Origin of the sequence: Actinomadura parmotrematis (assembly GCF_019458805.1) — a bacterium.
Classification (GTDB): Bacteria; Actinomycetota; Actinomycetes; order Streptosporangiales; family Streptosporangiaceae; genus Spirillospora; species Spirillospora parmotrematis.
In genome coordinates, this window is record NZ_JAIBOA010000004.1 from 109,588 (window position 1) to 162,798 (window position 53,211).

Sequence of the window (53,211 nt, forward strand, 5' to 3'; positions counted from 1 at the left end):
CCCCTTCTTCGTCGGCGGGCGCGCTCAGAGCGCGCCGCGCTCGATCACCTCGGCGTACCAGCGCGCGCTGTCCTTGAGGGTGCGGCGCTGCGTGGCGTAGTCCACATGGATCATGCCGAACCGCTTGCCGTAACCCCAGGCCCACTCGAAATTATCCAGCAGCGACCAGACGAAGTAGCCGCGCAGCGGCACACCCGCCGCGATCGCCCGGTGGCAGGCGGTGAGGTGCCGCCGCACATAGTCGATGCGGCCCTCGTCGTGCACCGTTCCACCGGCGTCCGGGACCTCGTCGTAGCCGGCGCCGTTCTCGGTGATGTGCAGCGGCAGCGCCGGGTACTCGCGGTGCAGCCGGGTCAGCACCTCCAGCAGCCCCTCCTCGTCGATCTCCCAGCCCATGCCGGTGGCGGGCCGGCCGCCGTCGACGAACCGGACGTGGCCGCTGCCGACCCACGGCGAGTGCGACGAGAACGGCGACGACACCGCCTGCGTGGCCTCGCCGGGCCGCCCGGACACGGTGTGCCGGGTGTAGTAGTTGACGCCGAGGTGGTCGAGCGGCTGCGCGATCGTCTTCAGGTCGGCGTCGGCGGGCGCGAAGCCGAGGTCGGCGACGTCGGCGAGGACGTCGTCGGGGTAGCGGCCGAGCAGCAGCGGGTCGAGGAAGAACCGGTTCTGCAGGCCGTCGATGCGGCGGGCCGCGTCCAGGTCGTCGGGGTGGCCGGAGGCGGCCGACACCGCGTACAGGTTGACCGCGGCGCCGAACCGGTTGGCGGGCTGGCGGGCCCGCATCGCCTCGACCGCGAGGCCGTGGCCGAGCATCAGGTGGTGCGCCGCCCGCAGGGACGCGGCGCCGTCGCGGCGGCCCGGCGCGTGCTCGCCGGAGGCGTAGCCGAGGAACGCCGCGCACCACGGCTCGTTGATCGTCGTCCAGTTGCGGACGCGGTCGCCGAGCGCCTCGTGCACCACGGCGGCGTAGTCGGCGAAGCGGTGCGCGGTGTCGCGGTCCGGCCAGCCGCCCGCCGCCTCCAGCGGGCTCGGCAGGTCCCAGTGGTACAGCGTCGGCCAGGGCGCGATGCCGGCCTCCAGCAGCCGGTCCACCAGGCGCCGGTAGAAGTCGAGCCCGGCCTGGTTGACCTCGCCGGCGCCCGCCGGCAGCACCCGCGTCCAGGAGATGGAGAAGCGGTAGGCGGTGAGGCCGACCTCCCGCATCAGGCCGACGTCGCCCTCGAAGCGGTGGTAGTGGTCGACCGCGACGTCGCCGGTGTCGCCGTTCAGCACCTTGCCGGGGGTGTGGCTGAAGTCGTCCCAGATGGAGGGGCCGCGGCCGTCCTCGTCCCAGGCGCCCTCGATCTGGTACGCGGCGGTCGCCGCGCCCCACCCGAAGCCGGGCGGGAACTCCAGGGAGGTCATGCCTTCACCGCGCCTTCCATGATGCCGCCGATGATCTGGCGGCCGAAGATCACGAACACCACCAGCAGCGGCAGCACGGCCACCGTGGTCCCCGCGAACATGAGCGTGTAGTCGTTGAAGTGGCCGGTGGCCAGGTTGTTGATGGACAGCTGCACCGTCGGGTTCTCGGGGTTCAGCACCGCGAGCGGCCACATGAACTCGTTCCAGGTCTGCATGAACGTGAACAGGCCGAGGACGCCCATCGCCGGGCGGAGCGCCGGCAGCACGACCCGCCAGAAGACGCCGAAGGTGGTGCAGCCGTCGACCCGGGCGGCCTCGATCAGCTCGTCGGGGACGGCCTGCGAGGCGTACTGGCGCATCATGAACACGCCGAACCCGGTGACCAGGAACGGCACGATGACCGCCTGCAGGTGGTTCTGCCAGCCCAGCTTCACCATGATCATGTAGAGCGGGATGATGCCCATCTGCACCGGGATCATCATGGTGGCGATGACGGTGAGCAGCAGCGCGTTGCGGCCGCGGAAGCGCAGCTTGGCGAACGCGAACCCGGCCAGCGAGGCGAAGAAGACCGTCGAGACCGTCACCGAGCCGGCGACGATGAAGGAGTTCAGCAGGCCCTTGGCGAAGTAGGCGTCCTCGTTGTCGAACAGGCGCTGCACGTTCTCGCCGAGGTGCCCGCCGGGCAGGATCGGCGGCGGCACGCTCGACACCACGTCGTTGGTGCGGGTCGCCACGACCAGCATCCAGTAGATCGGGAAGATCGACAGGATGACCGCGACGATCAGCGTCAGGTAGGTGAGCGGGGTCGCGTCCCGCAGGCCGCGGCGGGCGCCGCGGGACCGGCCGCCGGCGCGGCCGCGCATCACGAGCGTCACTTGGTGCCTCCCGTACGGCGCACGAACGCGAAGTTGACGAGGGAGAACACGATGATGAGCAGGAACAGCGCCCACGCGACCGCGGCGCCGTAGCCGTAGCGGTCGTCGGTGAAGGCGTTGTCGTACATGTACATCGTGATCGTCTGGAACTGGTGCAGGGCGCCGCCGTCCATCCGGTTGGCCGAGCCCGACCCGAACAGCACCGGCTCGGTGAACAGCTGCAGGCCGCCGATCGTGGACACGATGATGGTGAAGATGATGGTGGGGCGCAGCAGCGGCACGGTGATCTGCCAGAACTGCCGCAGCCGGGACGCGCCGTCGATCGCGGCCGCCTCGTACAGGTCGCGCGGGATGGCCTGCATCGCGGCCAGGTAGATGAGGGCGTTGTAGCCCGTCCAGCGCCAGTCGACCATGGTGGAGATCGCCACCCAGGACCAGCCGCGGCTCTCCTGCCAGGCGATGTGGTCGAAGCCGAGGCCGCCGATCGCCCAGTTGACGAAGCCGAAGTCCTTGTCGAACAGCTGGGTGAACACGATCGCGACGGCCGCCGTCGAGGTGATCAGCGGGGCGACCATGCCGATGCGCATCAGCGTCGCGCCGCGCATCTTGCGGTCCAGCGCGCCGGCGACCATGAGGGCGAGGAGCAGCTGCGGGACCGTCGAGACGGCGAAGATGCCGATCGTGTTGACGACCGCGTGCCAGAACTCGCCGTCGCCGAGCAGGTAGCTGTAGTTGTCCCAGCCGGTGAACGTGCGCTCGCCCGACGACAGGCCCCAGGTGTGCAGCGACACCCACAGCGTGTAGACCAGCGGGAACCCGCCGAAGATCAGGAAGACGAGGTAGAACGGCGAGATGAACAGGTAGGGGGCGGCCTTCAGGTCCAGCCGGGCGAGCCGGCGGCGGGCGCCGCGGCCCTTGGGGGACGGGGGCTTCGCGGTCGGCGGAGCCCCGTCGCGTGCGGGATGCAGGTCCAGAGCCATGCGTCCTCCTCTCCAGGGGGAGCGGCGGCGCCCGGTGGGGACGGGCGCCGCCGCTGCTCGGGCGGATGGCTAGCGGGCGGCCTTCTTGGCCGCGTCGACGGCCTTGGCCCACGCCTGGTCGGCGGGGATCTTGCCCTGGCCGACGGCGATCAGGACGTTCTCCACGGCCTGGCGGACGTCCTCGTTCTTCGGGCCGAGGTAGACCGGCTTCACCTGGGCCGCCATGTCACCGAAGATCTTTCCGGTGGGGGCGTTGTTGAAGTAGGCGCTGGTCGCGCCGGTCACGGCCGGGTCCTTCTCGGCGACCGTGGAGGACGGGAAGGTGTCCTTGTCCTTGAACGCGCCGACCTGGCCCTGCGGGCTGGTCAGGAACTTGGCGAGCTCGGCGGCCTCCTTCGGGTGCTTGGTCTGCTTCGGCACCGCGAGCCACGAGCCGCCCCAGTAGCCGCTGCCGCCGGGCACCGACGCGACGTCCCACTTGCCCTTGCCGTAGTCGCCGGAGAACTCCGAGATGCCGCCGAGCATCCAGGAGGGGCACGGGACGGTGGCGAAGGTGTCGCGCTTCAGCGCCGTCTGCCACGGCGGCGTGAAGATCTGCATGTCGCCGGTCAGCTTGGCCTGCTCGAACTTGAGCGAGGTGTCGAACGCGGTCTTGATCGCCGGGTTGGTGTCGAAGACCAGGTTGTTGTTCTTGTCGAAGTAGCTGTAGCCGGCGCCCTTGCCCGACTCCTGCAGCACGGTGGTGCGCAGGATGGCCGACGGGCCGTCCAGCCACTTGGTCTTGGACTCCTTGGCCTGGAACTTCTGGCCGGTCTGGAAGAACGCGTCCCACGTCGGCCAGAGCTTGGACACCTCGTCGCGGTCGGTCGGCAGGCCGGCCTTGGCGAACAGGTCCTTGCGGTAGCACATGCCGAGCGGCCCGATGTCGGTGCCGAGGCCGACGAGCTGCTTGCCGTCGGCGGTCACGCCCATCTGCCACTTCCACGGCAGGAAGTTGGACTCCAGCGCCTTGCCGCCGTAGTCGAAGAGGTTGAGGAACTTCGACTTCTGCTGCATGTAGGTGGCGAGGATGCCCTCCTCCAGGGCGACGACGTCGCCGGCGCCGCTGCCGGTGGCGATCCACTGCTGGATGCGGGGCTTGTAGTCGTCCAGCGTGGAGACCTTGCGCTGCTTGATGGTGACGCCGGGGTGGGACGCCTCGTACTGCTTGTACAGCTGGTCGTAGCCGAACTCGCCGAAGACGTCGACGGTCAGGGTGACCGGGCCGCCGGCGGCGTCGTCCTTCTTGTCGCCGTCGCCGCCGCATGCGGCGGCGCCCGCCAGCAGCGTGGCCAGGGTCGCCAGGACGGCGATCCTCGGCCTGATCCGTCCGAGATCCCGCATGGGATGTCCTTCCGTGGGTGGGGTGTGGGAGCGCTCCCACGAAGGAAAGACCGTGACCGCCGTCACTGTCAATGCGCCGAAACGTAAACGTTACAAAGCGGCCATACGGGAAAACCTGTAGACGCTACCCGGAACGGGGTACCACGCTGGCCCGATGGACCACAGCCTCGTCCGCGACCACACCGTCCTCGCGGTGGTCGCCGGCTCGCGGGCGTACGGCCTGGCCACGGCCCTCAGCGACACCGACCGGCGCGGCGTCTACGCCGCCCCCGCGGCGCTGTTCTGGCGGCTGGACAAGCCGCCCGCGCACATCGAGGGCCCGCTCGACGAGCAGTTCTCGTGGGAGATCGAACGCTTCTGCGAGCTGGCGCTGAAGGGCAACCCGACGATCCTGGAGTGCCTGTGGTCGCCGCTCGTCGAGCGCGTCGCCCCGACCGGCGAGGAGCTCCTCGCGATCCGCGGGGCGTTCCTGTCGCGGCTCGTCCACCGCACTTTCGGCGGCTACGCCGACGCCCAGTTCCGCAAGATCGAGCAGGACCTGCGCAACCAGGGCGAGATCCGCTGGAAGCACGCGATGCACATGCTCCGCCTGCTCGCCTCCGGCCGCCACCTCCTGGAGACCGGCGAACCCCTCGTCCACGTCGGCGACCTGAGCGAACGCCTCCTCGCCGTCCGCCGCGGCGACGTCCCATGGGACGAGGTCGCCGCCTGGCGCGCCGACCTGACCGCCGACCTCGACAAGGCCCTCGCCACCACCCCCCTCCCCGAAACCCCGGACCGTGACCGCGTCCAAGACCTCCTGATTTCGGTCCGCCGCCGCAGCCTCGACGCCTGACCGCCGGGATCGTTACTGTGAAGAGTCGGCCCCGTCCTCGGATCCGAAGACTGGGAAGAAGTAGTTCAAGGAGGTCGTCGCCACCTTCGACGGCGCCGACTACACCGGCTTCTACCGGATCAACATCAAGATCGGCGGCAAGCATGGCGCCAAGACCGCCGTCGTCTACGCCGCCGAGCACCACCTCTTCTGGGACGCCGGTCACCATGCCTGGGTCCGTGCAGACCAGCTCAAATGCGGCATCAAGCTGCGCACCCCCTCGGGTAGCACTCAGAAGGTCGCTTCGACGGCCCTGCTCTCTTCGCACCCGCGCGTCCACGACCTCACCATCGCCGACACCCACACCTTCTATGCGCTGGCAGGCTTCACGCCCGTCCTCGTCCACAACTGCGGAGGATTCATCGGGTCCCGGGATCACGTTGCTCTCGGAAGGAGGGGCTCGGAACTGAACGATTTTGCGACAAGCGTTAAGGCGAGGCACCTTCTCGGTGCGAGAAGCGATTCCTGGAGAGGTGAGGTTGAGGCGGCGATTTCCAGGGTCTCGGTAGGTGAAGGGGATATCTCCTTCATGCTTGACGGTCTTCCAGAGGCACACGGTGGATCGGCAAAGGCGCTGCTGTCGCGAAAGTCACAAAGCCCGAAAATCTGCTCGACGCGCAGTGGGAGTTGCTGAAAATCGATGAGTCGGGGGTAATGGATCAGGTCAATTTATTCCGATTCAATCGACGACTCGGCGACTGGGCAGGTGCGCGATGAGTATTCCAGTGGTCCGCGGCACTCTTCCGCTGGTCCTTGCGGGAGAGTTCAAGCCTTGGGCGATTGCTGTAACGCATAGCAAGCTGCTCATTCGCGGATTCATAGGTGACCCGGAAGTAGCGGAAGCCCTGGAAGTGATCGACATCTTGTTTCAAGATGTGTCCCACTTTTCCCTCTCCTCTTCATATTCCAGTCTGAATCTGCGACTGGCTGGACTTGAGGCCATGGGGCATGAGGAACAAAGGATCGGTGCGGCATGGAATCAAGAGCGAATGTTTCTCCTGGGGTCGACGGTTGGTGCTGGCTACGTAGTTGCTGGTTTCTTGTTCTGGGCCCACATCTCGGGTGGTGGTGGCGCGCCCAGCCCGCTTCTTGCTGAGGAAATAGGGCCGACGGAAATTCGAGGAAACATCTATCGTTGCTGACCGGATTCCCGCCTATCGGAGTCTAGAGAGCTCAATAGCGGGAGTTGCTGGTTGTGGCGCTTCAGATACTTATCGCGGGTCGTCTGGTGGGTTACTGCTGGTGGATGCGGTATGCCGAGAGTGGTGGGTTGACCGCGGTGGATCGGGCGCGGCGTGAGGTGTTGCGGCTGGAGGCTGTCTCCTTGTTCGAGGCGGGCTGGTTGGATGCGGAGATCGGCCGGTCGTTTCGGGTGAGTCGGATGTCGGTGAACCGGTGGCGGCGGGCGTGGAAGCAGGGCGGAACGGCGGCGCTGGCGTCCAGGGGCGCGGGCGGGATGCGGTGCAGGCTGACCGACGACCAGCTCGCGTGCTTGCAGGTCGAGCCGGCCAAGGGCTCTGCCGCCCACGGCTGGTCGGAGGATCAGCGGTGGACGCTCGCCCGGATCGCGACGGTGATCGCCGAGCTGTTCACGGTGTCCTACACCGTGGCCGGAGTGGACGTGCTGATGCACCGGCTGGGCTGGTCGGTGCAGGTCCCCACCCGCCGGGCGACCGAGCGCGATGAGGCGGAGATCGCCCGGTGGGAAGCGCAGGTGTGGCCGTCCGTGGGCAGACGGTCGGCGACCTGGGCGCCTGGCTGATCTTCGAGGACGAAGCCGGCCAGGGGCTCAGGCCGCCCAAAGGACGAACCGGGGGCAGACGCGGCCGCACACCGGTGGTGAACGTGACCGACAAGGGAACCCATCGGGTCTCACTGGCCGCGCTCTTGGCGGTCAAGCAGGGGGAACGTCCCCACCTGTTCTACCGGGCGCTGACTTACCGCGGACGCGCAGGCGAGCCGAAGGGGTTCACCGAACGCGACTGCATCCGGCTGCTGGACGCCGCCCACGCCCAGCTCGGCGGCCCGATCGTCCTGGTCTGGGACAACCTCGGCAGCCACCGCTCGACCAAGATGCGCCGCCACATCGACGCCCGCAACTGGCTCACGGTCTTCTACCTGCCGCCCTACACCCCCGAACTCAACCCCCTCGAGGGCGTCTGGGCCCACCTGAAGACCTCACTGGCCAACCTCGCAAAGCACACCATCGACCAGCTCACCGACCTGATCCGCACCCGGCTCAAACACATCCAGCACCGGCCCGCCCTGATCACCGGGATCCTCAACCGCACCCACCTGCAAATACCCGGTAACCCCCACTATCGAAGCTCTCTAGGAGCGTGTTTCACAGGTGATCGTGCGATCACGGCGTGGTGTGGGTAGGCGGTAGGCATGCGGAAACGCGCCTACCCCTCGGATCTGTCGGATGAGCAGTAGGCGTTGATCGAGCCGTTGCTGCCGCTTGAGCACTGGGACGGGCGCGAGGAGAAGCATCCGCATCGCGATATCGTGGATGCGATCTTGTACCTGGACCAGGCCAGGTGCGCCTGACGGTACCTGCCGGTGGACTATCTGCCCTGGTAGACGGTGTACTGGCACTTCCAGCGCTGGGAGGCCCAAGACGTCACCCAGCGGATCGCCGATGCGCTGCGGCGACGGCTGCGCACCCCCTCGGGCAGCACCCAGAAGGTCGCTTCGACGGCCCTGCTCTCTTCGCACCCGCGCGTCCACGACCTCGCCATCGCCGACACCCACACCTTCTACGTCCTCGCTGGCAAGACCCCAGTCCTCGTCCACAACTGCAGTCCCCTCAAGAAAATTGCTCAGGCATATCGCAAGAACGCCAATAATGGCATTGGTGTTTCCAGGCGGAAGAATATTGCCGTTGCGGGTCATGATATCAATGGGCAAGTCGGTCAAAACATCGGGGTGAGTGGCGAGTATGCTCAGCCCGGTTCGCTAGGAATGGTGGCCACTCGGCAGTTCGATCACGGGACGCGCCCATTCGACTCGGAAACGAAAATATTTGAACACTATGCGTCGTATCTCCCGAAGAACTCTGAAGGTACAATCGATCTATACTCAGAGCTTCCCGTGTGTCCGAGTTGTACCGACTTGATTGAACAATTCAAGCAAATGTACCCTGGAATCGAGGTTGATATCACGTGGGGATAGAAGGCTTCTCGGTCCGGGCCGTGGCGGATCGTCTTAAGGCCAGATATGGTGACGCCGAGGTCGTTGGCATCGGTGAGCATGAGGTGCTGGAGGTCATGCGAGATCAGGATCTCGATAGAATTCCTGGCTCTTACCATGATTTTCTTCTGCTCATGGGGCGCGGCGCCGGAGGGCTCTTGAGGGGAACCGATGCCTTTTATCCTCAAATCATCGGACTCAAAGAGGATTCTCTGGAAATTGCACGAGGTGGCAGCGGGGTGTCCATTCCGGCGAATGCCCTGGTTTTTGCGATGCACCAAGGCTACCAGGTCTACTGGATGGTCGACTTGGTGAAGGAAAATCCTAGGGTGTACATGTATCAGGAAGGTGATACGAGCATCACCCGTGAATGGCCATCTTTTGTCGATTTGCTAATGGATGAACTTCGGCTTCTTTGGCAATAAGGTTTTGACTAGGGGTGAATCTAGATCGACGTACTTCTGGTAGCTGTCACATCTTGGATTTGGCCGCTTATCAATAGGCCGTGGATGGTAGATTTGAAATGTGACCGGGTGGGTACGGTGGTGATTTCGGGGGAAGCGTGTGCGGTGCCGTTGCTCTCCGGAGTGATTGCTTCGTTGAAGCTGATCTGGCTCTGGCAATGGTGGCCCCTTCGGTCAAAAGAGGTACCGGTCGCATCGACTTGTTGAGAGTGATTTAATTCCAAGAATTTGACGAGTCTATCGAAATCGATTCCGACGGAATTGCTTATTGAAGGTATTTATGCTGGAATGGTTTTGCTATGGTCGCTACATTTCGGATGATGTCTTGGTCGGTTGGGCGCCGAGGACGATGGTGATGGCGGAGGTGACGATGACGAGGTCGAAGAGCATCTGGACGATCGCCAGGGCGCGGGCGGCCTGGCCGGTGGCGGTGATGTCGCCGTAGCCGACGGTGGCGAGGGTGGTGACGGCGAAGTAGAGGGCGTCCAGGCGGGTGCGCAGGCCGCTGAACTGGTCGGACATCTGGTAGTAGCCGGTGGCGAAGAAGGCCGAGACGAGGGTGACGAGGGTGAGCAGCAGCGCGAGCCGCTCGGCGGGCAGGCGGCCGGGGCGCAGGGCGCGTCGTACTTGGAGCGCTGTCAGCCAGGAGACGGCGGCCAGGCCGAGGAGGAGGGTCGCGGCGCGGATCAGGTACAGGCCGTCCTCGCGGTGCAGGGGCGCGACGAAGTAGAGGCCGGTGATCAGCACGATCGCGATCGCGCTGCGCAGCCAGGCGACGCGCCGCCGCTGGCTCTCCTTTACGGTCACATGAATTCCACTACCCAGGGTGATGGGCGGGCATCCGAGGATGGTGTCAGGCGGTCATCCGCTGGCGGGTGAGGACGGCGGTGGCCCAGGGCTTCGCGGTGCCGGATTTGATGTAACGGGCGTCGAGCCTGCCGTCCTTGCGGCGCTTGACGGTGAGGTTGCCGCGGTCGCAGCCGGAGACGTTCTTGAAGAACGTGCCGATGTTCAGGGCGCCGGCGCGGAAGGAGACCGGGACGGCGGTCCCCAGGCAGGTCCCGTCGTCGTAGGAGACCTTCCCGTTGGTGCGGCCGGGGCGGAGGGTGAGCAGGACCTCCCACGTGCCATCGCGGTCGTCCTTGGCCTTGCCCCTCCAGCTTCCGGTGAGGGCGGCGGGGACGGTGGCCTTGGGATCGGGCGGGGACGACCGGACGGCGATGACGGCGATGGCCGCGGCGAACCCGGCGACGGTGAGGAACACGCAGAGGAGGATGACGCCTCCCGGGCCGCGCTGCCGGCGCCGGAGCGGAGGCCGGGGCGGGGGAGGCGGCGGCGCCCACGTCCGCGGGGGCGGCGGTGTGGGCGGGGGACGGGAAGGGGGAGGGGGCTGCGGCGGTGGACGGTGGCCGGTCGCGGCGGCTGCCCAGGGGTCGGCGGTGGGGGTGCCCGGGGCCGCGTCGGACCAGGGGTCGTCGACGGGCTCCTCTTCGGCGGCGGGCGGTTCCGGCGGTTCGGGCGGCTTCAGAGACGCGTCGTAGGCGGCGCGGTCGCCGGTGAGCGCGTCGCGGGCGTCGTTGAGCAGGCGCGTCCGCGCCCCGGCGGCGTCGCGGGCGGATCCCTCCGGGAACAGGTCGGGATGGTTCTCCTTGATCAGGAGGCGGTGCGCCCGCCGGATCTCGTCGGCGGACGCGTCCGGCGCGACGCCGAGGACGGCGTAGGCGGTCTCGCCGTCCGGGCCGGTGAACCGCGGGGGCAAGGTCAGCGGCCGATCCGGCGGGCCACCGCCGCGCGGTAGCAGGTCAGCGACCAGTGCGCGGTCGCGTCGTCGTGGCCGGCGGGGACGATCTTGGTGCCGGTGGCGACGGTGACGTCCCGCGTCCCGGCCAGGTAGAGCATGAACATCGACAGCCGGTGCGCGTGCCCCTGGTAGTACCAGTCGCAGCGCAGCACCTTCGCGCCGGGCAGGAAGGGTGTCTGGAGCAGCTCCTGCGCGCGCGGCGGCAGGTTGCCGAGGACGCCGCGGGCCGGGGCGGTGAGGCCGATGTCGGCGCGGCCGGAGGCGCCGGGGCCGGACGACGGGGCCGCGGTGGACGCTGGACCCCGGGCCATGACGGGCGGCGGGCGGTGGTCGATCGGGACGTGCCGCAGCGAGCCGGGCTCGAACAGGAACGCCGACACCGCGTACACGGGCCGGTGCTCGGTGTTCAGGCGCGGCTCGGCGATGGACAGGCCGCGGTCGCCGAACAGGACGGCGTAGGGGCGGCCGTCGCCGCTGGAGGGATCGCCGGTCGCGTACCAGTCGATCAGGGCGCCCGCGTGGTCCTGGAGGCGCTCGCGGGTGCGCGGGCCGATCATGTCCCAGCAGGCGTCGCGCAGCGGTTCGCCCGTGCTGAGGCCCATCTCGCCCGCCGCGTGGACGGGCGCGGGGCCGGGCGCGCCCGCCGGCGGGCGGGCGACGCCGCCGCCGCGGCGCGGGACGGGGCTGCCCGCGCCGGAGGAGGGGAGCAGGGGGTACGACGGATCCACGCGCTGGCCTCCTGACCGGGACCTGACCGAGGAGTGATCAGTCTAGGAGGACGCACCCCGCTCCGGCGACAGAAAACCCTTACCGGACAGGCGTCCGGCGCGCCTCCGGGCCGAGCGGGAGGCGCGCCGGACGGGCGCTCACATGGTGAAGCGGAGGGTGGCGCCGGTGCCCTGGGTGCGGTCGCCGTGGTCGAGCAGCTCGGTGAAGCGGGCGTCGCTCATGGCGGCGGCGCGGAGCAGCAGGGCGCTCGCCGGAGCCTGGAAGGCGCCGGCCACGTCCAGGCCGGACGGGTCGGTGGCCAGCAGCATCGGGTCGTCCGGCGAGGCCCACAGCTCCGGCTCGCCCGCGCGGTCGGCGCCGAGGTAGAGCGCCTCGACCTGGCCGTCGCGCAGGGCGCGGACGACGGCGGGGACGCCCTCGACGGCGGTGTCCTGCGGGACGCGGGCGCCGTACTCGGCGAGCGCCTCGTCATGGCTGGCGATCATCGCCTCCTCCAGCGCGCGGTCCAGGGACGCGCGCAGGGTGCGCTGGTCCTCGTTGTCGGAGCGGCCGCCGGCGATCTCCACGACGGGCGGGTCGGCCTTCTTCAGGTGCTCCTTCATGAGGCCGATGGCGCGCTCGTCGCCGCCGACGAAGATGACGGCCGCGCCGACCTCGGCGGCGGTCGCGGTCACCTCCTTGGCGACCTGGCCGGCGTTCTCGTTCCACTGGTTCTCGGCGCGGCGGTGGTAGTGCCGCTGCGACGGGCCGCCGCCGCGGACCTTCTGGATGTGCAGGGTGCTGCCGTTGTAGCTGCGCTCGGTCGCGGGGTCCTGCTCGGCGGCCTCGTAGCCGTCGATGTCGGCGCCCTCGCGGTCGATGGCGACGACGACGTAGGGGAGCTGGTGGTCGCGGTCGACGACCAGGTCGAGCGGGTCGGCGACGGGCAGCCAGGCGGCGGAGTCGGCCGCCGGCGGGCGGGCCATCGTGTGGACCGCGAGGACGCGGCCGCCCGCCGCGAAGATCGCCTCGCCCTGCGCGCCGCCGACGCCGCGGGCGCCGCCGACGACGTCCGCGATCGCGTCCAGGGTGGCGTCGTCGGCGCCCTGCTCGGCGAGCCGGTCGCGGAGCGCGCGCCAGCGCAGCTCGATCAGCTTGTCGGCGTCCTCGGTGTCGCGGGTGGTGTCCAGGTGGATCGAGGCCACCGGGCCGGGCACGGCGTACAGCGGCCGCAGGAAGTTCAGGTCCATGATCGACGGGACATGCCTGCCCCGTTCACCCCCCTCTGTTGGTGGACGCGCTCCCTGGAGTTCTCGACCGATGCGCGGGGATCAATCGGGCATGTCGAGAATCTGAGCCGGGCTTGGCCGAGACTTGGCCCGCCCGCCGGCCCGCCCGGCTAGCGGGCGGCGAGGGCGGCGTCGACGGCGGCCGGGGCGAGGATGCGGTCCAGGACCATCGCGGCGCAGCCGAGCAGGCCCGCGGTGTCGCCGAGGCGGCTCGGCTCGATGCGCAGCTCGCGGGTGGCGAGCGCGGTCGAGCGCCGGTAGACGACCTCGCGGACGCCCGCGACGAGCGGTTCGGCCGCGGCGGCGAGGTCGCCGCCGAGCACCACCACGGCGGGGTTCAGCAGGTTGACGGCGGTCGCGACGACCTCGCCGATGCGGCGGCCCGCCTCGCGGACGAGCGCGACGGTGGCGGGGTCGCCCGCGCGGGCGAGCGCGGCGAGCTCGGCGAGCGTGGCGGCGGGGGAGCGGGCGAGCAGTGCCGCGCCGCCGGCGACGGCCTCGACGCAGCCGGTGCTGCCGCACCAGCAGGGCGCGTCGTCGGCGCCGGGCACCGGGACGTGGCCGAGCTCGCCGGCCGCGCCGAGGGCGCCGCGCTGGATCCGCCCGCCCATGATCAGCCCGGCGCCGATGCCGGTGGAGGCCTTGACGTAGAGCAGCTCGCGGTCGCGGTGCCCGGCGTGGTGCTCGCCGAGCGCGGCGGCGTTCACGTCGTTGTCCAGGTGGCCGGGGACGCCGAGGCGGGCGCGGACCGGGCCGTCGTCGAACCCGGCCGGGTCGGCGATGCCGGGGACGGCGAGGCCCGCGCCGCGCACGCCCTTCGGGTCGAGGCCGGCCGCGCCGAGCAGCGCCTCCCACTGGCCGAGGACGTGCGGCAGCGCGGTCTCGGCCGGGGTGCCGGCGGGCAGGTCGGCGTCGGTGCGGGCGAGCACGGTGCCGGCGAGGTCGCAGGCGGCGAGCTGGCCGCGCGACTGGCCGAGGTTGGCGACGAGGACGGTGCCGCCGGCGGCGTCGAAGGCGAGCCGGGCGGGCGGGCGGCCGCCGGTGGACGGGCCGTCCGCGCACTCGGTGACGAGGCCGTGCGCGGCGAGCTCGGCGACGCGGGCGGCGACGGCGGGCCGGGACAGGCCGGTGCGGCGGCCGAGCTCGGCGCGGGTGTCGACGCCGTCCTCGCGGATGAGGCGGAGCACGTCCCCGCTGGTGGAGGGGCGACGGGACATCCCGCCAGTCAAGCACGCCCCGGTTGGGCACGTCGAGCGGCCCAAGTCCGGCACTTAGGTAAAAAATGCTGCCGAAGTAGGTTGTCCAGAATGCCCATGTCGGAGTAGGTTTCCGGTTCGTCGTCCCCTCGCCGCCCCCTGGGAGCGCCCGACCATGACCCATCCCGTCCTCGCCCGGGTGACCGAGCGGATCGCCGCGCGCAGCGCGCCCCGCCGCGCCGCCTACCTGCGGCGGATCGCCGGCGCCCGGACGGCCGGCCCGGCCCGCGGCGGCCTCGGCTGCGCCAACCTCGCGCACGGGTTCGCCGCCTGCGGCCCGCTGGAGAAGCTCCAGCTGCGCGGCGACGTGACGCCCAACATCGCGATCGTGTCGGCCTACAACGACATGCTGTCGGCGCACCAGCCGCTGAAGGACTACCCCGACCGGCTGAAGGCGGCGATCGCGGCGGCGGGCGGCACCGCCCAGTTCGCCGGCGGCGTCCCGGCGATGTGCGACGGGATCACCCAGGGCCGCGCGGGCATGGAGCTGTCGCTGTTCAGCCGGGACGTGGTCGCGATGGCGACCGCCGTCGCGCTGTCGCACGACATGTTCGACGGGGCGCTGCTCCTCGGCGTCTGCGACAAGATCGTCCCCGGGCTGGTGATCGGCGCGCTGGCGTTCGGGCACCTGCCGGCGATCCTGGTCCCGGCCGGGCCGATGGCGTCCGGGCTGCCGAACGGCGAGAAGGCCAGGGTCCGCAAGCGGTTCGCGGCCGGGGAGATCGGCCGCGCCGAGCTGCTGGAGGCCGAGGCCGCGTCCTACCACTCGCCGGGGACCTGCACCTTCTACGGGACGGCCAACTCCAACCAGCTCCTCATGGAGGTCATGGGCCTGCACCTGCCGGGCGCGAGCTTCGTCCCGCCGGGCACGCCGCTCCGCGACGCGCTGACCGACGCCGCGGGCCGCCGCGTCCTGGAGATCACCGACCTCGGCGGCGCCTACACCCCGGTCGGCGAGCTGCTGGACGAGCGGGCGTTCGCCAACGCCGTCGTCGCGCTGCTCGCCACCGGCGGCTCCACCAACCACACGCTGCACCTGGTCGCCATGGCCGAGGCCGCCGGGCTGGAGCTGACCTGGGACGACTTCGACGAGCTGTCGCGCGCCACGCCGCTGCTCACCCGCCTGTACCCGAACGGCAGCGCGGACGTGAACCACTTCCACGCCGCGGGCGGCACCGCGTTCCTCATCGGCGAGCTGATCGACGCCGGGCTGCTGCACGCCGACGCCCGCACGGTCGGCGGCGCCACCCTCGCCGACTACCGCGCGGCCCCGTCCCTGGACGGCGGCGACCTGGTCTGGCGGCCCGCGCTCGCCGAGTCCGGCGACCGCGCCGTGCTGCGCCCGGTCCGCGAGCCGTTCGACGAGCACGGCGGCCTGCACACCGTGGACGGCAACCTCGGCCGCGCCGTCGTCAAGGTGTCGGCGGTCGACCCGGGCCACCGGCTGATCGAGGCGCCCGCGCGGGTCTTCGACTCCCAGGAGGCGCTCCAGGAGGCGTTCGCGGCGGGCGAGCTGGACCGCGACGTCGTCGCCGTCGTCCGCTTCCAGGGCCCGCGCGCCAACGGGATGCCCGAGCTGCACCGGCTGACGCCGCCGCTCGGGGTGCTCCAGGACCGCGGCCACCGCGTCGCGCTCGTCACCGACGGCCGCATGTCGGGGGCGTCGGGCGCGGTGCCCGCCGCCATCCACGTGTCGCCCGAGGCCGCGGCGGGCGGCCCGCTCGCCCGCGTCCGCGACGGCGACGTGATCCGGCTGGACGCCGACAAGGGCCTGCTGGAGGTGCTGGTGCCCGACCTGGACGCCCGGGAGCCCGACGGGGGCGCGCCCGGCGACACGTTCGGCACCGGCCGCGAGCTGTTCCGCGCCTTCCGCCGCGTCGTCGGCCCGGCCGAGCAGGGCGCGGGGGTCTTCTCGTGAGCCCGATAGCTCCCCTGCTGGTCGCGGACGTGGGCGGGACGAACGCGCGGTTCGCGCTCGTCGAGGACGGCGAGATCGGGCGCGCGGCGTCGCTGCGGACGCGCGCGTTCCCCGGCCTCGCCGAGGCGGCCGAGGCGTACCTGTCCGAGCACGCCGCCGGCCGGCGGCCCCGCGCCGCCTGCCTGGCCGTCGCCGGGCCGGTCGGCGGGGGCACGTTCCGGCTGACCAACGCGGGCTGGGGCACCCTCCGCACCGAGGACGTGCGCCGCCGCCTCGGCCTGGACCGCCTGGACATCCTCAACGACTTCGAGGCGCTCGCGCTCGCCCTGCCCGAGCTGGACGGCGACGACCTCGTCCCGATCGGCGGGACGGCGGTGCCGTCGGGGGACGGCACCCGCGCCGTCCTCGGCCCCGGCACCGGCCTCGGCGTCGCGGGCCTCGTCCGGGCGGGCGGCGGGTGGCTACCGCTGCCGACCGAGGGCGGGCAGGTGGACGTCGCGGTCCGCACCGACCGCGAGGTGGAGGTCATGCGGCTGCTGCGCGCCGAGCTCGGCACCGCGACCGCCGAGAACCTGCTGTCGGGCGCCGGCCTCACCCGCATCCACCGGATGCTCGGGCTGCTGGACGGCACGCCCGCGCCGCCGCTGGAACCCGGCGACATCTGCGCCCGCGCCGACGACCCGCTCTGCGCCGAGACGCTCGCGGTGTTCTGCGCGCTGCTCGGCGCGCACGCCGGGAACGTCGCGATGACGCTCGGCGCGCGCGGCGGCGTCTACCTCGGCGGCGGCATCCTGCCCCGCATCACCGGTGTCTTGCAGGACAGCGAGTTCCGCGCCCGGTTCGAGGAGCGGCCGCCCATCGAGGAGTACATGCGGGCGATCCCGACCGCGCTGATCGTCCACCCCGGCCCCGCGCTCGTCGGTGCCGCCGCCCGGCTCGCGCAGAGCCCGACCGACCTGGAGACCGTGTGAACGCCGCCGACGTGATGGCCCTCGCGCCCGTCGTGCCCGTCGTGGTGCTGGACGACGCGGAGGCGGCCGTGCCGCTCGCCGCCGCGCTCGTCGCGGGCGGGCTGCCCGCCATCGAGGTGACGCTGCGGACCCCCGCCGCGCTGGAGGCGATCCGCCGGATCGCCGGCGAGGTGCCCGGCGCCGTCGTCGGCGCCGGCACGGTCGTGCGGGCCGAGGACGCCGAGCTGTCGCTGAAGGCGGGCGCCCGGTTCCTGGTCAGCCCCGGCTGCACGCCGGCGCTGCGCGCCGCGATGGCCGGCACCGGGCTGCCGTTCCTGCCGGGGGTGAGCAGCGCGTCCGAGGCGATGGCGCTGCTGGAGCAGGGCGTCGCCGAGATGAAGTTCTTCCCGGCCGAGGCGGCGGGCGGCGCCCCGTTCCTGAAGGCGCTCGGCGGGCCGCTGCCGCAGGTGCGGTTCTGCCCGACCGGCGGCGTCACGCCGGGCAACGCCGCGTCCTACCTGGCGCTGCCGAACGTCGGCTGCGTCGGCGGGACCTGGCTCACCCCGAAGGACGCGGTCGCGGCGGGCGACTGGAAGCGCGTCGAGGAACTGGCACGTCAGGCGGCGTCGCTGGGCTGATGTCAGGTCCCGGGCCGCCGCCTCGTCTCCCCGTACGACGACCGAGGGAGGCCCGGAATGAACATCCCGACCGCGCAGGACCTGGCTGCTGAGAAGACCGTCGCGCTCACCACCTACCGCTCCTGCACCGCGCCGAGCGGTGCACGACGCTGTACTACGAGCTGACGCTCGACCGGTGACGGCGGCCGTCGCGCCGCCGCCACCGGCCGGGCTCAGCGCGGCGCGCGGTCGCCCCGCCGCCCGGTGAGGACGAGCGCCGCCCGGACCGTCCACACCGCGAGGCCGACGATCAGCACGGCCAGGAGGGCCGCGCCGATGTGGGCGGTGACGGCGAGTCCGACGAACAGCGCGATCATCAGCGGGAAGGCGGGAAAGAACCCGTGCCGGCGATGGTGGTGGCGCATCTGGTGGCGCAGGTGCCGCCGCATGTGGCGGTCGTAATGCTGCCAGGCCGGGTGCGTCCCCGGCCCGGGGAACAGCGGGTTCGGGCCGAAGAGCGCGCCCGCCGGCGCCGGCTCGGGCTCGGGGAGCCCGGTCGGCGCCGGCAGGTCGCGCACGACGGCCGCGAGGTCGCGGCGGGTCTTGGCGGCGAGGACCGCGTCCAGCCGCTCGTCCAGCTCGGCCTGGTCGAGGCGGCCCTGGGCGAAGTGGTCGTGCAGCGCGGTCGCGACCGCGTCGCGCTCGGCGTCGCCGATGCGCAGGTCGTCCTGGCTGGCCATGTCCGCTACTCCTCGTCGGCCGGAGCGTCGGGCTCGTCGTCGGCGAGCAGCCGGTACAGGCCGCGGCGCGCGTCCGCGAGGATGCGGGTGGCCTGCTCGACGTGCGCGGCCGACCCCGAGTGGACGATCTGCATGACGGCGGCGCCGGTCTGCGCGGCCTGCTTGAACAGCTCGGGGACGCCCTCGCCGTACTCGGGCGTCATCGCCGCCCACGGCTCGGTGACCTCGCCCGGGTTGGCCTCGACGTAGGCGCGGCCCTCGTCGGTGAGGCGGAAGGTGCGGCGGCCCGCGCCGTCCTCGCCGATGATGAGGCCCTCGTCGGCGAGCTGCTGGAGCGCCGGGTAGACGGCGCCGGGGCTCGGCCGCCAGCCGCCGCCGCTGCGCTCCTCGACGTCCTGGATGATCTGGTAGCCGTTCCGGGGGCCCTCGGCGAGCAGCGCGAGGACGGCCGCCCGCACGTTGCCCTTGCGCGCCTTCGGGCCGCGGCCGCCGGGGCCGAAGGGGCCGCGCCGCCGCCCCGCCCACGGCGGGCCGAACGGTCCGGGACCGAAGGGGCCGAAGCCGGGGTCGAAGGGGCCGGGACCGAACCCGCGGCCGGAGAACCCGCCCTGCGCCCAGGGCTCGCCCCAGCGCTCGCCACGTGAACCGTGCATGTTCTTCACCGCCTTCTGAGAGATCTCTATGAGCTCTCGCGATACGACAACGATATATCGAAGACGTTCGGGAGGGCCACCGGGTTCCCCGGCCGCGTCCGGCCACCCGCCGGGCCGGTGCCGGATCGGCGGGCGTCATGCATGACCTCCAGTGATTTGCCCAGGAAGGGGGTGATATGTGGGCGTTCTCCTGGTGTCCTGAGGGGAAGGCGAAAGGAAGACCGATGGACGCCAGAGCACGCCTCGCCGCCGCGCTGTCGCTCGCCCTCCCCCTCGGCGCGCTCGCGGCCTGCGGGACCACCACCCAGCAGGCGACACCCGCCGCCAAGACCATGACCGTCACCACGACCGCCAGGGCGAAACCGGCCCCCACCGTCACCAAGACGAAGGTCAGGACGCACGTCCGCACGCGCGTCGTCACCGAGGAGGCCGATCCGAACGCCGGCTCGGCGAGCACCTTCGAGGACGACTACGAGAGCGCCGGCATCACCGCCCCGATCGGGTGGGCGACCGACACCGCCGCCGAGGTCTGCGCCGACTGGCAGACGGGCGAGGGCACCGGCACCACCGACGCGCTGCTGCTGGACGGCGGCATCTACGCCAACCACCTGCGGACGTTCAGCGACATCATCGAAATCTGGTTCTGTCCCGGCGACCAGCCCTGATCCCGCGCCGGGACGGCAGGTCCGTTTTGTGCCACGCGGCGGCCGGGGCGAGGATCGAGAGATGAGCATGTCGATCGAGCGGGCCCGCCGCGAGTTCAGCGCCGAGGTCGCCTACCTCAACACCGCCTCCTACGGGCTGCCGCCGCGCGGGGTGCGCGAGGCCGTCCTCGCCTACGAGCGCGAGCGCGCCGCCGGGCGGTTCTCCCCGCCGGACGCGGACCCGTCCGTGGCCGCCGCCCGCGCCGCCTTCGGCCGGCTCATCGGCGTCCCCGCCTCCCGGGTCGCGATCGGCGGGCAGGCGTCCTACTTCGTCGGGCTGGTCGCCGCGTCGCTGCCGGACGGCGCGTCGGTGCTGGTCGCCGACGGCGACTTCACCTCGGTGCTGTTCCCCTTCGCCGCCCGTCCCGGCCTGCGGGTGCGGTCGGTGCCGCTGGAGCGGCTCGCCGAGTCGGTGGACGCCGGCACCGACGTCGTCGCCGTCTCGGCCGTGCAGTCGGCGGACGGCCGGATCGCGCCGCTGGACGACCTCGCGGACGCGGCCGCCGCGCGCGGCGCCCGGCTGCTGCTGGACGTCACGCAGGCGGCGGGCTGGCTGCCGCTGGACGGGGTGCGGGCCGACTGGCTCGTCTGCGCGGGCTACAAGTGGCTGCTCGGCCCGCGCGGCACCGCGTTCCTCGCCGGGACCGGGGAGGCGCTCGCCGCGCTGCCCGCCGTCGGCGCGGGCTGGTACGCGGGCGCGGACGTCTGGGACTCGATCTACGGGCTGCCGCTCCGCCTCGCCCGCGACGCGCGCCGCCTGGACCTCGCGCCGTCCTGGCAGGCGTGGATCGGGCAGGTGCCGGGCCTGGAGCTGATCGAGGCGGTCGGCGTCCCGGCGATCCGGAAGAGCAACGTGGGGCTGGCGAACCGGTTCCGCGCCGGGCTGGGGCTGCCGGCCGGGGACTCGGCGATCGTGTCGGTCCCGGTGGCCGCCGGGACGGCCGAGCGGCTGCGCGCGGCGGGCGTCGCGGCGGCGGTGCGGGCCGGGCGGCTGCGCTGCGCGTTCCACGTCTCGACCGGCGAGGCCGACGTGGACCGCGCCGTGGAGCTGCTGGCGGGTGCCGTCCTCCCGGAGGCGGGCCTCCTCCGGGAGGACGGCGGCGATCAGAAGACGCTCACGCCGTAGACGCTGAGCGGCTCCACGACCGGCTGGAAGAACGTCGTGCCGCCCGAGGAGCAGTCGCCGCTGCCGCCCGAGGTGAGGCCGAGGGCGGTGGTGCCGGAGTACAGCGAGCCGCCGCTGTCGCCGGGCTCGGCGCACACGGTCGTCTGGATGAGCCCGGACACCGTGCCCTCGGAGTAGCGGACGGTCGTGTTGAGGGCGGTGACGCGTCCGCTGTGCACGCCCGTGGTGCTGCCGCTGCGGTAGACGGTCTGGCCGACCGCCGGGGTCCCGGCCGAGGTGATGTCCTGGGTGCCGCTGCCCCACAGGTACACGCCGCCGGTCTTGGTGATGCTGGTGTTGGTGTAGCGGACGATGCCGTAGTCGTTGCCGGGGAAGCTGGTCCCGGTGCGGGTGCCGAGCACGGTCGTGCCGCTGGAGTTGGCGTACCACGTCGCGCCGATGTTGGTGCAGTGGCCGGCGGTCAGGAAGTAGTACGTGCTGCCGCTCCGCACGTTGAAGCCGAGCGAGCAGCGCGCGCCGCTGACGTAGATCGCCTGGCCGCCCGCGATGAGGGGCTTGAAGGCGCCCTTGGACGCGACGAGCCGCACCGCCGAGCCCTGCGCGGCGGCGACCTTCCGCACCGCCTTCAGCTTGGCGCCGGTGACGGTGCTGTCGTAGGAGAGGACGACCTGGTCGCTCGCCGGGTCGACGGCCCAGGCGGTGCCGGCGGCCTTCACGCCGCGGTCGATGGCCTTGGTGACCTCGGCGAGGTCGGCGCCGCTGCGGGCGACGGTGCGGGCGACGGCGCCGGCGTCGGTGACCTCGCGGGCGGTCCGGGCGTCGGACACGTTCACCACGAGCCGGCCGCCCGCGACGTAGGAGCCCGCGCTGCGGGTGCCGAGCTGCTTGGCCAGCTTGGCGGAGAGGACGGCGGGGTCGGGGGCGGACGGGGCCGCGGGGGCGGCCGTGGCGGGGGTGGCGGCGGCGGTCAGGGCGGCCGCCGCGATGGCGGCGGACGCGCCGATGACAGTGGCGGGGTGGATGGGTCGCATCCTCACTGTGCCTCCTGGGAGCCAGGGCGCACCCGGTTGGTGCGCCCCGAGTACCAGGAATCGTGCGAAATGACACGAAAGCTCACAAGTAGTCAAACCGACGATATGGGAGGGCGAATCTTGGCAATGTTCGGAGAGACCGGTGCCCGGAGCGGGAACGGGCGGGCGCGGGACGGGGCCGGGCGCCGCCGGCCGCGCGTCCCTCCCGGCTGGTTTGTCCTCTGCTGACCCGGTGCTGGGCTTGCCGTCGGGAGGCCCCGGGGATGCGGCACTTGTCCGCGACCGCGACCAGTGGAGGTGCCGGCATGACCGCCGGTTGGTACGAGCCCGGGGGCATGGACCCCTTCGAGGAGCTGCTCGCCCGCTACTTCGGCCCGGCGGCGTCCCGGCGTCCGGCCGAGCGCGTCAACATCGCCCGGCTGATGAGCGAGCCCGCCCGCGAGCTGCTCCGCGACGCCGCCGCGCAGGCCGCCGGGTGGGGGAGCGGCGACCTCGACACCGACCATCTGGTCTGGGCGGCCTGCCGCCTCGCGGCCACCCGCGCCTGGCTGGAGCGCGCGGGCGCCGACCCCGACGCGGTCATGCGGGAGATCGAGGGCGGCGCCCGGCGCGGCGAGCCGCGCGAGGCGCCGCCGGAGCTCACGCCGTCGGCCAAGCGCGCCCTGCTGGACGCCCGGCAGATCTCGCGCGCGCTCGGCTCGTCCTACATCGGCCCCGAGCACGTGCTGTTCGCCATCGCGCTGAACCCCGAATCGGCCGGCGGGCGGGTGCTGTCCACCGCCCGCGTCACGCCCGACGCCCTCCAGCAGGCCGCGGCGGGCGGCCCGCCCGGCGGCGGCGGTGGCGGCGGCGCGTCGTCGGAGACGCCGACGCTGGACGAGTTCGGCCGCGACCTCACCGCGCTCGCCCGCGAGGGCCGCGTGGACCCGGTCATCGGCCGCGAGGAGGAGATCGCGCAGACCGTCGAGGTCCTGTCGCGGCGCACCAAGAACAACCCGGTGCTGATCGGCGAGCCGGGCGTCGGCAAGACCGCCATCGCCGAGGGCCTCGCGCAGCGCATCGTCGACGACGAGGTCCCCGACGTGCTGCGCGGCAAGCGCCTCGTCCAGCTCGACCTCGGCGGCGTCGTCGCCGGCACCCGCTACCGCGGCGACTTCGAGGAGCGGCTGAAGAAGGTGATGGACGAGATCCGCGTGCACTCCGACGAGCTCATCGTGTTCGTCGACGAGATCCACACCCTGGTCGGCGCGGGCGGCGCCGAGGGCGCGATGGACGCCGGCAACCTGCTGAAGCCCGCCCTCGCGCGCGGGGAGCTGCACGTCGTCGGCGCCACGACCATCGACGAGTACCGCCGCAACATCGAGAAGGACGCCGCGCTGGAGCGCCGCTTCCAGCCGATCCTGGTGCCCGAGCCGACGCCCGAGGACAGCGTGGAGATCCTGCGCGGCCTCCGCGACCGCTACGAGGCCCACCACCAGGTCCGCATCACCGACGACGCCCTCGCCGCCGCCGTCGACCTGTCCGGCCGCTACCTGACCGAGCGGTGGCTGCCCGACAAGGCCATCGACCTGATCGACCAGGCGGGCGCCCGCGTCCGGCTGCGGTCGGGCTCGCGCGGCACCGACCGCCGCGAGGTCGAGGCGCGGCTGGAGGCGCGGCGCCGCGACAAGGACCAGGCCGTCGCCGCCGAGGACTACGAGCGGGCGACCGCGCTCCGCGACGAGATCGCCGGGCTGGAGGAGCGGCTGGCGGCGGCGTCCGCGGGCGGCCCCGCCGCCGCGCCGGTGCCCGAGGTGACGGCCGAGGACATCGCCGAGGTCGTCTCGCGGATCTCCGGCGTCCCGGTGTCCCAGCTCACCCAGGAGGAGCGGGAGCGGCTGCTGGAGCTGGAGGGCCGCCTGCACGAGCGCGTCGTCGGGCAGGAGGACGCGGTCGCCGCCGTCGCCCGCGCCGTCCGCCGCTCGCGCGCCGGGATGGGCGACCGGGACCGGCCGATCGGCAGCTTCCTGTTCCTCGGCCCGACCGGCGTCGGCAAGACCGAGCTCGCCCGCGCCCTCGCCGAGGCGCTGTTCGGCAGCCGCGACCGGATGGTCCGCTTCGACATGAGCGAGTTCCAGGAGCGGCACACCGTGAGCCGCCTCGTCGGCGCCCCGCCCGGCTACGTCGGCTACGACGAGGCCGGGCAGCTCACCGAGTCGGTCCGCCGCAACCCCTACGCGGTGGTGCTGCTCGACGAGATCGAGAAGGCCCACCCGGACGTGTTCAACGTGCTGCTGCAGCTCCTGGACGACGGCCGCCTCACCGACTCCCAGGGCCGCACCGTCGACTTCCGCAACACCGTGGTCATCATGACGTCCAACCTGGGCTCGGACGTCATCGCCAGCGGCCCGGCGCTCGGCTTCGGCACCGAGGGCGGCGAGGGCTCGGCCGGCACGCTCCGCGACCGCGTCATGCGGCGGCTGCGCGAGTCGTTCCGGCCCGAGTTCCTCAACCGCATCGACGAGATCATCGTGTTCCGGCGGCTGGAGCCCGCGCAGCTCCGCGAGATCACCGACCTGCTGCTGGACGAGACGCGCCGCCGCCTGCACGCCCAGGACGTCACGATCGCCTTCGGTGACGAGGCCGTCGACCTGCTCGCCCGGCACGGCCACCAGCCCGAGTTCGGCGCCCGGCCGCTGCGCCGCACCATCCAGCGCGAGGTCGACGACCGGCTCTCGGACCTGCTGCTGGCCGGCGACCTGCGGCCCGGGCAGCACGTCGAGGTGAACGCCGGCGGCGACGAGCTGGAGTTCAAGGTGACCGAGGCGCGGCCCGCGTAGCCCGGACGGGCCGCAGGACGCCGTCGCGGATCTCGGCGGCGGCGTCGGCGGCGTCCAGGTGGTCGCGGTCGTGGGTGACGAGGACGGTGGCGGTGCCGCGCTCGCGGGTGAGGCGCGCGAGCAGGGCGACGACGGCGGCGCCGCGCTCGCGGTCCAGGGCGCTGGTCGGCTCGTCGGCCAGCAGGACGGCGGGTCCGTTCATCAGCGCGCGGGCGATGCCGACGCGCTGGCGCTGCCCGCCCGACAGGGCGTGCGGGCGGCGGTCGGCCAGGTCGGCGAGGCCGACCGCGTCCAGCAGCTCCAGCGCCCGCGGCCGGGCGCGGGCGGGGGAGCGGCCGTCCAGCCGCGCCATCACCTGGAGCTGCTCGGCGGCGGTCAGCGAGGCGAGCAGGTTCGGCTGCTGGAACACGATGCCGATCGACCGGCGGCGCAGGGCGGCCAGCTCGCCGCGGCCGAGCCCGGCGGTCGGGACGCCGCCGACGGCGACGGTGCCGCTGTCGGGCGCGACGAGCGTCGCGGCCACGGCGAGCAGGCTCGACTTGCCCGACCCCGACGGGCCGGCGACGGCGGTGAGGTGGCCCGCCGGGACCGCCAGCGAGACGCGGTCGAGGGCGGTGAGGCGGCCCGCGCCGTCGGGGTAGGTGAGGGTGACGCCGGTCAGGGCGAGGCTCATCGGACGCTCCCGAGGGCGGTCAGCGGGTCGACGGAGGTGATGCGGCGGACCGCCAGCGCGGCCCCGCCCGCCCCGAGCGCGATCAGCACGGCGGCCGGGCCGAGGACGCCGGCGGGGGACACCGCGAACGGCACCCGCCCGGCGACGAGGGCGCCGGCCCCGGCCGCGAGGGCGGTGCCGAGCGCGGTCCCGGCGACCAGCAGGACGAGGGCCTGCCCGAGCGCGTCGCGCAGCAGCAGCGCGGTGGGGGCGCCGAGCGCCTTCAGCACGGCGACGTCGCCGCTCCGCTGGATCGTCCACACGGTGAAGAAGGCGCCGACGACCAGCGCCGAGATCGCGAACAGGAAGCCGCGCATGAGCTGCAGGGAGGCGTTCTCGGAGGAGTAGGCGCCGATCGCGGCCAGGGAGGCGCCCTTGGCGACGGTCCGCGTCCCGGCGGCCCGGTCGGCGGCGGCGATGCCGGCGCCGTCGGAGGTCCGCAGGGCCAGGACGGTCGCGGCGGGCCGCGCGTCGCCGGACGGCGGCGCGGCCGCCCGCCAGGTCGCCAGGTCCGTCCAGACCACCGGCGTGTGGCTGAAGCTCGCCGCGCCGCGCACGGCGGCGACGGTCAGGCGCCGCCCGGCGACCGCGACGGCGTCCCCGGCGCGCACGCCGAGCGCGTCTGCGGCGCCGGCGGACAGCACGGCCGTCCCGCCGCCGACCGCGCCGGGCGCGAGCGGCGACCCGGGGCGGACGCCGAACACCGCCACCCCGGCGCTCCGGCCGCCGGCCGCGGCGGCCCGGGTGGAGGTGACGCCGAGCGGTTCGGCGCTCCGCACGCCCGGGACGCCGTCCCAGGCGCGCACCTGCCCGGCGGTGAGGGCGGACTCGGCGTACGAGAGGTCCTGCCCGCGGCCGGGGGCGGCGAAGACGATCCGGTCGGCGGGCAGGCCGGTGACGGCGGAGGTGTTCTGGCGGCCGAGGCCGGCGGTCAGCCCCGACAGCAGCCCGACCAGCAGGGTGATGAGGACGATCACCGTCCCCATGAGGGCGAACCGGCCCCTGGCGTGGCGGAGGTCTCTCCAGGCGACGAACACGGCGGTGACCCGGCCTTTCGGGGAGGCGGAAGCGGTACCCCTCCACCCTCGCCGCGCGGCGCCGCCCGCCGGATCCGGCGGGCGGCGGCACTTCGCGGGCCGGAGGATCGCGGCCGGGTTCTAACTTTCGATTGACGCGGACCTGGGTCCCGGCCTCCTAGCCTGGAGGTGACGTGAACGAGACCTCGCCCGCCCTCACCCCGACGCTCCGGGTCCTGGCCGGCTGCCTGCACCTGCTGGTCGCCGGGCTGCTGGCGCTGGCCGCCGTGCGCGCTGCGGCGGACCACGCCTGGCACGCCGTCGCGGTCGCCGCCGCGCTCGCCCTCGTCTACGCCGCCGGACCGGCGCTGCCCGCCGTCCGGGAGTCACGGCGCGCGGCCGCGCTCTGGCTGGGCGCGCTCGGCGCGGTGTGGCTGGTACTGCTGGCCCTGTCGGTCGACGCGGTGTGGCTGGCGTTCCCGCTCTACTTCCTCGCCCTGCACCTGCTGCCGCGTCGCGCGGGCCTCGCCGCCGTCGTCGCCGCCGCGACGGCCGCCGTCGCCGGCTTCGCCGGGCACAGCGGAGGCCTCACCGCGGCGGGCGTCCTCGGCCCCGTGCTCGGCGCGGCCGTCGCCGTCGCCGTGGTGCGCGGCTACCAGGCGCTGTACCGCGAGAGCGAGCGGCGGCGCCGGCTGATCGAGGAGCTCACCGCCGCGCGCGCCGGACTGGCCGAGGCCGAGCGCGCCGCCGGCGTCCTCGCCGAGCGCGAGCGGCTGGCCCGCGAGATCCACGACACCCTGGCCCAGGGGCTGACCAGCATCCAGCTCCTGCTGAGCGCGGCCGAACGCGACCTGCCCGCCCGCCCCGGCGCCGCCGCCGGGTACGTCGGGCAGGCCCGGCGGGCCGCCGCCGACAACCTCGCCGAGGCCCGCCGGTTCGTCGCCGCGCTCGCTCCGCCCGCGCTGGAGGACGCCACCCTGGCGGACGCGCTGGAGCGGCTCTGCGCCACCACCGCAGCGCGCCACGGCCTCGCCGTCCGCTTCCACCTGGAGGGGACGCCCGCGCCGCTGCCGACCGCGCGCGAGGTCGCCCTGCTGCGCGTCGCGCAGTCGGCCCTCGCCAACACCGTGCGGCACGCGCGCGCCGCCACCGCCGACGTCACCCTCGCCTACCGCGGCGACGGCGTCGTCCTGGAGGTCGCCGACGACGGCGCGGGCTTCGACCCGGCGGCCCCGCCGGACGGCGAGGGGTTCGGGCTGGGCGCGATGCGCGCCCGCGCGGACGCCGCCGGCGGCGCCCTCACCGTCGACGCGGCGCCCGGCCGGGGCACCCGCCTGGCCGTCCGCCTGCCCGCCGCCGGATCCGATGGGGGCCGCCCGTGACCGGCCCGGTCGTCCGGCTGCTGGTGGCCGACGACCATCCCGTGGTGCGGGCCGGGCTCCGCGCCGTCCTGGAGGGCGAGCCGGACCTGCGCGTCGTCGCCGAGGCCGCGACCGCCGAGGAGGCCGTCGCCCGCGCCGCCGCCGGGGACGTCGACGTCGTCCTCATGGACCTGCGGTTCGGCGGCGGGATGACCGGCGCCGAGGCCACCGCCGCGATCGGCGCGCGGCCCGGCGCGCCCCGCGTCCTCGTCGTCACCACCTACGACACCGACGCCGACGTGCTGCCCGCGATCGAGGCGGGCGCCACCGGCTACCTGCTGAAGGACGCGCCGCCCGGCGAGCTCGCGGCCGCCGTCCGCACCGCCGCTGACGGGCGCGCCGCGCTCGCCCCGGCCGTCGCCGACCGGCTGATGCACCGGCTGCGGGCGCCCGGGGCGGCGCTGACGCCCCGCGAGACCGAGGTGCTCTCGCTCGTCGCGGCCGGCCTGTCCAACCAGGACGTCGGCCGCCGCCTGCACCTCACCGAGGGCACCGTGAAGTCGCACCTGGCCCGCGTCTACGCCAAGCTCGGCGTCGCGTCGCGCACGGCCGCCGTCGCCGCGGCCGCCGACCTCGGGTACATCCGGCGGCGGTGACGGGCCACAACCGGCGGTTGTGGGAAGGGGCCGCGGGGGTTGTTGGACGCGGGCGGCCCCGATGCGGTGGGGTCGCACCATGGATCAGGTTCTTCTCGTCATGGACGTCCAGCGCGCGGTGGTCGACGCCCTCGGCGACCGCGCCGCCGCCTACACGGCACGGCTCGGCGCGACGGTCGCGGCGGCACGGGCGGCGGGCGTGCCCGTCGTCCACGTGGTGCTGTCGTTCCGCGCCGGGCACCCGGAGATCGCGCCCGACAACCACGGGTTCCGCGGCCTCGCCGACGCGGACGCGCTCGGGCCGGGCGACCCGGGCGCCGAGATCCACCCGGCGGTCGCGCCGCTGCCCGGCGAGCCGGTCGTGGCCAAGCACTTCTACGGCGCGTTCGCCGGCACCGACCTCGACACGCTGCTGCGGGCCGCCGGCGTCCGCCGCCTGGTGCTGGCGGGCCTCGCCACCAGCGGCGTCGTGCTGTCGGCCCAGCGCGAGGCCGTCGAGCGGCAGTACCCGCACACCGTGCTGTCCGACGGCTGCGACGACCCCGACCCCGAGCTGCACACCGTCCTGATGGACCGCGTCCTCGCCCGCACCGCCACCGTCCTCACCTGCGCGGAGTGGACGGCGGCCCTGCCGGCGGGCTGACCGGGCGGGGCGCGGACCGGCCCGTCCTGGGCCGGTCCGTGTGAGAATGCCCGGCATGGAGCTGCTGGAGCGGGCGGGCTTCCTGGACGCGCTGCGGGCGTGCCCCACGGGCCGCGTCGTGCTGGTGTCGGGCGAGGCCGGCATCGGCAAGACCGCCCTCGTGCGCGCCTTCTGCGAGCAGGACGGGCGCCGCGCCCTGTGGGGCGCCTGCGACGCGCTCAGCACGCCGCGCCCCCTCGGGCCGCTGCACGACATCGCCCGCGCCGCCGGGGGCGGCCTCGCCGCCGCGATGGCGGCCGAGAGCTCCCGGCACGAGCTGTTCACCGCCTTCCTCGACCGGCTGACGCGGCCCGCGATCGCCGTCGTGGAGGACGCGCACTGGGCCGACGAGGCCACCCTCGACCTGCTGGTGTTCGCGGGCCGCCGGATGGCCGGCACCAACGGCCTGCTCGTCGTCACCTACCGCGACGACGAGGTCGGCCCCGGGCACCCGCTGCTCGCCGTCCTCGGCGCCCTCGCCACCGACCGGACGGTGCTGCGGATCGCGCTGCCGCCGCTGTCGGTCGAAGGAGTCGCGGCGCTCGCCGGTGGCGGCGGCCCGGCCGCCGAGCGCCTGCACGCCCGCACCGGCGGCAACCCCTTCTTCGTCACCGAGGCCCTCGCCGACCCCGGCCGGGCCGTGCCCGGCACCGTCCGCGACGCCGTCCTCGCGCGCGCGGCGGCGCTCGGCGCGGACGCGCGGGCCGCCCTCGACGCCATCGCGGTCTTCCCCGGGCACGCGCTGCTGCCGCTCGTGCAGGCCGCGCCCGAGGCGGTGGACGCCTGCGTCGGCGCGGGCGTCGTCGTCCGCGAGGGCGGCCGGGTGCGGTTCCGCCACGAGCTCGCCCGGCTCGCCGTCGAGGACGCGGTGCCGCCCGCCCGCCGCGCCGCCCTGCACGCCCGCGCCCTCGCCGACCTCGCCCGCCGCGGCGCCGACCCGGCGCGGCTCGCCCACCACGCCGAGGAGGCCGGCGACGTCGCCGCCGTCCTCGTGCACGCGCCCGCCGCCGCCGAGCGCGCCTTCGCGGTGAGCGCCAACCGGCAGGCCGCCGACCACCTGCGGCGCGCCCTCGACCACGCCGACCTGCTGGACGCGCGGGACCGCGCCGGGCTGCTCGAACGCTACGCCGAGGCCTGCACCCGCCTGGACCGCGACGACCGCGCCCTCGACCTGTCCCGCGAGGCCCTGGAGTGCTGGCGCGCCGCCGGCGAGCCCGACCGCGCCGCCGCGCTGCTCGCCCGCACCGCGCACTTCCTCTGGCTGACCGGCGACTCCGCCGCCGCCCGCGCCGCCGTCGCCGAGGCCCTCGACCTGGCCCGCAGCCTGCCGCCCGGCCCGGCGCTCGCCGCCGCCTTCACCTGGTCGGCGTTCCTGCTCATGTACGCCCGCGAGATCCCCGCCGCGATCGAGACCGGCGAGCGCGCCGTCGACCTCGCCGAGCGGTTCGGCGACCGCGCGCTCCTCGCCCGCGCGCTGAACGCCGTCGGGTCGGCGCTGTGGTTCCACGAGCCCGACCGCGCCGAGGGCCACCTGACCCGCGCCGTGGAGATCGCGCTGCGCGTCGGGGACGAGGTCGGCGCGGCGTCGGCGCTGTCCAACCTCGGGTCGGGGGCGGGCGAGATCCGCCGCTACGCCGTCGCCGAGCGGTGGCTGCGCGAGGCGATCGATTGGTGCACCGTCCGCGACCTGGACCGCAACCGCCGCTACAGCAGCGCCTGGCTCGCCCGCTGCCTGTTCGAGCGCGGCGAGTGGGACGAGGCCGTGACCGTCCTGGAGCAGACCGAGCTGGAGGGCGCCGCGCCCGCCCGCATCGTCGCGCTCACCGTCCTCGGGCGGCTCCGGGTGCGGCGCGGCGAGCCCGGCGCGGCCGAGCCGCTGGAGGAGGCGTGGCGGCTCGCCGTCCGCACCGGCGACCTGCAGCGCCTCTGGCCCGCCGCCGCCGGACGCGCCGAGCTCGCGCGCTTCGAGGGCCGTCCGACGGGACCGCTCGTCCGCGACACCTACGAGCTCGCCGTCCGACTACGGCACGGCTGGGCGATCGGGGAACTGGAGCAGTTCCTCGACGACGCGCCCGCGCGTGCGCACGAGGACGCCGCCGAGCCGTATCGGCTCGACCCCGTTGCGGGCGCGCGCGTGTGGGAGAAGCTCGGCTGTCCCTACGAGGCCGCGATGTCGCTGTCCCGCAGCGAGGCGCACCTGCGGGAGGCGCTCGGCATCTTCGAGCGCCTCGGCGCGCGTCCCGCCGCCGACATGGCCTCGCGCCGCATGCGCGAGCGCGGCCTGCGCGCGCCCCGCCGCGCCACCCTCGCCCACCCGCACGGCCTCACCGAGCGCGAGGCCGACGTCCTCGCCCTGCTGCGCGAAGGGCTGCGCAACGCCGAGATCGCCGAACGGCTGCACATCTCGGAGAAGACCGCCGGGCACCACGTCTCCTCCATCCTCGCCAAGCTCGGCGTCCGCACCCGCCGCGAGGCGGCCCGGCTGGAGTAGGGAGGCCGCCCGCCCGAGATAGGGAGGCGGGACGCGCAGACCGGGAGGTCCTCCCGATGCGGCGGGATCCCGCCCGCTCCGACACTGGTGCCCTCAGTGAGAAGGAGCGTGCGGCATGCCGCGATACCTGGTCCAGCGGACCTTTGCGGACGGGCTGTTCATCCCCGTCGACGGCGAGGGCGCGAAGGCGTGCCTGGAGGTCGTCGAGGAGAACGCCAAGTACGGCGTCACCTGGGTGCACTCCTACGTCAGCCCGGACAAGAGCGTCAGCTACTGCGTCTACGACGGGCCGTCCCCGGCCGCGATCCGGGAGGCCGCGCAGGCGGCCAATCTTCCGGTCGACCAGATCACCGAGGTCAGGGTCCTCGACCCGTACTTCTACCACTAAGGGAGAGACAGGCAGATGGCTTACGCTCAGCAGCAGGGGTACCCGCCGCCGCCCGCGCCGGCGAAGCGCTCGTCGGGGCGCCGCTGGCTCGTGGTGCTCGCGGTGATCGTGGTGCTGATCGGCGGGCTCGTCGCGCTCGGCGCGTGGGCGTCGCAGGGCAGCCCCGACAGCGCCAAGGCCGGCGACTGCGTCGCGCGCCCCGGCGCCGACGACCTGAAAGTCGTCAAGTGCACGGACGCGTCGGCCGCCTTCAAGGTGCTCGGCCGCGTCGACGACAAGTACAAGTACCAGTTCGACCAGGACAGCAAGACGCTGTGCGCCCCCTACCAGGGCACCCGCAGCGCCTTCTGGCGGGGCGAGTCCGGCAAGCAGGGCTACGTGCTCTGCCTCGGCCCGGTCGGCTGAGCCCGGCCGTCCGTCCGGCCGTCCGTCCGTCCGTCCGGCGGGGGCGGACCGGGTGACGCTGGTCACATGACCAAACGCTTGCTAGGCTCCGGGCATGATCCGCACGGCCGTCTGGGGCACCGGCAACGTGGGGCGCCTCGCCATCGCGGCGGTGGACGCGCACCCGGCCCTCGAACTCGCCGCGGTGCTCGTCCGCGACCCGGCCAAGGCCGGGCGCGACGCCGGCGACCTCGCCGGGCTGGGCCGCCGGCTCGGCGTCGCCGCCACCACCGACGCCGGGGCGGTGCTCGCCGGGGGCCACCGCGCCGTCGTCTACGCCGCGTCCGGCGACGTCCGCCCGGACGGGGCGCTGGCCGACGTCGTCCGCGCCGTGCGCACCGGCCACATCGTCGTCACCCCCGCCCTCTACGCCCTCTACGACCCGGCGAGCGCCCCCGCCGAGATGCGCGACCCGGTGCTCGCCGCGGTCGCCGAGGGCGGCGGCGCGCTGTTCGTGTCCGGCGTGGACCCCGGCTGGGGCAACGACGTGCTGCCGCTGCTCGTCAGCGGCCTCGGCGGCGCCATCGACGCCGTCCGCTGCCAGGAGATCTTCGACTACTCGGCCTACGACCAGGAGGACTCGGTCCGCCACCTGGTCGGCATGGGCCACCCCCTGGACTACGAGCCGCCGATGCTCGCCCCGACCGTCCCGACGATGGTGTGGGGCGGGCAGATCCGGCTGATGGCCCGCGCCCTCGGCGCCGAGCTCGACGGCATCCGCGAGACCCTCGACCGCCGCCCGCTGGAGCACGGCGTCACGACCGCCGCCATGGGCGACTTCGCCGCCGGCACGCAGGGCGCCGTCCGGTTCGAGGTCCAGGGCGTCGTGGCCGGCGAGCCGCGCCTCGTCATCGAGCACGTCACCCGCATCCACCCGTCCTGCGCGCCCGACTGGCCGCAGCCGCCGTCCGGCGACGGCGCGCACCGCGTCGTCATCGAGGGCGACCCGCGCATCGAGGTCACCGTCGAGGCCACCGCCGAGGGCGGCAACCGCGCGGCGGGCGGCAACGCCACCGCCGTCGGCCGCCTCGTGCACGCGATCGAGTGGCTCGCGGGCGCCGGGCCCGGCCTCTACGACGCGCTGGACGTCCCGCTCCGCCCGGCGACGGGCCGCCTCGGAAGGAAGCGCGCGTGAACATCGACATCCCCGCCGGCAAGGACCCCATCGAGCACGTCTGGGGCGAGATGGTCCCCGGCATCGGCCCGGCCGCCGCGCACTTCTCCCTCTCCGTCTACGCCCACACCACCCTCGGCCTCCGCGAGTTCGAGGCCGCGCGCCTCCGCGTCGCCCAGCTCAACGGCTGCCTGTTCTGCCTGGACTGGCGCACCGACCGCGACGGCGAGAAGGTCGAACCGGAGTTCGCCGGCGCCGTCGAGGACTGGCGCACCACCGACCGCTTCGACGCCCGCACCCGCCTCGCCGCCGAGTACGCCGAGCGCTACGTCACCGACCACCACGGCCTGGACGAGGAGTTCTGGGACCGGATGGCGGCGCACTACACCCAGCGCGAGATCGTCGAGCTCACCATGTGCCTCGGCTCCTGGCTCGCCTTCGGCCGCCTCAACCGCGTCCTCGGCCTCGACACCGTCTGCGTCCCGCCGCAGCGCCCCTGAGCCGTTTCGCGGCGAGCGATTCGGAGAATCCGCGCCCTCCGCGGGCGCCGGCACGCAAGGATGCTGCCGGGCGGTATGTCGATCGCGTATCGATATGCAACCCGCGGGTGCGCCTGCGCCCCCTATGCCCCTCTTTTAGTAGCGTCACCCGCTCAACCCGTAACGACCGCTCAGCGGCCGGGACGCCGACCCCCCGTGCCACGGCCCCCGACCGCGCCGTCCGAAGGAAGACCGAGATGCCCCGTCTGCTGTGGTGGCGCAAGCGCAAGAACGCCGACACCGCCCCGGACCCCGAGCCCACCGGCACCGAGCAGCCGAACCCCGCCGCCCCCGAAGTCGCGGCCACCACCGAGCCCGCGGCCACCACCGAACCCGCAAAGCCCGCAGACGCCGAGGCCGCGACCGTCACCGAGCCCGCGGACGCCGAGGCCGCGGACACCGCCGAACCCGCGACGCCCTCCGCCGACACCAAGGCCGCGACCGCCGCCGAGCCCGCGAACGCCGAGACCGCGGACACCGCCGAGCCCGCGAACGCCGAGGTTGCGGCCGCCGTTGAGCCCGCGAAGCCTGCGGATGCCGGGGTTGCGGATGAGCCCGCCGTGGCTGCCGATCCCGCTGAGCCTGTCGCGGTCACTGAGACCGCTGAGGTTGTTGAGCCCGTTGCGTCCGTTGAGACGGCCGCGGTCGGGGAGCCTGCTGAGGTGGCGGGGAGTGCCGCGTCCGCCGTGGGCGCTGAGGCTGGTGCCGGGGCCGGGCGGGCCGGGGAGCGGCCCGATCCGGCGGTCGTGCACAGCGTGGCGGATCTGCGACGTGAGCTGACGCGCTACAAGACGTGGGCCGGCATGTCCTACCGGTCCATCGCCGACAACTGCGCCTACAGCTCCTCGACGGTGCGCGCCGCGGCCGTCGAGACGGGGTCGGCGCTGCCGCGCCTGGACGTCGTCCGGGCGTACGTGAGCGCCTGCGGCGCCGACGACGCCGAGGTCGAGGCGTGGGAGGGCGCGTGGGGCCGGGCGAAGGGCGCCGCCACCCCGGCGGCCGGGGCGCCCGCCTCCTGACCGGGCGCCGCGCTCCCCGCTCATGACCAGGCGGTCACCCAAGGTTGAGATGCGGCGTGTTGCGCACTTTGGATCTCCAAAGTGCGCAACACGCCGCATCTCAACGGGTGGTGGCCGGGTGGTCATCGGCGATGGGCGGCGGGGTCAGCCGAGCGCCCCGGCGATGAGGGCGTCGGTCAGTTCGCGCAGGCGGCGCCGCGCGTCGGGGTCGGCGGCCTGGCGGTGCGGGGCGGTCTCCCGCAGCCCGTCGTAGTAGCGGCCGGTGACGCCGTCGAGCGCGGGGTCGGCGATGAGCCGCAGCGTCGCGTCGCCGCCCTCCGCCACGCTGCTGAGCGGCGTGTGCCCGCCCGCCAGCACCATGCGGGTGGCCATGAACGTGGCCGGGTGCAGCGCGTTGACGGTGACGCCCGTCCCGGCGAGCTCGGCCGCGAGGTCGAACGTCGCCATGATCTGGGCGAGCTTGCTCTGCCGGTAGGCGCGGGGACCGTCGTAGCCGCGCTCCAGCATCGGGTCGGCGAAGTCGATGGCCTGCTGCCCCACCGAGGAGACGTTCACGATCCGGGCGGGCGCCGACGCGGTGAGCAGCGGCAGCAGCCGCCGCGTCAGCAGCGCGGGCGCCAGGTAGTTGACCGCGAACCGCAGCTCGTACCCGTCGCCGCTCAGCGAGCGCGCTTCGCCGGGGTCGCCGAACCCGATCCCGGCGTTGTTGACGAGCACGTCCAGGCGGCCGGTGCGCGCGAGGACCTCGTCCGCGAGCCGGTCCGCCTCGGCGAGCCGCGCGAGGTCGGCGAGGACGACGTCGGGCTCCGGCCCGCCCGCCTCGACGATCCGCCGCGCCGTCCCGGCGGCGCGTTCGGCGTCGCGGCCGTGCACGATGACGCGGGCGCCGGCCGCGCCGAGGCGGACCGCGACGTGCGCGCCGAGCCCGTCGGAGGATCCGGTGACGAGCACCGTGCGCCCCGCCATCACGGCCAGTTCGTCATCTCTCAAGGCGGCCTCCCACGGCCCGGCGACGATCTACGGCCTCCATTGACGCACACGTCCGGGCCGCGCCGACAGGCCCGCCGTAGGCTGGTGCGATGCGTCCGTCCGGGTCCGCGCGATGAGCGAGTGGGAGCCCGAGCGGGTTCCGGCGCCGGCGGCGGCCGCCGCCCTGTTCGGCGGCCGCTTCACCGGCGTCCGCCCGCTCGCCGAGGGCTGGGACAACATCGTCTACCGCGCCGACGGCGGCTGGATCCTGCGGCTGCCGCGCCGCGCCGTCGCGGTGCCGGGCGTCGAGCGCGAGATCGCGCTGCTGCCCGCGCTCGCGGACGCGCTGCCGCTGCCCGTCCCAATCCCCGAGGTGGTGGGGGCGCCCGGCCCGGACTTCCCGTGGCCGTTCTGGGCGGCCCGGCGCGTCCCGGGCCGCCCAGAACGGCCGAGGCGGGCCTCGCCGACGGCGGGCGGGACGCCGCGGCCGCCGGCGTCGGCGCGTTCCTGCGGGCGCTGCACGCCCCCGCGCTCGCGGCGCGCCTCGGCGCCGGCCTTCCGGTCGACCCGCTCGGGCGGGCCGACCCGCACCGCCGCGCCGCCCGGACGCGCGACCTCCTCGACGGCCTCGCGCGCCAAGACCGCTGGGAACCGTCACCCGGCATGGACGCCCTGCTGGCGGCCGCGGAACGCGCCGGCGCCCCCGCCGCCCCGCCCGTCATCGTCCACGGCGACCTGCACGTCCGGCACCTGCTGATCGGCGACGACGGTCGCGCGAGCGGCGTCATCGACTGGGGCGACCTCTGCCTGTCGCACCCGGCCGTCGACCTCTCGCTCGCCTACGCGGCGTTCCAGGGGACGGCCCGCGCCGCGCTCCTGGACGCCTACGGGCCCCTGCCGCCCGGCACCGCGACGCACGCCCGCCTCCTCGGCGCGTTCCTCTGCGCCGCCCTCGCCGGCTACGCCCTGGACACCGGCCGCGGCGCCCTCCTCGCCGAGTCCCTCGCCGGCCTGGACCGCGTCCTCACCTGACGTCGGGCCGCCACCGGCAGTACACCTGGAGCGCCTCCCGCTCGGCGCGGCGCGCCAGCCCGGCGAGCCCGGCCAGGATCGCGGCGACAGCGGCGACGTCGAGCGCGGCCTCGCCGGGGTCGAAGTCCTCGTACTCCAGCGCGTCCCTCGCCGGGGCGCCGTCGCCAGCCGCCGCGAAGTACGTCACCGACGCGCTCATCGCCCCATGATGCCCGCCTCTCTTCATGATCATCTTGTCCGCCGCCGGGATCGCGCCGGGCCGCGACCGGGCAGCGCTCCGGACGAGGGAAGGGAGCAGTGCGATGGCGGTACGCGGGATCGATCACGTGGGCGTCACCGTCCCCGAGATCGGGCGGGCGACGGCCTTCTTCGCCGCCGTCCTGGACGCGCGCGTCCTCTACGACGCGCTGCGCCGCGAGGACGGCCCGAACGACGGCCCGGCCACCGAGCGGCGCCTCGGCGAGCCGCAGCCGCTGCCCGGCCCCGAGGCGGGCGCGCGCAACCGGATGGTCTGCTGCCGGACGCCGTAGGGCAGCACCCTGGAGCTGATCACCTATCCCGACCGCCAGCCCTACGAGGACGCCACCCCGCTGCGCCGCTGGCGCCCCTGCGGCGACGGCTAGGTTGGGCCGACCGCAGAGGAGGCCCGACCATGGACGTGACCGAGCACGACGTGACTCTCAGGGACGGGCGCCGGCTGCGCGTCCATGACACCGGCCCGGCCGGAGGATCCGTCGTGTACTGGCACCACGGGACGCCCAATATCGGCGCGCCTCCCGTGCCGCTGTTCGCGGCGGCCGAGCGGCTCGGCGTCCGCTGGATCTCCCACGACCGTCCCGGCTACGGCGGGTCGAGTCCGCAGCCCGGACGGGACGTCGCCTCGGCGGCGGCGGCCTCGACTGGTTCGCCGGCATGGCGCCCTCGGGCGCCGGGTCGCTGCGCGCCGCCCGCCGGGGGCGCGCGACATCTGGGTCGTGGTTGCGGCCCGCGTCGTGCAGGGCGCGGGCGGCGGACTGTTCCCGCTCTGCATGGGCATCGTCGCCGGGATCGGCGCGGGCGGCGGCCTGCTCATGGGCGGGCTGCTCATCGACCACGCGTCCTGGCAGTGGGTGTTCTGGGCCGGGGCCCTCACCGCGGGTTTCGCCGCGCTCGGGTCGCTGCGGCTCCCGGACGGCGGCGCCCGCACCCCCGGACGCGTCGACGTGCCGGGCGCCGGCCTGCTGCTGCTCCCCGCCTCGCTGACGATGCTCGTCGCGGGCGGCGCGTCCGGGCGGCTCACCCGCCGCTTCGGCCCGAAGGCGCCGCTGGCGGCGGGCTCGCGGGACTCGCCGTCGATCACGGGTCGAGGACCGCCGTCGTCGCGGTCTCGATGCTGATCTTCGCCGGGATCGGGCTCGGCATGGCCGCGATGCCCAACCTCATCATCGGCGCGGTGCCGCGCGGCAGGTCCGGCGAGGGCACGGGCATCAACGCGCTCGTCCGCTCGGTCGGCTCCTCGCTCGGCTCGCAGGTCGTGGCGAGCTGCTCGCCGCCGGCGTGACGGCCGCCCGCCCCGTCCCGCCCGACGGCGCCTACACCGAGGCGTTCTGAATCGGCGCCGCCGCGCCGGCGCCCGTGCCCGAGCTGGGGGAAGCGGCAGAATAGGCGGCATGCCCGCACCGACCCCGTCCCCGCCGTCCGAATGGGCCGACCGGCGGGCCGACGCCCGCCGCAACCACGAGCGGGTGATCGCCGCCGCGATCGAGGTCTTCGCCGAGCGGGGCCTGGCGGCGACCGTGCCGGAGGTCGCCGCGCGGGCCGGGGTGGGCAAGGCCACCGTCTACCGCAGCTACCCGACCAAGGCCGACCTGGTCGACGCCGTCGCCGCCCACCGCGCCGCCTGGCTGGACGCGCGCACCGCCGAGGCCGTCGCCGAGCCCGACGCCTACGCGGCGCTCCGCCGGCTGCTCGTCGACATCTCCGAGCGGATCGCCTACGACCGCATCCTCGCCGAGGTGCTGCCCGGCCACGAGCGGAGCAAGCGCGACCATCCGCGCCCCCTGGAGCGGTTCGCCGAGCTCCTCGCGGGCGCGCAGGAGCAGGGCCGCATCCGCGCGGACGCGACCGTCGAGGACATCCGCGTCCTGGTCGGCGGCTACTCGCGCGTCCTCATCGAGCAGGACGTCCGCGACCCGGCCCGCTGGCGCCGCTACGCCGGCCTCGCCCTCGACGCCCTGCGCCCCTGACGGCCCGCGCCGGGCCGGTCAGCCGAGGGCGCGGGCGGAGGAGTCGAGGATGCCGCGGAGGGCGGCGCGGGCCCGGGACAGGTCGGCGATGCGCGCGTCCATGTCGGCCAGCTGGGTCCGCACGTGGTCGAGGACGCACGCCTGGAGCTCGGTGCCGTCCCCGGCGAAGCAGGGCATCAGGTCGCGGATGACGCGCGTGGGCAGGCCGGCGTCCAGCAGCGCGCGGACGCGCGCGACGGCGGCGGGCGCCTCCGCGCCGTAGACGCGGTGGCCGCCGTCGGTGCGCGCGGAGACCCGGCCACGGCCGGGGCGTGACGGCGGGTCGCGGTGGGGCCACGGCGGCCGGGGTGCTCCGCCCCCGGCCGCCGTGCGGTCGGTCGGGCGAAGAACTGGGCGCCGGAGCGGGTGGCGATCGAGGTCGTCGGGCGGTCGGTGTAGTTGAAGAAGGTGGCGACCTCCAGGTCGGCGACGGCGGTCGAGGTGCGGGTGAGTTTCACGGCGAGGTCGACGAGCGCCCGCTCGCGGTCGCCGAGGACCTCGGCGAGCCCGGCGCGGTGGTCGGCGACGCAGTAGCCGCAGCCGTTCTCGTGCGAGAGGGCGACGGCGACGGCGATCGGACGGTCGGCCCGCCTCGGTGCGGGTCCCGGAGCGTCTTATAGAGGTCGAGCAGCCGGGTGAGGGTGGCCGGGTCGACCGCGAGGGTGCTCGGCCGGCTCGGCGCGTACCTGCAGGCGCGCTCGGGCACGGCGAGCCGGGACGGGCGCGGGGACGCCAGGACGTCGGCGGTCATCGGGGGATCCTTCCGCCGGGCTTAATTCATGTATAACCTATCGACATAATAGGAAATAGTGTTCCCCGTCCCGAGGAGCCCCCATGACCGTGACCAGCACCCCCGTGACCGGCGTGAAGGCGGCGCCGCCCGCGCTGGACGACGCCGCCGCCGTCGAGGCGGCGCGCGCCTTCGCCGCCCGGATCGCGCCCGGCGCGGTCGAGCGGGACCGCACGGCCCGGCACCCGGCCGCCGAGCTGGACGATCTCGCCGGCACCGGCCTGCTGGCGATCTCCGTCCCGCGCGAGCACGGCGGCGGCGGGGTCGCGGCGAGCACCGTCGGCGAGGTGTTCCGGATCGTCGCGGCCGCCGACCCGTCCGTCGCGCAGCTCGTCCTCGCGCACTTCGTGCTGGTCGCCCTGATCGGAACGGCGGCGTCCGAGGAGCAGAAGGCGTTCTTCCACCGCGAGGTCGTCGGCGGCGCCCGGATCGGCAACGCGACCGCCGAGCGCGGCACCAAGCACGTCTTCGACCGGCGCACCGCCGTGACTCCCGGTCCGGACGGCGGTTACCGCCTGGACGGCCGCAAGTACTACACGACCGGCGCGCTCGGCGCCGACTGGATCGGCGTCGCCGCCTCCGTCGAGGGCGACCAGAACCTGCCGGTCACCGCGTTCGTCCCCGGCGACGCCGCGGGCCTGGAGTTCGGCGACGACTGGTCGGCGTTCGGGCAGCGCGCCACCGCCAGCGGCTCGCTCGTCCTCACCGGCGTCGACGTCCCCGCGAACCGCGTCCTGCACCTCGGCCCCGTGCCCGCCGACCCGCCGCCGCTGATCCTCGGCGCCTACGACCAGCTCCTGCACCTGGCCATCGACGTCGGCATCGCGCGCGCCGCCCTGGAGGAGGGCGCCGCGTTCGTCCGCGACCGGTCGCGCCCCTGGTTCGAGTCGGGTGTGGACAGCGTCGCCGACGAGCCGCACGCCGTGCTGCGCTTCGGCCGCCTCACCACCCTCCTGCACGCCCTGGAGGCGCTGTTCGAGCGCGCCGGCCGCGCCGTCGACGCCGCCTACGCCGCGCCCGAGCTGACCGACGGCAACACCGCCGCCGCGTCGCTGGCGGTCGCCGAGGCCAAGGCGTACTCGCAGGAGGTCGCGGTGCAGATCGCCGCCGACGTGATCGAGCTGGCCGGCACCAGCGCCGCCGACGCCGCGCACGGCCTGGACCGGCACTGGCGCAACGTCCGCACCCACTCCCTGCACGATCCGGCCCGCTGGAAGTACGTCCACATCGGCAACCACACCCTGCGCGGCACGAACCCGCCCCGCTACCCGCTGCTCTAGGCGGGCGGCGGGCGGAGCAGGCCGGCGTGCGGGGCGGCCTGCGCCGGCAGGTCGGCGTAGGTGACGATGCCGGGGCGCGCGGCGACCACGTCGGGGATCGCGTTGACGACGGGCATGGCGGTGATGACCGAGCCGATGGCGAGCATGTCCTCCAGGCTCATCGACGCCATGTCCTGCGGCAGCACCTCGACGCGCAGGTTGATCTGCGGGTGGCCGCGCACCTCGACCAGGTAGGCCATCGCGACGTCCCACGCGGGGTCGAGGTCGGGCGTCACCGTCCAGCGGACGTGCGCCTCCACGGCGTCGGCGCCGCCGGCCGTGCCGATCCACCGGACGTCCAGGCCCGCGACCGTCCCGGCGGCGACGGGGCGGCCGGGCAGGTCCAGGTCCTTGGTCGCGTGGGCGAAGGCGACCTCGCAGCGGACGCCGTCGAGCGCCGTCCCGAGCAGCTCGGCCATGGCCTCGACGGCGTCGCCGAACGGCGCGGTGGCCTCCTCGACGTCGGCGGCGTGCCCGGGGTCGCCGGCGGGGCGGCCCCAGCCGAGGCCGTCCTGGTTGGCGTCGCCCGCCCACATGCCGATGTCGAACGACTCGAACACCGTGACGCCGTCGACGTGGCGGCAGGCGCCCGAGGCGACCGCGGCGAGCTGGTCGATGTAGCCGGGGTTGACGCCGCTGCCGAACAGGCTGGCGCCGCCCGCCCGCGCGGCGTCCTCCAGCGCCGCCCGCGCCGCCTCGCCGTAGGCGCGGCCGGTGAGGAACGACGCCGTCGTGAGGACGTTGACGCCCGCGCGCAGCAGCCGCTCCAGATGTCCGACGTCGGGGTGCAGCGGCGTGTAGAGGACGCAGTCGGGCGCCAGGCCGATGATCGCGTCGATGTCGCCGGTGGCGGCGACGCCGAGCGTCCGGCCGAGCCCGGCGAGCTCGCCCGCGTCCCGCCCCGCCTTGCCGGCGCCGTGCGCGTACAGCCCGACGAGCTCCAGCCCGGGGCGCTCCACGACGGCCGCGAGCGCCTGGCGGCCGACGTTGCCCGTCGTCCACTGCACGACGCGAAGGGGCCGGTCGGACACGGGTTCCATGCTGCCTCCTCGGGGCGCCGGCTCCACGGGCGCTGCCGCGACCGGCCTATGAGAATGACATTTCCCATATAAGCATATGAAGCTTCCGTCCGGGGAGTACGCCCCTAGCGGCTAGAGGTCGAGGACGAGGGCGCGGTGGTCGGAGACCTCGGGGGAGGCGGCGATCTCGAAGCGCGCGACGGCGCCGGGGTCGGAGACCAGCAGGTAGCTCGCGTGCCGGAGCGGCTTGGGGTAGCGGGAGGTGCGGGTGTCGGCGGTCCCGACGAGGTCGGTCAGGCCGATCTTGCCGAGGATCGCGAACGTCTCGCTGTCCGGCAGCAGGTTGAGGTCGCCGCACACCACGGTCAGGTCGCCGTCGCCGCGCGCGCCGTCGACGAGCGCGGCGAGCCGCTCGGCCTGCGCGCGGCGCGCCGGGGTGTCGCCCTTGCCGCGCGGGTCGCGCAGGCCGTGCAGGTTGACGACGGTGACGAACCGCTCGGCGTCCCCGTCGAAGACGCGGACGGCCAGCGCGTTGCGGGGCCGGCCGTCGTTCGGCCACGCGTCGCGGTACTCGGCGTACGCGCCGTGCACGAACCCGGTCCGGATCCCGGCGACCGGCAGCGTCTCGGCGACGAGGGTCGCCACGCCGAACCGCTGCCGGTGCGGCCGCCCGTGCCCGTCGTGGACGGGGCCGGCGTCGCTCGCGGCGAAGATCGGCTCGTGGCGGGGGAGGCGCTCGCGCACGTCGGCGAGCAGGTCGGCGCGCTGCGGCAGGGTCCGGCCGGCGTCGGCGAAGCGCGTCCAGCCGTGCAGGCCCGGCGTGCGGGTCACCTCCTGCAGGCAGAGGACGTCGGCGCCGGAGGCGGCGAGCCAGGGCCCGAGCCCGTCGAGCAGCGCGCCGCCCCAGGCGTTCAGCGAGATGATCCGCACGGCCCCGAACCTACCGCCCGCCGCCGGGGGACCTGCCGGTCAGCCGGAGCGGCCGCGGAGGGCGGGAGCCCAGCCCGCCGCCTCCCGCGCCCGCGGCCACCGCGTGCAGGTCGGCGATCTCGGCGTCGAAGGGCCCGCCTCGCCGTCGGGCTCCATCAACCCGACGACCTGGCGCGGCTTGTGGCGGACCACGCGGTACCCGTGCTCGGCGCGGATCCGGAAGGGGAACACGGGGGCGGGGCCGTCGCCGGTCACCGTCGTCGCTATCGCCGCCTGCTAGGCGATCGCGAAGATGGTGGTGGCGCCCTGGCCCTCGCCGAACTCCCATCCGGCGACGGCCGTGCGGCCGGGGCGCCCGGCGATCCACTCGAAGTCGTAGGCGTGCTCGCCGGGGCCGAGGAAATACGCGCCGTCGCTGCGCGCCCAGTGCGCGGTCAGGCAGAGCATCCGCAGGTGGTCGCGCAGCCGCGCGTCGGGCACCGCCGCGAGGGCCTTCTCGTGCGCGGGCTCGACCTCCGCGCCCGGCGCGAACGCGACGAGCCCGTCCGGGCCGTGCAGCGTCCAGGTCGCGGCGCGCATCGCGTCGAGCAGCGTGCCATCGGTGCGGACGCGCTGGAGCCACCGCACCTGCCCGATCAGCTCGTCGGCGTCCAGCTCCTCGGCGTACGGGGCGAGGACGCGCGCGAAGTCCGCGCCCGTCACCGCGCGCGTGCCGCCGTCCCCGAGGGCGACGGCGGTGAGCGCCGCGCCGGCCGCCCCGTCGAACGCGCCGTCCTCGATCAGCCACAGCGAGCGGTCGTCGTCGGCGGGCAGCAGGTCCCAGTCGAAGCCGGGCGGGACGTCGAGGACGGGGACGGGGCCCGCGGGGGCGTCCGGCTCGCCGTCCAGCAGGTCCTCCAGCGCCATGTAGGAGACCTCGTCGGCCCAGGCGTAGAGCGCGTACTCCGCCTGCGGGTACGCGTCGAGCGGCCGGCCGAGCAGCGCGCCGAAGGCGGCGGCCAGCTCGCGGTTCCAGGCGGCGGGGTCGGACGTCACGGGGGTCTCCTTGCGCACCGGCGAAGTGGATCACCAATGTGTAGCGCCTCCGGCGGCGCCCGCGCCGGTGATTCCCGGAACGTCCCCGCCGCGCCTAGCCTGGGCCCGATGAACGAACCGCACCTCATCACGCCGACGACGGACCTGCGTGACTCCTACCTGGCGGGCGAGCGCGCCGATCTGCGCGCCGAAGGCGAGGACGAGCGCTGGCTCGACGCCGCCGAGGCCGACTTCGCCGCGTTCGTCGCCGGACGGCGCGGCGTGCACGAGCGCTGGGGCGTCCCCTCCACCTACCTCTGGTACGCGCGGGGCGCCGAATACCTCGGCACGCTCGTCATCCGGCACCGGCTGACTCCCGAGCTGGAGGCCGAGGGCGGCCACGTCGGGTACCACGTGGTGTTCCCGCATCGGCGCCAGGGCCACGCGACGCGGATGCTGCGCGCGGGGCTGGACGAGTGCCGCGTCCGGGGGCTGGACCGGGTCCTGCTCACCTGCCGGCCCGACAACGAGCCGTCCAAGCGCGTCATCCGCGCCAACGGGGGCGTCCCCGCGGGTCGTCCCGCCGGCGAGGACCGCTTCTGGATCGACCTCACGTGACCGCCGGGGCGGCGCGGGCGCGGTAGCGGCCCGGGGTGGTGCCGACGACGTCGGTGAAGGCGGCGATGAAGCCGCTCGGGTTGGCCCATCCGCAGGCGTGGGCGGTGCGGGTGGTGTCGTGCCCGTCGGCGAGGAGCACGAGCGCGTGGTAGACGCGCAGCTGCGTGCGCCACTCGTAGAACGTCATGCCGAGCTCGCCGCGCAGCAGCCGGCTGAGGGTGCGGGGACTGGCGCCGACCTCCCTCCCGAGCTCGGCGAGCGTGCCGTTGTCCGCGGGCCGCTCGGCCAGGATCCGCGCGACGGCCCGCAACCGGTCGTCCCGCGGTTCGGGCAGGTGCAGCGGCTGCTCCCGCGTCTCGCGGAGCTCGTCGACGAGGACGCGGAGGAGGCGCGCGCGGGCGGCGCGGTCGCGGTCGCGGTCGTGCGGCCCGGTCAGGGCGAGCAAGACCTCGCGCGCGAGGCCGGAGGCGAGGAACACCGCGGGCCGGTCGGGGATACGGCGCGCCAGGGACGGCGGCAGGAAGACGATCCGCATGTCGGTGTCGCCGTGCGCACGGTGCCGGTGCGCGCATCCGGCGGGCGTCCAGGCGACGCGGTCGGCGGGCACGATCGACGTCCCGCGCTCGGTGCGGACCGCCAGGACGCCGGTCGCCGCGTAGACCAGGTGCCCGCGCGCGTGCGTCTGCGCCGCGCTCGCCCCGCCGGACGCCCACAGGTGCCGCCCGCCGGACGGCCACACGTCCGACGACACGGGGACGCTGGGCGGTTGGCGGGAATCGGGCATCATCCGGCAGCCTACCGGTGGCACGCCACACCCCCGAAGTGATGATCTGAAGCGGACGCGCATCTGAGCAGGGGGAGACCATGGCGACGTTCGTCCTCGTACCCGGCGGCTGGCACGGCGCGTGGTGCTTCGACCCGGTGGTCCCGCTGCTGGAGCGCGCCGGCCACACCGTCCACGCCCTGACCCTGACGGGCCTGCGGCCCGGCGACGGCGCCGCGACGGTGGCGGCCGCCAACCTCGACACCCACGCCGGCGACGTCCTGCGCCTCCTGGACGAGGAGCGCGTCACCGGCGCGACGCTGGTCGGCCACAGCTACGGCGGGATGGTGATCGCCGCGGCCGCCGACCGCGCGCCCGGCCGCGTCGCGCGGCTCGTGCACCTGGACGCCTACGTGCCGCGCGACGGCGAGTCGTGCTGGTCGGCGACCACCGAGGGCTACCGGCGGGCCTTCGCCGCCGGCGCCGCGAGCACCGGTTACGCCGTGCTCCCGCCGCCCGGCGGCGACCCGCGCCGCCGTCCCCACCCCCTCGCCTCGTTCACCCAGGCGATCCGGCTCACCGGCGCCGCCGCCGAGGTGCCCCGCCGCGAGTTCGTCCACTGCTCCGGCTGGCCGGACCGCACGCCCTTCGCCGAGCTGCGCGCCCGCCTCCAGGCAGACCCGGGCTGGCGGGTGCACGACCTGCCGACCGGGCACAACGCGATGCGCGAGGCCCCCGAGGCCGTCGCCGCGCTGCTGGCGTGAGCGGCTAGCCCGCGCGGTCCGCCAGCGCCCGGACGCGGGCGACCATGTCGTCCCACAGCTCTTCGGGCAGGTCGTGGCCCATGGCCGGGTACTCCACGTACTCCGCGCCCGGGATCCGCCGGGCGGTGTCGCGGCCGCCCCGGGCCTTGACGATCGGGTCGTCGGCGCCGTTGATCACCAGCGTCGGGACGGCGACGTTCGACAGCGGCGGGTACTTCTGCCCGCGCCCGGCCGCGAGCTGGCGCTGGGTGGTGCGCGGGTCGCGCGGGGCGCGCGCGTGGCTGATAGCGGCCTGCGCCCGCGAGCGCTCCTCGGGGAACGGGAATTCCGGCGAGGCCAAGGCCCGGTGGATCGTCACCAGCGTCTCGACGTGCTCCTCCGGCGTGGCCGCCGACCCGGTGCCGCGGAAGTTCCGGAAGAACCCGAACCGGATGTAGCCGAGGGTGCGCAGCGTCCCGGCCGTCACGGGCAGCGCCATGACGCTGACCAGCGAGCGGACGCGTTCGGGGTGCAGCAGCGCGAGTCCCTGCGCGATGGCACCGCCCATCGAGGCGCCCATGACGTGCGCGCTCGTCCAGCCCACCGCGTCCATGACGGCGAGGGCGTCGGCCAGCATGTCCGCCGCGGTGTAGGCGGGTTTCGTGCCGCCCGCGAGCGCCTTCCAGGGGCTCTCGGTCCGCGGCGAGTCGAAGTGCGTGGACAGGCCGGTGTCGCGGTTGTCGAACCGGACGACCGCGAAGCCCGCGGCGGCGAGCAGCTCGCAGAAGCCGTCCGGCCACCAGACCATCTGGAAGTCCAGCCCCATGATCATCAGCAGCGGCGCGCCGGCGGCGGGATCGCCGAAGACCTCGTAGGCGAGGGACGTGTCCCCGTTGCGGGTGTACTGCGTGGGCGGCGGTGGCATGGCGGGCTCCTCCCGTTTTGGCAATGCATCTGCATGGTAAAAGCCTCGGGACGCTTTTCGCAATGCGGTCGCATGGCATTAGGGTGGCGGGGGGAGGAGGCGCGGTGCCGAAGAAGGTCGACCACGAGGAGCGGCGCCGGGCCATCGCCGAAGCGGTCTTCGCCGTGATCGGGAGCCGGGGGCTGGAGGCGGTGAGCCTGCGCGACGTCGCCGAGGAGGCAGGCGTCTCCATGGGCGCCGTCCAGCACTACTTCGCCTCCAAGCAGGACATGCTGCTGTTCGCGCTGTCGCACATGCGCGAGCGCGTCCTCGTCCGGCTCCAGGCGGCCGTCGGCGCGCTGGAGGCGCCGTCGCGGCTGGACGTCGTCCGCGCCGCGCTGCGCGTGATGCTGCCGGTGGACGAGCCGGGACGGCAGGAGGCGTGCGTCAACGTCGCGTTCTTCTCGGCGGCCGCGGTGAACCCGGCCTACGCCGACCAGCTCCGCGCGGGGTACGCGCGCATCCTCGCCGTCTCGGAGATGCAGCTCCGCGAGGCGGCGGCGGCCGGGGAACTGCATCCGGGCGCCGACCCGAAGGAGGCGGCCGCCACCCTGTACTTCCTCGCGCAGGGCCTCGTCGGCCCGCTCCTGATCGGCCTCTACACGCCGGACGAGGCGCTCGACCTGGTCGAGCGGCACCTCGCCCGCGTCTTCAAAACGGCCTGAAAGCCCTTGCCCGCAAGGGATGCGGCACCGTCGCGACGGAGCCGCCCCGGCACGTCGCCTCTTGCCGCGGCGTGGTCCGCCCGATAAAGATGATCATCAAGCGGCCTCCCCCAGGGCCGCTCCGGGCCGCGCGTCCGTGCCTTCGCGACGCGCGCCCGTACAACGGAAGGACAGCATCTTGCCGAAGAAGCACGTTGCCAAGCTGGCGGCCGCCTCCATCGCGGCGGCGGCCGCGCTCCCGCTGCTGGCACAGCCGGCGTCGGCGGCCACCTACACCTACCAGGTGGGCACCTACAAGACCTCCGGCGCTTGCGCGACCAAGGGCAAGTCGATGGTGTCGGCGGGCACCATCATCAGCTACACCTGCAAGTGGGACAGCCCGTACTGGGCGCTGATCGCCACCGCCCGCATCGGCTGACCGTCGCCTCCCGCGCACGGCCCATAACGGCCGTGTGCGGGCCGGAAGCCCTTGCCCGCAGGGGCTGCGGGGGATGGGCGCGGCGGTACACTGCCCGCCCGTCCCCCCGACCGGCCGAGGTGTCGCATGGGCCAGCCGTACGATCCGCCGCCGCTGCCGTACGACCCGCAGCCGGCTCCCGCGCCCCCGCAGCGGACGAACCGGGGGGTGCTGATCGCGCTGCTCGTCGCGGCGGCGGTCGTCGCGGTCGCCGCCGTCCTCGCCGTCGTCGTGCTCGTGGTGAAGCCGGGCTTCCTCTCCTCCGGGTCGGACGACGACGGGGTGTCCGGGCCGACCGCGCTGCGCGAGCCGCTGACGTTCCAGGAGGTGGCGACGGAGTCCGCGCCCCCGTGCGCGTCCGGCGCGGTCCCGGCGGCGGACGGGTCCGCGTGCTACGGCCTCGGCCTCTCGCCCATGACGATCAACCATCTGAAGGACCTGCGCATCCAGTCGCCCGTCGCGGCGAACGCGGCGTCCTGGTCCCTGCAGCTCACCTTCGACCCCGCCGACGCCGCCCGCTTCACCGCCCTGACCACCCGCGCCGCCCAGCAGCCGGCGGGCGACAGCCGCCGCAAGATCGCGATGGTGCTGGGCGGCAAGGTGATCTCGGCGCCGTCCGTCGAGGGCGGCCCCATCACCGGCGGCGCCGTGTCCATCACCGGTTCGAGCACCCAGTTCACCCAGACCTACGTCCGCGACCTCGCCAAGCGCCTCACCGGCTCCTGATCTCCCGCCTGCTCTACGACCTGGGCCGGGAACTCGCCGACGGCGTGCACCTCCGCGGCGTGCTGCCCGTCCAGGAGGGCGGCGGGGCCGTCCGCCTGGTGGTCGCCCGCACGACGGCGGCGCTTCTCCGCGGCCTCGCCGCCCCGAACCCCGAGACGGAGCCCGCCCCGATCCTGCGGGGCTTCCTGCGACGCGGCGCCGACGATCTGCGCCTCTACCCGGACGCGGGCGCCGACCACGCCGTCATCGCCGCCGACGTCCGCGTCAGCGGCGCCGTGACGGCTCCCGGGGCGGCGTTACCCGCGCTGATCGAGGAGAGGGGGCGGCTGCGTCCCGACGACGGCGACCCTCACTGCGTCGCCGTCGCCGTCGCCGACCTGCGCGACCGGTGACCCTCACGCCCGCTCGTCCGGCGCGAAGCCGTCCACGCGGAAGACGGGGCGGTCGGCCGCGATGTCCTCGAACCGGCTCAGCGGCGCGGACCTGTCGACGGGGAAGTGCGGACGCGCGCCCGGCGCTACGTCGAGGTACCGCTTGAGGATCGGGGCGCGCCCGGCGGGGGGCACCTCGGTGAGCCGCACGTCCCACGAGCCGCCGTGGCGGACGCGCGCCTCGCCGCCCGCGGCCCGCACGTTGCGGACCCAGTTGGCGTCCGCGCCGAGCATGGACACCGCGTACCAGGCGCCGTCGACGTCGGCCAGCACGATCGGGAACCTGATCGGCCGCCCGCTCGAACGCCCCCGGACCTCGAGCTCGACGTCACGCGAGCGCGCGAGGCGGCCCCCCGAGCGGTACCGGTTCGACCAGTACCGGTTGAGCAGCCGCGCGACGGCGTGCGGCCTGTCCCCGCGATAGATCCACCGCTTGACCCAGTGCAGCCCGCGCAGGCGCGAACGCCGCTCGCCCATCGGCTCGACCTTCCTCAACCGAGACCGCGGTGAGCGGTCCACAAGCTTCCGGCGCGGTCGGCGGCGTCCGCGATCAGGGACGCCGGCTCGGGTTCGTCGGGGACGGGGAACGAGACGTAGCCGCCCCGGCCGCCACCGACGGGCCGGCCGTACGCCTTGGCGGCGAGGCTCCCGTCCGGGAGGAGCCGGACGTTGAGCGTCATGAGCGTGAACTCCTCCCCGCGCCGCGTGTCCGTCCAGCGGAGCGCCTCCGGGATCACGACATTGATCGCCAGAGCACTCACTTCCGGTCCGCCGCCCACGCCCGGATGATCTCACGCCCCCCGGCCCCTTGGTGGCCCAACCAAGTGACCCCCTGGTCGCCCCTCGTTGACTTGCGGCGTGTTGGGCACTTTGAAGATCGAAAGCGCCCAACACGCCGCAAGTCAACGAGTGATGACCGAGGGGTCATTACACGGACGGACGGCTCGCCGCCGCAGCGCCTGCGGAACGCGAACGGCCCGGCCCCGCAGGGGCCGGGCCGTGCTTCTTGCCTGCTTAAAGCGCCTTCACGGTCTTGACCAGGGAAGCGAGGGAGGGGCGGTCAAGGGTCAGGTGGCCGGCGTTCGGGGCCTTGCTGTCGCGCAGGCCGGTGCCCTCGGAAAGGCGCGCCAGCTCGATGCAGTTCGTTCCTTCTGCCGACCGGCTGGACTTTCTCCATACAGGACCGCTGTTCACAGGGACTCCAACGTTTCTACGATCAGCTTCCGGCTGGAGTCTACGGGGAGAGCGAGCGCCCCGATGCGCTCGAACCTGAGGCGGAGTGCCTGCGCCTCGCTCTCTTCCGCCACGAGACGCCCCCCGGTCGGAGCCTCGACGAAACCGACCTCGCCCCCTTGGACCGAGATGACTTTGAACGTGCCGTCGAGGCCCTCGTGCGCTCCGGCCGTGCGAGGCATGATCCGGAGCGTCACGTTCGGCAACTCGGCCAGGGCGAGGAGATGGGCGAGTTGCTCTCGCCACACCTCCGCGCCGCCGATCGGCCACCACAGAACGGTCTCTGGCATGATCAACCACAGTTCGGGGCGCGGCGTGCGTTCCATGAGTTTCTGCCGGGTGAGCCGCTTGGCAAGGGCGCCCTCGATGTCGTCGTTCCGTCCCGCGACCAGCATCGCCCTGGCGACCGACTCGGTCTGGAACAGCGCGGGAATGTACTGGCCGTTGAACATTCTGATCATGGAGGCGCGGGCCTCGAAGGCGAAGTAGGAAGCCTGCCGGTTCGGGTCATGGCCTAGCCGCGCGAACCACAGCGCGATCGTGAAGAATTTTCCGGTCCGCCATTCCCTGTCCAGCGTGGCCGCCTGTTTGTCGGTCAGCTTGGCCTCTCCGGATTCGAGTCTGGAAATCGTGGACCGGGAATGCTTGAGGATCTTGGCCAGGGCGTCTCCGGAGAGGCCGCGTTCTACTCGCTGAAATCGCAGGCTGTAGGCGATCCAGGCGTACATCGAGGAGCACGGGTCGGGGGGCTCGTTGGTCACGGACACCTCGCGTTGAAGATCGCAGGTTTTCCAGGACATGCGCGGGCTGGCGACAACAGTAATCCGCTGGGAGCAGTGTGTCACCAATCACAAGCAGAACGTGAGGGGTGATCGTGTGTCGAACGGGTGCAGGGCGGTGAAGCCGCCGGCGGCGGTCGGGGAGGCGAGCATGGTGATGTTGGAGGCGGTGGGGGAGGCGGTGAAGGTCGGGCGGGACTGGGTGGGCGACTGGGTGTGGAATCGGGGCGGCACCGAGGACTGCGCCTACACGGCCGCTGTGGTCGCGTCCGAGTTGGTCACCAACGCGGTGCAGCACGCGGGTGGCGCCGGGCGGGGGATCGCGGTTCGCGCGTACGTGTCCGAGGCCGGTCCCGTACTGGAGGTCATCGATCAGAGCAGCGAGGCGCCCGAGCCTCGGCCGTTCAGCCTCACGGCGCAATCGGGTCGGGGGCTCGCCATGCTCGCCATGCTGGTGGAGGCGTGGGGCTGGCACCCGCGCGTCTCCGGCGGCAAGTCCGTCTGGGCGGTGCTGCGGGTCGAGCCGGACTTGGAGGGGGTCACCGCGTAGAGCGCGCGGGGGCGGCGTTCCTGATCGCGGCGTCGATGGCCTTGCTGTTCTGCACGAAGTCCCGGAAGCGGCTGATGGCGACCAGCCAGATCAGCGCCGCCGCGGCGCAGAAGACGGTCAGCGCCGCCGTGGCGGTGTGGTGGCGCAGGCTGTCCAGGACGTACAGCAGCACCATCACCGGGGAGGTCCCGCCGAACAGCAGCGTGACGTACCAGTCGGCGCGGATCGTCCGGCTGATGCCGCAGGCGCCCGGCGGCGGGGCGTGGCGGTACAGGGCGCCGACGGAGGCGGTCCCGCCGGCCTCGACCTGCCGCAGGAACAGCTCCCAGCGCAGGGTGGGCCGGCCCGCGCCCTCCTCCAGGCGCGGCCCGAGTTCGATCGCCAGATAGGCGGCGATCTTGAAGGTGGACAGCGACTGGTCCATCCAGAGCAGCCAGAGGAAGCTGGAGATGATCGCGAGCCCGGCGAGCACGTGCGTGGACTCGCGGAGGACCGACAGGCCGGTGCCGAGTGCCGCCAGCTCCAGCGCGACGATCGCGTTCATCAGGCCGATCCGCGAGGTGATCTCCTGGCGGAGCCCGCCGATCTCCGCCGCGTCGATCTCCGCCGCTCCGGACATGGCGCCTCCCGTGACGCGTCGCCGACCAGCCCCCCGGAATTCTGGGACGCCGGCAGGCCCGCCCCCGTTCCAGGGCGGACATAACGGACACGGTCCGGGAGCCGGAACCAGGTAACT

The 53,211-nt window shown here is 74.1% G+C and carries 59 protein-coding genes and 3 pseudogenes; 35 read left to right on the forward strand and 27 right to left on the reverse strand.

Annotation, left to right across the window (positions count from 1 at the left end; genetic code table 11):
• Window positions 1–24: 24 nt before the first annotated feature.
• From K1Y72_RS07855 to K1Y72_RS07870, 4 genes are all read right to left on the reverse strand, one after another.
• Complete coding sequence (locus K1Y72_RS07855; RefSeq protein ID WP_220164708.1) at window positions 25–1,407, reverse strand: GH1 family beta-glucosidase; 1,383 nt, start codon at window positions 1,405–1,407, stop codon at window positions 25–27.
• A complete protein-coding gene (locus K1Y72_RS07860) occupies window positions 1,404–2,270 on the reverse strand; it encodes a carbohydrate ABC transporter permease (protein WP_220165131.1) in 867 nt (288 codons plus the stop codon). Before K1Y72_RS07860 ends, K1Y72_RS07855 begins: the two co-directional genes overlap by 4 nt.
• Window positions 2,271–2,278: 8 nt before the next feature.
• A complete protein-coding gene (locus K1Y72_RS07865; RefSeq protein WP_220164709.1) occupies window positions 2,279–3,262 on the reverse strand; it encodes a carbohydrate ABC transporter permease in 984 nt (327 codons plus the stop codon).
• 69 nt (window positions 3,263–3,331) lie between these two features.
• Entirely contained in the window at window positions 3,332–4,645 is a 1,314-nt protein-coding gene (locus K1Y72_RS07870) for an ABC transporter substrate-binding protein (RefSeq protein ID WP_220164710.1), read from the reverse strand.
• A 154-nt stretch (window positions 4,646–4,799) separates the two neighbouring features.
• Between K1Y72_RS07870 and K1Y72_RS07875 the strand changes: the two genes are divergently transcribed.
• The 7 genes and pseudogenes from K1Y72_RS07875 (at window position 4,800) to K1Y72_RS07905 (ending at window position 9,136) form a co-directional block, all read left to right on the forward strand.
• On the forward strand, window positions 4,800–5,480 hold the full coding sequence (locus K1Y72_RS07875) for a nucleotidyltransferase domain-containing protein (RefSeq protein ID WP_220164711.1): 681 nt from the start codon (window positions 4,800–4,802) through the stop codon (window positions 5,478–5,480).
• 103 nt (window positions 5,481–5,583) lie between these two features.
• A pseudogene (locus K1Y72_RS37565) lies at window positions 5,584–6,153 on the forward strand (polymorphic toxin-type HINT domain-containing protein); the annotation flags it as partial.
• A gap of 79 nt (window positions 6,154–6,232) precedes the next feature.
• Entirely contained in the window at window positions 6,233–6,661 is a 429-nt protein-coding gene (locus tag K1Y72_RS07885; protein WP_220164713.1) for a hypothetical protein, read from the forward strand.
• 137 nt (window positions 6,662–6,798) lie between these two features.
• Window positions 6,799–7,281 (forward strand): winged helix-turn-helix domain-containing protein, encoded by a 483-nt coding sequence (locus K1Y72_RS07890; RefSeq protein ID WP_308286968.1) that lies wholly within the window; start codon window positions 6,799–6,801, stop codon window positions 7,279–7,281.
• Window positions 7,236–7,710: pseudogene (locus tag K1Y72_RS07895) on the forward strand (transposase); the annotation flags it as partial. The gene K1Y72_RS07890 and the pseudogene K1Y72_RS07895, both read left to right, overlap by 46 nt.
• A gap of 395 nt (window positions 7,711–8,105) precedes the next feature.
• The gene (locus tag K1Y72_RS37030) at window positions 8,106–8,693 is read left to right on the forward strand and encodes a deaminase domain-containing protein (protein ID WP_220164715.1); all 588 of its coding nucleotides are present in this window, start codon (window positions 8,106–8,108) and stop codon (window positions 8,691–8,693) included.
• Window positions 8,684–9,136 (forward strand): SMI1/KNR4 family protein, encoded by a 453-nt coding sequence (locus tag K1Y72_RS07905; RefSeq protein WP_220164717.1) that lies wholly within the window; start codon window positions 8,684–8,686, stop codon window positions 9,134–9,136. Before K1Y72_RS37030 ends, K1Y72_RS07905 begins: the two co-directional genes overlap by 10 nt.
• Before the next feature lie 345 nt (window positions 9,137–9,481).
• On the opposite strand, the gene K1Y72_RS37035 is transcribed toward K1Y72_RS07905, so the two are convergent.
• The 5 genes from K1Y72_RS37035 to K1Y72_RS07925 all read right to left on the reverse strand — a co-directional run bounded on the left by K1Y72_RS37035 (window position 9,482) and on the right by K1Y72_RS07925 (window position 14,190).
• Window positions 9,482–9,982, reverse strand: coding sequence for a potassium channel family protein (locus tag K1Y72_RS37035; RefSeq protein WP_220164719.1), 501 nt, complete (start codon window positions 9,980–9,982; stop codon window positions 9,482–9,484).
• A 46-nt stretch (window positions 9,983–10,028) separates the two neighbouring features.
• Window positions 10,029–10,934 (reverse strand): J domain-containing protein, encoded by a 906-nt coding sequence (locus K1Y72_RS36035; RefSeq protein WP_258572098.1) that lies wholly within the window; start codon window positions 10,932–10,934, stop codon window positions 10,029–10,031.
• A gap of 2 nt (window positions 10,935–10,936) precedes the next feature.
• Window positions 10,937–11,704 carry a hypothetical protein gene (locus K1Y72_RS07915; protein WP_258572099.1) on the reverse strand — a complete coding sequence of 256 codons (768 nt, stop codon included), beginning with the start codon at window positions 11,702–11,704 and terminating at the stop codon, window positions 10,937–10,939.
• A gap of 138 nt (window positions 11,705–11,842) precedes the next feature.
• Window positions 11,843–12,934 (reverse strand): baeRF2 domain-containing protein, encoded by a 1,092-nt coding sequence (locus K1Y72_RS07920; protein WP_220164721.1) that lies wholly within the window; start codon window positions 12,932–12,934, stop codon window positions 11,843–11,845.
• A gap of 149 nt (window positions 12,935–13,083) precedes the next feature.
• Window positions 13,084–14,190 carry an ROK family transcriptional regulator gene (locus K1Y72_RS07925; RefSeq protein ID WP_220164723.1) on the reverse strand — a complete coding sequence of 369 codons (1,107 nt, stop codon included), beginning with the start codon at window positions 14,188–14,190 and terminating at the stop codon, window positions 13,084–13,086.
• A 154-nt stretch (window positions 14,191–14,344) separates the two neighbouring features.
• On the opposite strand from K1Y72_RS07925, the gene edd reads away from it, so the two are divergent.
• Genes edd through eda form a run of 3 tightly spaced genes read left to right on the forward strand, consistent with a single transcriptional unit; the run spans window position 14,345 to window position 17,735 of the window.
• A complete protein-coding gene (gene edd / locus K1Y72_RS07930) occupies window positions 14,345–16,147 on the forward strand; it encodes a phosphogluconate dehydratase (protein ID WP_220164725.1) in 1,803 nt (600 codons plus the stop codon).
• On the forward strand, window positions 16,144–17,118 hold the full coding sequence (gene glk / locus K1Y72_RS07935) for a glucokinase (RefSeq protein ID WP_220164727.1): 975 nt from the start codon (window positions 16,144–16,146) through the stop codon (window positions 17,116–17,118). The genes edd and glk overlap by 4 nt, the downstream gene beginning before the upstream one ends.
• Window positions 17,119–17,132: 14 nt before the next feature.
• The gene (gene eda, locus K1Y72_RS07940; RefSeq protein ID WP_220165137.1) at window positions 17,133–17,735 is read left to right on the forward strand and encodes a bifunctional 4-hydroxy-2-oxoglutarate aldolase/2-dehydro-3-deoxy-phosphogluconate aldolase; all 603 of its coding nucleotides are present in this window, start codon (window positions 17,133–17,135) and stop codon (window positions 17,733–17,735) included.
• 212 nt (window positions 17,736–17,947) lie between these two features.
• Here eda and K1Y72_RS07945 read toward each other — a convergent pair whose 3' ends face one another.
• Window positions 17,948–18,454, reverse strand: a complete 507-nt coding sequence (locus K1Y72_RS07945) for a DUF1707 SHOCT-like domain-containing protein (RefSeq protein WP_220164729.1) — start codon at window positions 18,452–18,454, stop codon at window positions 17,948–17,950.
• Window positions 18,455–18,459: 5 nt separating this feature from the next.
• Entirely contained in the window at window positions 18,460–19,107 is a 648-nt protein-coding gene (locus K1Y72_RS07950) for a PadR family transcriptional regulator (protein ID WP_220164731.1), read from the reverse strand.
• Window positions 19,108–19,331: 224 nt separating this feature from the next.
• On the opposite strand from K1Y72_RS07950, the gene K1Y72_RS07955 reads away from it, so the two are divergent.
• Together K1Y72_RS07955 and K1Y72_RS07960 are read left to right on the forward strand one after the other, a co-directional pair.
• Window positions 19,332–19,772: a hypothetical protein gene (locus K1Y72_RS07955; protein WP_220164732.1), complete on the forward strand. Its 441-nt coding sequence runs from the start codon at window positions 19,332–19,334 to the stop codon at window positions 19,770–19,772.
• A gap of 61 nt (window positions 19,773–19,833) precedes the next feature.
• Entirely contained in the window at window positions 19,834–20,937 is a 1,104-nt protein-coding gene (locus K1Y72_RS07960; protein ID WP_220164733.1) for an aminotransferase class V-fold PLP-dependent enzyme, read from the forward strand.
• Here K1Y72_RS07960 and K1Y72_RS07965 read toward each other — a convergent pair.
• Window positions 20,916–21,968 (reverse strand): S1 family peptidase, encoded by a 1,053-nt coding sequence (locus K1Y72_RS07965; protein ID WP_220165139.1) that lies wholly within the window; start codon window positions 21,966–21,968, stop codon window positions 20,916–20,918. The two genes, K1Y72_RS07960 and K1Y72_RS07965, sit on opposite strands and share 22 nt — an antisense overlap.
• A 305-nt stretch (window positions 21,969–22,273) precedes the next feature.
• Between K1Y72_RS07965 and K1Y72_RS07970 the strand changes: the two genes are divergently transcribed.
• Entirely contained in the window at window positions 22,274–24,787 is a 2,514-nt protein-coding gene (locus tag K1Y72_RS07970; RefSeq protein ID WP_220164734.1) for an ATP-dependent Clp protease ATP-binding subunit, read from the forward strand.
• Here K1Y72_RS07970 and K1Y72_RS07975 read toward each other — a convergent pair.
• Window positions 24,759–25,460, reverse strand: coding sequence for an ABC transporter ATP-binding protein (locus K1Y72_RS07975; protein ID WP_220164735.1), 702 nt, complete (start codon window positions 25,458–25,460; stop codon window positions 24,759–24,761). The two genes, K1Y72_RS07970 and K1Y72_RS07975, sit on opposite strands and share 29 nt — an antisense overlap.
• Window positions 25,457–26,536, reverse strand: coding sequence for an FtsX-like permease family protein (locus K1Y72_RS07980; RefSeq protein ID WP_220164736.1), 1,080 nt, complete (start codon window positions 26,534–26,536; stop codon window positions 25,457–25,459). The genes K1Y72_RS07975 and K1Y72_RS07980 overlap by 4 nt, the downstream gene beginning before the upstream one ends.
• A 173-nt stretch (window positions 26,537–26,709) precedes the next feature.
• Here K1Y72_RS07980 and K1Y72_RS07985 point away from each other — a divergent pair, with 173 nt between their 5' ends.
• The 9 genes from K1Y72_RS07985 to K1Y72_RS08025 all read left to right on the forward strand — a co-directional run bounded on the left by K1Y72_RS07985 (window position 26,710) and on the right by K1Y72_RS08025 (window position 35,209).
• Complete coding sequence (locus tag K1Y72_RS07985) at window positions 26,710–27,897, forward strand: sensor histidine kinase (RefSeq protein WP_220164737.1); 1,188 nt, start codon at window positions 26,710–26,712, stop codon at window positions 27,895–27,897.
• The gene (locus K1Y72_RS07990) at window positions 27,894–28,532 is read left to right on the forward strand and encodes a response regulator (protein WP_220164738.1); all 639 of its coding nucleotides are present in this window, start codon (window positions 27,894–27,896) and stop codon (window positions 28,530–28,532) included. Before K1Y72_RS07985 ends, K1Y72_RS07990 begins: the two co-directional genes overlap by 4 nt.
• Before the next feature lie 79 nt (window positions 28,533–28,611).
• A complete protein-coding gene (locus tag K1Y72_RS07995; RefSeq protein ID WP_220164740.1) occupies window positions 28,612–29,175 on the forward strand; it encodes a cysteine hydrolase family protein in 564 nt (187 codons plus the stop codon).
• Window positions 29,176–29,230: 55 nt separating this feature from the next.
• A complete protein-coding gene (locus K1Y72_RS08000; protein ID WP_220164742.1) occupies window positions 29,231–31,705 on the forward strand; it encodes an ATP-binding protein in 2,475 nt (824 codons plus the stop codon).
• A gap of 115 nt (window positions 31,706–31,820) precedes the next feature.
• The gene (locus K1Y72_RS08005) at window positions 31,821–32,093 is read left to right on the forward strand and encodes a nickel-binding protein (RefSeq protein ID WP_220164744.1); all 273 of its coding nucleotides are present in this window, start codon (window positions 31,821–31,823) and stop codon (window positions 32,091–32,093) included.
• Window positions 32,094–32,108: 15 nt separating this feature from the next.
• Complete coding sequence (locus K1Y72_RS08010; protein ID WP_220164746.1) at window positions 32,109–32,498, forward strand: LppU/SCO3897 family protein; 390 nt, start codon at window positions 32,109–32,111, stop codon at window positions 32,496–32,498.
• A 94-nt stretch (window positions 32,499–32,592) separates the two neighbouring features.
• Window positions 32,593–33,672 (forward strand): NAD(P)H-dependent amine dehydrogenase family protein, encoded by a 1,080-nt coding sequence (locus tag K1Y72_RS08015; RefSeq protein ID WP_220164748.1) that lies wholly within the window; start codon window positions 32,593–32,595, stop codon window positions 33,670–33,672.
• Window positions 33,669–34,151, forward strand: a complete 483-nt coding sequence (locus tag K1Y72_RS08020; protein WP_220164750.1) for a carboxymuconolactone decarboxylase family protein — start codon at window positions 33,669–33,671, stop codon at window positions 34,149–34,151. Before K1Y72_RS08015 ends, K1Y72_RS08020 begins: the two co-directional genes overlap by 4 nt.
• 236 nt (window positions 34,152–34,387) lie before the next feature.
• A complete protein-coding gene (locus tag K1Y72_RS08025; RefSeq protein WP_220164752.1) occupies window positions 34,388–35,209 on the forward strand; it encodes a helix-turn-helix domain-containing protein in 822 nt (273 codons plus the stop codon).
• Window positions 35,210–35,353: 144 nt separating this feature from the next.
• Here K1Y72_RS08025 and K1Y72_RS08030 read toward each other — a convergent pair whose 3' ends face one another.
• Window positions 35,354–36,199, reverse strand: a complete 846-nt coding sequence (locus K1Y72_RS08030; RefSeq protein WP_258572101.1) for an SDR family NAD(P)-dependent oxidoreductase — start codon at window positions 36,197–36,199, stop codon at window positions 35,354–35,356.
• Window positions 36,200–36,311: 112 nt separating this feature from the next.
• Here K1Y72_RS08030 and K1Y72_RS08035 point away from each other — a divergent pair.
• Window positions 36,312–37,210 (forward strand): annotated as a pseudogene (locus tag K1Y72_RS08035) (phosphotransferase).
• On the opposite strand, the gene K1Y72_RS08040 reads toward K1Y72_RS08035, so the two are convergent.
• Window positions 37,203–37,409 (reverse strand): hypothetical protein, encoded by a 207-nt coding sequence (locus K1Y72_RS08040; protein WP_220164754.1) that lies wholly within the window; start codon window positions 37,407–37,409, stop codon window positions 37,203–37,205. The pseudogene K1Y72_RS08035 and the gene K1Y72_RS08040 sit on opposite strands and share 8 nt — an antisense overlap.
• A 103-nt stretch (window positions 37,410–37,512) precedes the next feature.
• Between K1Y72_RS08040 and K1Y72_RS08045 the strand changes: the two genes are divergently transcribed.
• The 4 genes from K1Y72_RS08045 to K1Y72_RS08060 all read left to right on the forward strand — a co-directional run bounded on the left by K1Y72_RS08045 (window position 37,513) and on the right by K1Y72_RS08060 (window position 39,435).
• Window positions 37,513–37,740, forward strand: a complete 228-nt coding sequence (locus tag K1Y72_RS08045; protein WP_220164756.1) for a VOC family protein — start codon at window positions 37,513–37,515, stop codon at window positions 37,738–37,740.
• Between the two features lie 444 nt (window positions 37,741–38,184).
• Window positions 38,185–38,586 (forward strand): MFS transporter, encoded by a 402-nt coding sequence (locus K1Y72_RS08050; protein WP_220164758.1) that lies wholly within the window; start codon window positions 38,185–38,187, stop codon window positions 38,584–38,586.
• Window positions 38,580–38,750 (forward strand): hypothetical protein, encoded by a 171-nt coding sequence (locus tag K1Y72_RS08055; RefSeq protein WP_220164760.1) that lies wholly within the window; start codon window positions 38,580–38,582, stop codon window positions 38,748–38,750. Before K1Y72_RS08050 ends, K1Y72_RS08055 begins: the two co-directional genes overlap by 7 nt.
• Window positions 38,751–38,859: 109 nt before the next feature.
• Window positions 38,860–39,435 carry a TetR/AcrR family transcriptional regulator gene (locus tag K1Y72_RS08060; protein ID WP_220164762.1) on the forward strand — a complete coding sequence of 192 codons (576 nt, stop codon included), beginning with the start codon at window positions 38,860–38,862 and terminating at the stop codon, window positions 39,433–39,435.
• A gap of 18 nt (window positions 39,436–39,453) precedes the next feature.
• On the opposite strand, the gene K1Y72_RS08065 is transcribed toward K1Y72_RS08060, so the two are convergent.
• The gene (locus K1Y72_RS08065) at window positions 39,454–39,612 is read right to left on the reverse strand and encodes a hypothetical protein (protein ID WP_220164764.1); all 159 of its coding nucleotides are present in this window, start codon (window positions 39,610–39,612) and stop codon (window positions 39,454–39,456) included.
• A 696-nt stretch (window positions 39,613–40,308) separates the two neighbouring features.
• Between K1Y72_RS08065 and K1Y72_RS08070 the strand changes: the two genes are divergently transcribed.
• Window positions 40,309–41,544 carry an SfnB family sulfur acquisition oxidoreductase gene (locus tag K1Y72_RS08070; RefSeq protein WP_220164766.1) on the forward strand — a complete coding sequence of 412 codons (1,236 nt, stop codon included), beginning with the start codon at window positions 40,309–40,311 and terminating at the stop codon, window positions 41,542–41,544.
• On the opposite strand, the gene K1Y72_RS08075 is transcribed toward K1Y72_RS08070, so the two are convergent.
• The 3 genes from K1Y72_RS08075 to K1Y72_RS08085 form a co-directional block, all read right to left on the reverse strand.
• The gene (locus K1Y72_RS08075; RefSeq protein ID WP_220164769.1) at window positions 41,541–42,623 is read right to left on the reverse strand and encodes an NAD(P)H-dependent amine dehydrogenase family protein; all 1,083 of its coding nucleotides are present in this window, start codon (window positions 42,621–42,623) and stop codon (window positions 41,541–41,543) included. The genes K1Y72_RS08070 and K1Y72_RS08075 overlap by 4 nt on opposite strands.
• 111 nt (window positions 42,624–42,734) lie before the next feature.
• Window positions 42,735–43,532 carry an endonuclease/exonuclease/phosphatase family protein gene (locus K1Y72_RS08080; protein WP_308286948.1) on the reverse strand — a complete coding sequence of 266 codons (798 nt, stop codon included), beginning with the start codon at window positions 43,530–43,532 and terminating at the stop codon, window positions 42,735–42,737.
• 276 nt (window positions 43,533–43,808) lie between these two features.
• Window positions 43,809–44,567: a hypothetical protein gene (locus tag K1Y72_RS08085; protein ID WP_220164771.1), complete on the reverse strand. Its 759-nt coding sequence runs from the start codon at window positions 44,565–44,567 to the stop codon at window positions 43,809–43,811.
• Window positions 44,568–44,675: 108 nt separating this feature from the next.
• Here K1Y72_RS08085 and K1Y72_RS08090 point away from each other — a divergent pair, with 108 nt between their 5' ends.
• Complete coding sequence (locus tag K1Y72_RS08090) at window positions 44,676–45,164, forward strand: GNAT family N-acetyltransferase (RefSeq protein ID WP_220164773.1); 489 nt, start codon at window positions 44,676–44,678, stop codon at window positions 45,162–45,164.
• On the opposite strand, the gene K1Y72_RS08095 is transcribed toward K1Y72_RS08090, so the two are convergent.
• Entirely contained in the window at window positions 45,157–45,915 is a 759-nt protein-coding gene (locus K1Y72_RS08095; RefSeq protein WP_220164775.1) for an AraC family transcriptional regulator, read from the reverse strand. The genes K1Y72_RS08090 and K1Y72_RS08095 overlap by 8 nt on opposite strands.
• Before the next feature lie 113 nt (window positions 45,916–46,028).
• On the opposite strand from K1Y72_RS08095, the gene K1Y72_RS08100 reads away from it, so the two are divergent.
• Window positions 46,029–46,691, forward strand: a complete 663-nt coding sequence (locus K1Y72_RS08100) for an alpha/beta fold hydrolase (protein WP_220164777.1) — start codon at window positions 46,029–46,031, stop codon at window positions 46,689–46,691.
• Window positions 46,692–46,695: 4 nt separating this feature from the next.
• Here K1Y72_RS08100 and K1Y72_RS08105 read toward each other — a convergent pair whose 3' ends face one another.
• Window positions 46,696–47,595, reverse strand: coding sequence for an alpha/beta fold hydrolase (locus K1Y72_RS08105; protein ID WP_220164779.1), 900 nt, complete (start codon window positions 47,593–47,595; stop codon window positions 46,696–46,698).
• Window positions 47,596–47,699: 104 nt separating this feature from the next.
• Here K1Y72_RS08105 and K1Y72_RS08110 point away from each other — a divergent pair, with 104 nt between their 5' ends.
• From K1Y72_RS08110 to K1Y72_RS08125, 4 genes are all read left to right on the forward strand, one after another.
• Complete coding sequence (locus tag K1Y72_RS08110) at window positions 47,700–48,299, forward strand: TetR/AcrR family transcriptional regulator (RefSeq protein ID WP_220164781.1); 600 nt, start codon at window positions 47,700–47,702, stop codon at window positions 48,297–48,299.
• 178 nt (window positions 48,300–48,477) lie between these two features.
• Entirely contained in the window at window positions 48,478–48,717 is a 240-nt protein-coding gene (locus K1Y72_RS08115) for a hypothetical protein (protein ID WP_220164783.1), read from the forward strand.
• 126 nt (window positions 48,718–48,843) lie between these two features.
• Window positions 48,844–49,482, forward strand: coding sequence for a SecDF P1 head subdomain-containing protein (locus K1Y72_RS08120; RefSeq protein WP_220164784.1), 639 nt, complete (start codon window positions 48,844–48,846; stop codon window positions 49,480–49,482).
• A 44-nt stretch (window positions 49,483–49,526) separates the two neighbouring features.
• Window positions 49,527–49,874 carry a hypothetical protein gene (locus K1Y72_RS08125; RefSeq protein ID WP_220164785.1) on the forward strand — a complete coding sequence of 116 codons (348 nt, stop codon included), beginning with the start codon at window positions 49,527–49,529 and terminating at the stop codon, window positions 49,872–49,874.
• 3 nt (window positions 49,875–49,877) lie between these two features.
• Here the strand turns inward: K1Y72_RS08125 and K1Y72_RS08130 are convergent, their stop codons facing one another.
• From K1Y72_RS08130 to K1Y72_RS08145, 4 genes are all read right to left on the reverse strand, one after another.
• Window positions 49,878–50,390 carry a nitroreductase/quinone reductase family protein gene (locus tag K1Y72_RS08130; protein ID WP_220164786.1) on the reverse strand — a complete coding sequence of 171 codons (513 nt, stop codon included), beginning with the start codon at window positions 50,388–50,390 and terminating at the stop codon, window positions 49,878–49,880.
• A gap of 14 nt (window positions 50,391–50,404) precedes the next feature.
• Window positions 50,405–50,692 carry a hypothetical protein gene (locus K1Y72_RS08135; RefSeq protein WP_220164787.1) on the reverse strand — a complete coding sequence of 96 codons (288 nt, stop codon included), beginning with the start codon at window positions 50,690–50,692 and terminating at the stop codon, window positions 50,405–50,407.
• A 235-nt stretch (window positions 50,693–50,927) separates the two neighbouring features.
• Entirely contained in the window at window positions 50,928–51,107 is a 180-nt protein-coding gene (locus K1Y72_RS08140) for a DUF397 domain-containing protein (RefSeq protein WP_220164788.1), read from the reverse strand.
• A complete protein-coding gene (locus tag K1Y72_RS08145) occupies window positions 51,104–51,907 on the reverse strand; it encodes a helix-turn-helix domain-containing protein (protein ID WP_220164789.1) in 804 nt (267 codons plus the stop codon). Before K1Y72_RS08145 ends, K1Y72_RS08140 begins: the two co-directional genes overlap by 4 nt.
• Window positions 51,908–52,076: 169 nt before the next feature.
• Between K1Y72_RS08145 and K1Y72_RS08150 the strand changes: the two genes are divergently transcribed.
• Window positions 52,077–52,475: an ATP-binding protein gene (locus K1Y72_RS08150; RefSeq protein WP_220164790.1), complete on the forward strand. Its 399-nt coding sequence runs from the start codon at window positions 52,077–52,079 to the stop codon at window positions 52,473–52,475.
• Here K1Y72_RS08150 and K1Y72_RS08155 read toward each other — a convergent pair.
• Complete coding sequence (locus tag K1Y72_RS08155; protein WP_220164791.1) at window positions 52,465–53,094, reverse strand: hypothetical protein; 630 nt, start codon at window positions 53,092–53,094, stop codon at window positions 52,465–52,467. The two genes, K1Y72_RS08150 and K1Y72_RS08155, sit on opposite strands and share 11 nt — an antisense overlap.
• Between the last annotated feature and the right edge of the window lie 117 nt (window positions 53,095–53,211).

What these genes read in the sequence shown, in the direction of transcription:
- K1Y72_RS07855 (WP_220164708.1), bottom strand. Translation starts at nt 1,407, where the DNA reads ATGACCTCCCTGGAGTTCCCGCCCGGCTTCGGGTGGGGCGCGGCGACC.
- K1Y72_RS07860 (WP_220165131.1), bottom strand. Translation starts at nt 2,270, where the DNA reads ATGCGCGGCCGCGCCGGCGGCCGGTCCCGCGGCGCCCGCCGCGGCCTG.
- K1Y72_RS07865 (WP_220164709.1), bottom strand. Translation starts at nt 3,262, where the DNA reads ATGGCTCTGGACCTGCATCCCGCACGCGACGGGGCTCCGCCGACCGCG.
- K1Y72_RS07870 (WP_220164710.1), bottom strand. Translation starts at nt 4,645, where the DNA reads ATGCGGGATCTCGGACGGATCAGGCCGAGGATCGCCGTCCTGGCGACC.
- K1Y72_RS07875 (WP_220164711.1), top strand. Translation starts at nt 4,800, where the DNA reads ATGGACCACAGCCTCGTCCGCGACCACACCGTCCTCGCGGTGGTCGCC.
- K1Y72_RS07885 (WP_220164713.1), top strand. Translation starts at nt 6,233, where the DNA reads ATGAGTATTCCAGTGGTCCGCGGCACTCTTCCGCTGGTCCTTGCGGGA.
- K1Y72_RS07920 (WP_220164721.1), bottom strand. Translation starts at nt 12,934, where the DNA reads ATGGACCTGAACTTCCTGCGGCCGCTGTACGCCGTGCCCGGCCCGGTG.
- K1Y72_RS07925 (WP_220164723.1), bottom strand. Translation starts at nt 14,190, where the DNA reads ATGTCCCGTCGCCCCTCCACCAGCGGGGACGTGCTCCGCCTCATCCGC.
- edd (WP_220164725.1), top strand. Translation starts at nt 14,345, where the DNA reads ATGACCCATCCCGTCCTCGCCCGGGTGACCGAGCGGATCGCCGCGCGC.
- eda (WP_220165137.1), top strand. Translation starts at nt 17,133, where the DNA reads ATGGCCCTCGCGCCCGTCGTGCCCGTCGTGGTGCTGGACGACGCGGAG.
- K1Y72_RS07945 (WP_220164729.1), bottom strand. Translation starts at nt 18,454, where the DNA reads ATGGCCAGCCAGGACGACCTGCGCATCGGCGACGCCGAGCGCGACGCG.
- K1Y72_RS07950 (WP_220164731.1), bottom strand. Translation starts at nt 19,107, where the DNA reads ATGCACGGTTCACGTGGCGAGCGCTGGGGCGAGCCCTGGGCGCAGGGC.
- K1Y72_RS07955 (WP_220164732.1), top strand. Translation starts at nt 19,332, where the DNA reads ATGGACGCCAGAGCACGCCTCGCCGCCGCGCTGTCGCTCGCCCTCCCC.
- K1Y72_RS07960 (WP_220164733.1), top strand. Translation starts at nt 19,834, where the DNA reads ATGAGCATGTCGATCGAGCGGGCCCGCCGCGAGTTCAGCGCCGAGGTC.
- K1Y72_RS07965 (WP_220165139.1), bottom strand. Translation starts at nt 21,968, where the DNA reads ATGCGACCCATCCACCCCGCCACTGTCATCGGCGCGTCCGCCGCCATC.
- K1Y72_RS07970 (WP_220164734.1), top strand. Translation starts at nt 22,274, where the DNA reads ATGACCGCCGGTTGGTACGAGCCCGGGGGCATGGACCCCTTCGAGGAG.
- K1Y72_RS07975 (WP_220164735.1), bottom strand. Translation starts at nt 25,460, where the DNA reads ATGAGCCTCGCCCTGACCGGCGTCACCCTCACCTACCCCGACGGCGCG.
- K1Y72_RS07995 (WP_220164740.1), top strand. Translation starts at nt 28,612, where the DNA reads ATGGATCAGGTTCTTCTCGTCATGGACGTCCAGCGCGCGGTGGTCGAC.
- K1Y72_RS08000 (WP_220164742.1), top strand. Translation starts at nt 29,231, where the DNA reads ATGGAGCTGCTGGAGCGGGCGGGCTTCCTGGACGCGCTGCGGGCGTGC.
- K1Y72_RS08005 (WP_220164744.1), top strand. Translation starts at nt 31,821, where the DNA reads ATGCCGCGATACCTGGTCCAGCGGACCTTTGCGGACGGGCTGTTCATC.
- K1Y72_RS08010 (WP_220164746.1), top strand. Translation starts at nt 32,109, where the DNA reads ATGGCTTACGCTCAGCAGCAGGGGTACCCGCCGCCGCCCGCGCCGGCG.
- K1Y72_RS08015 (WP_220164748.1), top strand. Translation starts at nt 32,593, where the DNA reads ATGATCCGCACGGCCGTCTGGGGCACCGGCAACGTGGGGCGCCTCGCC.
- K1Y72_RS08025 (WP_220164752.1), top strand. Translation starts at nt 34,388, where the DNA reads ATGCCCCGTCTGCTGTGGTGGCGCAAGCGCAAGAACGCCGACACCGCC.
- K1Y72_RS08040 (WP_220164754.1), bottom strand. Translation starts at nt 37,409, where the DNA reads ATGAGCGCGTCGGTGACGTACTTCGCGGCGGCTGGCGACGGCGCCCCG.
- K1Y72_RS08045 (WP_220164756.1), top strand. Translation starts at nt 37,513, where the DNA reads ATGGCGGTACGCGGGATCGATCACGTGGGCGTCACCGTCCCCGAGATC.
- K1Y72_RS08055 (WP_220164760.1), top strand. Translation starts at nt 38,580, where the DNA reads ATGCTGATCTTCGCCGGGATCGGGCTCGGCATGGCCGCGATGCCCAAC.
- K1Y72_RS08060 (WP_220164762.1), top strand. Translation starts at nt 38,860, where the DNA reads ATGCCCGCACCGACCCCGTCCCCGCCGTCCGAATGGGCCGACCGGCGG.
- K1Y72_RS08065 (WP_220164764.1), bottom strand. Translation starts at nt 39,612, where the DNA reads ATGCCCTGCTTCGCCGGGGACGGCACCGAGCTCCAGGCGTGCGTCCTC.
- K1Y72_RS08070 (WP_220164766.1), top strand. Translation starts at nt 40,309, where the DNA reads ATGACCGTGACCAGCACCCCCGTGACCGGCGTGAAGGCGGCGCCGCCC.
- K1Y72_RS08075 (WP_220164769.1), bottom strand. Translation starts at nt 42,623, where the DNA reads ATGGAACCCGTGTCCGACCGGCCCCTTCGCGTCGTGCAGTGGACGACG.
- K1Y72_RS08090 (WP_220164773.1), top strand. Translation starts at nt 44,676, where the DNA reads ATGAACGAACCGCACCTCATCACGCCGACGACGGACCTGCGTGACTCC.
- K1Y72_RS08100 (WP_220164777.1), top strand. Translation starts at nt 46,029, where the DNA reads ATGGCGACGTTCGTCCTCGTACCCGGCGGCTGGCACGGCGCGTGGTGC.
- K1Y72_RS08105 (WP_220164779.1), bottom strand. Translation starts at nt 47,595, where the DNA reads ATGCCACCGCCGCCCACGCAGTACACCCGCAACGGGGACACGTCCCTC.
- K1Y72_RS08120 (WP_220164784.1), top strand. Translation starts at nt 48,844, where the DNA reads ATGGGCCAGCCGTACGATCCGCCGCCGCTGCCGTACGACCCGCAGCCG.
- K1Y72_RS08130 (WP_220164786.1), bottom strand. Translation starts at nt 50,390, where the DNA reads ATGGGCGAGCGGCGTTCGCGCCTGCGCGGGCTGCACTGGGTCAAGCGG.
- K1Y72_RS08150 (WP_220164790.1), top strand. Translation starts at nt 52,077, where the DNA reads ATGGTGATGTTGGAGGCGGTGGGGGAGGCGGTGAAGGTCGGGCGGGAC.
- K1Y72_RS08155 (WP_220164791.1), bottom strand. Translation starts at nt 53,094, where the DNA reads ATGTCCGGAGCGGCGGAGATCGACGCGGCGGAGATCGGCGGGCTCCGC.